Origin of the sequence: Serratia sp. FGI94 (genome assembly GCF_000330865.1) — a bacterium.
GTDB lineage: Bacteria > Pseudomonadota > Gammaproteobacteria > Enterobacterales > Enterobacteriaceae > Serratia_B > Serratia_B rubidaea.
Genome location: NC_020064.1, coordinates 3,265,016 through 3,321,179, shown reverse-complemented (window position 1 = coordinate 3,321,179; position 56,164 = coordinate 3,265,016). Strand labels below are relative to the sequence as shown.

Sequence of the window (56,164 nt, the reverse complement as noted above, 5' to 3'; positions counted from 1 at the left end):
GCATTGAGAACGTGCCGGTGCAGGGCGGTAATGGACATCGCCTGACGCGCGACGGCATGACCATGGGGCGCGTCGGCATCATGCAGGATTACGTCAGCGGCGATAAGCGCCAGCGTAAGGCCGACACGCTGCGGGCCGAAGCGGAAAAAACCGCGGCCAGCAGCGCGACGATCCGCGCGCGCCTGCAGCAGCAGACGGCGCAGGCCTGGCTGGAGCTGGCGCTCAGCCGGCAAACCCTGCATGACGCCAGAGCGCTGGTCACGGAGAGCGAGCGCCAGATTGCCGCACAGCGCGCCGGCGTAGCCAGCGGCAGTTCGTCGGCCAGCGAGGTGGTGGACGCGCGTCTGACGCTGTTGACGATGCAGGATCAAATCAGCATTGCCAAGCGCGATGTGACGGTGGCGCAGGCCAGGCTGACGCAGCTGACCGGGCAACAGATCGACCAGGTTGCCGGCAAGCTGCCGCGTTTTGAGCGTTTGCCGGCCGACGGCGACGTGCTGCGCCAGGCGATACGCCAGCACCCGGAGGTGGTGCAGGCCAGTCGTGAGGCCGATGTGGCCAAGGCGCGTTCCGCCCAGTCAGCAATCGCCGCCATTCCCGACGTCGGCGTGGAGCTGTATTACGCGCGCCGCGCCGACGGTTATGAAGATATGGCCGGCGTGATGCTGAGCGTCGATCTGCCGCTGTTTAAAGCGCAAAGGCAGGATAAAAACTATGCCGCCGACGTGTCGCGCACCCTGGAGGCCAACGATCAGCTGACGTTGCTTATTCGCGACCACCAGGCGCAGCTGGACACCCTGCTGGCGCAGTACCAGACGGCGCAGGAGCAGTGGCAACGCCAGCAGCAGCAGGTGATTCCGCTGCAGCAGCAGCGCCTCGATCTGCTGTTGGCGCAGTACCGCAGCGGCGGCAGCAACCTTTCCGCCGTGCTGTCGGCGCGCCGTGCGTTGCTGGATGCCCGGTTGAACGCCGGTCAGGCCGCCCGCCAGCTGGCTCAGCTGTGGGCCGCCATTCGTTATCTGATCCCGCAGGAGACCCTCTGATGAAAATGCGTTTTAACCTTGCGTTATTGGCGGCGCTGGCGGCAGGCGCCGGGGCCGGTTACTGGCTGGCGACGCCGTCGTCGTCCCCGGCGCAGAGCGCAGCGTCGGCGGGCGAGCGTCAGGTGCTGTATTGGTACGATCCGATGGTGCCGGGACAACGTTTTGACAAGCCGGGGCCTTCACCGTTTATGGATATGGATCTGGTGCCGCGCTATGCCGATGAGGTTGAGGAACAGGGCGGGGTGACCATCAGCGCCCGTCAGCAGCAAAACCTCGGCGTGCGCACCGCGGCGGTGGAGCTGCGGCCGCTGACGCCGCAGCTGGAGGCGTACGGCAGCGTAGCGATTGACGAGCGCGGCGTGCAGACCATCGCCGCGCGCGCCAACGGTCTGGTGGAAAAACTGTGGGTGCGCGCCAGCCAGCAGCAGGTGAAAAAAGGGCAGGCGCTGGCGCAGCTGTGGATCCCGGAGTGGCACGCGGCGCAGCAGGAGTATCTGGCGGTGCGCCGTCTGGGAGACAGCGCGCTGAGCGCCGCGGCGCGCCAGCGCCTGCAGCTGCAGTTTATGCCGGAGGCGGTGATCCGCGAGGTGGAGCGCAGCGGCCGGCCGCAGACGCGCATGACCGTGCGGGCGCCCGCCGACGGTTTTATCAACCGTCTGGATGTGCGCGAAGGTGCGCAGGTCAGCGCCGCGCAGGGGCTGTTTGAACTGGCGACGCTCGATCGGGTGTGGATGGTGATCGACTACCCGCAGGCGCAGGCCGGGGTGGTGCAGGTCGGCGATGCGGTCAGCGCCGGCAGCGCCAGCTGGCCGGGTGAGCGTTTCAGCGGCACGATCGATGAACTGCTGCCGAATGTTGACCCGCTGACGCGCACCTTCCAGGCGCGGGTGAAGCTGCAAAATCCGCAGCACCGGCTTAAACCGGGCATGTATCTGCAGGTGCGGCTCAGCCAGCCAGCGGCGGGGCAGCCGGTGCCGGCGATTCCGCTGGAGGCGTTAATCATGAGCGGCGACCGCAACCGAGTGCTGGTGAGCGAGGGCGACGGCTACTTTATGCCGGTCGAGGTCGCGACCGGTCGGCAGCAGGACGGCTGGGTAGAGATCATGCGCGGGCTGAAGGCCGGGCAGCGGGTGGTGACCGCCGGTCAGTTCCTGATCGACTCTGAGGCCAGCCTGCGCAGCGCGCTGCCGCAGCTGGCGGCCGAACCTGCGCAGCACGGGGCGCATCAGCACCCGGCGGCGGAGACAGCGCCGCAAACCGCGGCGCATGGACAGCATACGGATCACAGCGCACACGGAGGTCATCAATGATAGCTGCAATCATTCGCTGGTCGCTGCGCAACCGGCTGCTGGTGCTGCTGGCGGCGGCGATGCTGGCCGGCTGGGGGATTTGGGCGCTGCAGAAAGCGCCGCTGGACGCCCTGCCGGATCTGTCCGACGTCCAGGTGATCGTCCGCGCCAGCTACCCGGGCAAAGCGCCGCAGGTGGTGGAGGATCAGGTGACCTATCCGCTGACCACCACCATGCTGACGGTGCCCGGCGCGAAAACCGTGCGCGGGTTCTCCATGTTCGGCGACGCCTATGTCTACATCCTGTTTGAGGACGGCACCGATCTGTACTGGGCGCGCTCGCGCGTGCTGGAGTCGCTCAGCCAGGTGCAGTCTTCGCTGCCGCCGCAGGTGAAAGTGGCGCTCGGGCCGGACGCCACCGGCGTCGGCTGGGTGTATGAGTATGCGCTGGTGGACAAAAGCGGTCGCCACAGCCTGGCGGATCTGCGCGCGCTGCAGGATTGGACGCTGAAGTTTGAGCTGAAGGCCGTGCCCAACGTCGCCGAAGTGGCCAGCGTCGGCGGCATGGTGCGTCAGTATCAGGTGGTGCTCAACCCGGAAAGCCTGCGTGCGCTCAACGTCTCCCACCAGCAGGTGGTTAAGGCGCTGCAGGAGGCCAATCAGGAGGGCGGCGGCGCGCTGCTGGAAATGGGCGAGGCGGAATATATGGTGCGCAGCGCCGGCTACCTGAAAACGCCGGCGGATTTCGCCGATGTGGTGATTGCGGTGCGCGACGGCGTGCCGATCCTGCTGTCGCAGGTGGCGACGCTGCGTGAGGGGCCGGAGATCCGCCGCGGCGTGGCGGAGCTGAACGGCGAAGGGGAAGTGGCCGGCGGCATTGTGGTGATGCGCTACGGCCAGAACGCGCTGGAAACCATCAACGCGCTGAAGGCCAAGCTGCAGCAGCTGCGGCAGACGCTGCCGCCGGGCGTGGAAATCGTCACGGTTTACGACCGTTCACAGCTGATTGAACAGGCGATTGATAACCTGTCGTTCAAGCTGCTGGAGGAGTTCGCGGTGGTGGCGCTGGTATGCACGCTGTTCCTGTTCCACTTCCGTTCGGCGCTGGTGGCGATGGTGACCCTGCCGCTCGGCATTCTCGGCGCGTTTGTGGTGATGCACTACCAGGGGGTGAACGCCAATATCATGTCGCTGGGCGGTATCGCCATCGCCATCGGCGCCATGGTGGATGCAGCGATCGTCATGATCGAGAACATGCATAAGGTGCTGGAGCAGTGGCGGCAGCGCCATCCCGAACGGCAGCCGGCGGCGCAGGACTACTGGCGCATCGCCGAGCAGGCGGCGGTGGAGGTCGGCCCGGCGCTGTTCGGCAGTTTGCTGATTATCACACTGTCGTTTATCCCGGTGTTCACGCTGCAGGCGCAGGAGGGCAAGATGTTTGCGCCGCTGGCCTTCACCAAAACCTATGCGATGGCGGTGGCGGCCGGGCTGGGCATTACGCTGGTGCCGGTGCTGATGGGCTACTTTATCCGCGGCCGTATTCCCGACGAGCAGGCCAACCCGGTTAACCGCTGGCTGATCCGGCTGTACCAGCTGCTGCTGGCGGCGGTGCTGGCGCGGCCGCGTCTGACGCTGGGGCTTTCCGCACTGCTGCTGGCGCTGACGCTGTACCCGCTCAGCCGGCTGGGCAGCGAGTTTATGCCGCCGCTTGATGAAGGCGACTTGCTGTATATGCCGTCGACCCTGCCAGGCATTTCGGTGCGTGAGGCGGGGCGTCTGCTGCAGCTGACCGACCGGCTGATTAAAACGGTGCCGGAGGTGGAGACGGTATTCGGCAAGGTCGGGCGGGCGGAGACCGCCACCGACCCGGCGCCGCTCACCATGCTGGAAACCACCATCCGCTTTAAACCGCGCGACCAGTGGCGGCCGGGTATCACCATGGACAAGCTGGTGGCGGAGCTGGACGAGGCGGTCAAGGTGCCGGGCATCGCCAACGTCTGGGTACCGCCGATTCGCAACCGGCTGGATATGCTCTCCACCGGGATTAAAAGCCCGGTGGGGATCAAGGTTAACGGTAGCGACCGGGCGGATATCGAGCGCGTCGCCGGGCAGATTGAGCAGGTGGTGCGGCAGGTGCCGGGCGTTTCCTCGGCGCTGGCGGAGCGGCTCAGCGGCGGGCGCTATGTTGATATCGATATCGACCGCCAGCGCGCCGCCCGCTATGGCGTATCGGTGAACGAGCTGCAGTCGATGGTGGCCTCGCTGGTGGGCGGTGAAAACGTCGGCGAAACCATTGAGGGGCGGGCGCGCTATCCGATTAACGTGCGCTACCCGCGTGAGATCCGCGACTCGCTGCAGGGGCTGCGCGATCTGCCGGTGGTGACGGCGAACGGCAGCCAGCTGCCGCTGTCGGCGCTGGCGGATATCCGCGTCAGCGACGGGCCGCCGATGCTGAAAAGCGAGAACGCCCGGCTGTCGGAGTGGATCTATGTGGATCTGCGCGGCCGGGATCTGAAGTCGGCGGTGGAGGAGATGCAGCAGGCGGTGGCGCAGCAGGTGAAGCTGCCGGCCGGAATTTCGCTCAGCTGGTCCGGGCAGTTCGAGTATCTGGAGCGCGCCAGCGCCCAGCTGAAAATCGTGCTGCCGGTCACCCTGGGGATTATTTTTGTGCTGCTGTTCGTCACCTTCAACAGCGTGCGCGATGCGCTGCTGATTATGGCGACGCTACCGTTCGCCCTGATCGGCGGCGTCTGGCTGCTGTATCTGCTGGATTACAACCTGTCGGTGGCCGGTGCGGTGGGCTTTATCGCCCTCGCCGGGGTGGCGGCGGAGTTCGGCGTGATTATGGTGCTGTACCTGAACCAGGCGCTGCACAAACAGCAGCAAAGCAGCGGCGGGCCGCTGACCCGCCCGCAGCTGTTGGCGTCGATTGCCGAGGGCGCGGTGCTGCGCGTCCGGCCCAAGGTGATGACGGTGGCGACCATTATGGCCGGGCTGCTGCCGATCATGTGGAGCGACGGCGCCGGTTCCGAAGTGATGCAGCGCATCGCCGCGCCGATGATCGGCGGCATGATCAGCGCGCCGATTTTATCGATGCTGGTGATCCCGGCGGCCTATCTGCTGATGCATAAATCGGCGGAGCCGTCCGGGGAATAAAACGTTGATTAATTAGGCGAATCGGTATTTTTATTCCTCGGCGCGGTCGGTAATATGCCGGCAGCATTGCCGCCCGTAGGTGGTATTAGCGAGGTGAACGGCAATCGGAGGGGGCCGCAGGAGCGGTCCCTTTGCCACCAGGTAACGTCGCCGTTGCTAAAATAATAGGTAATAAATGATTTCGATTTTACTGGATGTCGGCACGATACTCTCTTTCCTGGCTATTTTTATCGGTTTTCTCACCATGATTTTTTTTGGGATAAACCGCAAAAAATATAAGCGCATTGTCTCCCTATATGCAAACGAGGGGTTGTACATGAATGATTTCAATCAACTCGCTGTATATTTTGGCTATTTGGGCAGCTATTTCCCAACGAATTTTTTCAATAAGTTATTGAAAAACAAAAATATAAGAACAGGAAAGGATACCTTTGTGCCATCGGAGGCGTATACATTTCTGCAATCTCTTCCCCGCGAGTTAACGGGGTGGATCACGACATATCATCGGATGCATATCATCTGGTCGACCTTATTTTTGATAGGTTGCACCATGTTGGGGATTGTCAAAGTATTCGTGGGATACCCAATTGATTAATGCAAAAGCGAATACTCTCTTTCACGTTGAGAGGTATGGCTCATTATTGGTCGTGCTGGAGGAGGCGTTTTTGATGGTGGCCGGGAGTTATGGTTGCCTGTGTGATTATTTACGTCTCTTCGGGCAGTCTGGCTGGCGGCACAATAGTAGGCCAGTCAGGTGAGATGACGGTGAGAGCCTTTATAAAACAATAAGTAAATAATAATGTCTACAATGTTGAATGCAGGGGCGATACTCTTTTTTCTGGGCGCTTTTATTGGTTTTCTCACCATGATTTTTTTTGGGATAAACCGCAAAAAATATAAGCGTATTGTCTCCCTATATGCAAACGAGGGGTTGTACATGAATGATTTCAATCAACTCGCTGTATATTTTGGTTATTTCGGTAGCTACTTTCCAACCGTTTTTTTCAAAAATTTATTGAAAAATAAAAAGATAAAAACAGGAAAGGATACCTTTGTGCCATTGGAGGCGTATACATTTCTGCAATCCCTTCCTCGCGAGCTGACGGGGTGGATCACGGTGTATTATCGGATGCATATTATCTGGTCGACCATCTTCGCAAGCGGTGGGGTGCTTGTAGGCATTGGCAGAGCGCTTGGCAGCTAATATATTGATTAATCAGTTTATTAGTGCCAATGACTGGCAGGCCACATTGGGCCATTGCCAGTCATTGGCTATGTGGCGCTACTGCAGCAAAAACGCTTTAAACTGCGGCGTCATCTGCGCGCTGAAGCCGTCGTCGGTTTTGCTGATCATATACACCGCCAGCCCTTGCTGTTCCGCCAGCTTCATCGCCTTTTCGCTGCCGAGCACCATCAGGCCGGAGTCCCAGCCGTCGGCTTCCAGCGCGGTGGGGGCGATCACCGTCACCGACACCAGGCGGTGGTTAATCGGCCGGCCGGTGTTGGGGTCAATAATGTGCGAATAGCGCTGACCGTTCTGCTCAAAGTAGTTGCGGTAGCTGCCGGCGGTGCTGATGCCGTAGCCCTGCAGATCCACCAGCGCCTGCACCGCGTTTTCCTGGTCGGTGGGCTTTTGGATCGCCACGCGCCACGGCTGGCCCTGGCCGTTAACGCCGCGTGAACGCACCGCACCGCCCACCGACACCAGGTAGTTGGTGATGCCTTTACGCGCCATCAGCTGCGCCAGCAGATCCGCGCCGTAGCCTTCGCCCAGCGTCGACAGATCGACATACAGCCCCGGCAGATCTTTTTGCAGCCACTCGCCCTGCGCATTGCTGGTCAGCGTCAGGTGCTGCAGGCCGACGTTACGTTTGGCGGCGTCGATCTGCTGCTGGCTGGGAACGCTCACCGGACGTTTGTCCGGGCCAAAGCCCCACAGATTCACCAGCGGACCGACGGTGATGTTCATCGCGTCATGGGTATCGCGGCCGATGCGCTGGGCGGTGAGAATAATATCCGCCATGCCGCGCGGGATCGGCTGCGGCGCACTGCTGTGCGAACGGTTAAAGCGCGACAGCACCGAATCGGCGCGGTAGGTGGAGATATCGTCATTGGCCTGCTCCAGCAGCGCGTCGATCTCCTGCTGCAGCTGCTGACGGCTTTCCGTCACCTCGCCGCTGATTTTGACGCTGTAAAACGTTCCCATGGTTTTACCGGCGATATCCATCTGCGGGCGGGTGGTGGCGTTATCGCAGGCGGTGAGCAGCATCAGCGCGGCGACGAACGGCAGGCTTCTGGCGAAAGAGTAGGCCATGACGGGATCCTTGAAGACAACATAAAGGCGCTAGACAAGAACAAAGCGCCAAAATTAATAAATTACAGCACCAGCGCCAAGACGATCGCCAGCACCAGCAGCAGCGCAAGCAGCGTCCAGCCCCGCTTGCCGAGGGCGGCCTGTAGCGGCAGCACCACGTTGGCGATCAACGGGTTGAGCTGCGGCTGCGGCGTTTGCGTTTCGCTGTGGATGGTCGGCGTGACGCCGGCTTTTTCCAGCCGGCGGGCGAACAGCTGGTTCACCGCGTCGTTGACCTGCGCCTGGGTCAGCGGGGTATTGGCCGCGCAGTGGAGGCGCGTCTGGCCGTAATCCAGCAACTGCTGCTGCTCTTGCCGGTCCGCCGGCTGTTTCAGCACCGTCAGCAGATTATTCAGCGTCGGGGCGTGCTGTGCGCTCAGCGCCGTTTTCACCTGCAGATACTGGCTCAACAGCTGGAAGTGGCGCGCCGGCAGCGGATCGTTGGTTTTTACGCCGACCAGATTAAACAGGCTCTGCCAGATTTTGGCCGGCGATTCGCCGGTGGCGGCGCTCAGGCGCGTCACCTGCTGCTGTAGGTTCTGATGCTCGGCCGGCAGGAGAGGGCGATCGCTGACGGCGCTCTGCTGCGGATGCGGAATGGTCAGGCTGCCGCTCTGCAGCTGGTTCAGTACCTGCTGCAGCTGCGGATGGCTGAGCTGGCTCAGCACGGTATGGCCGAACTGCTGGCGGATAAAATCGCTGACCGCCTGCCGGTTATTGCCCTGCGGCAGCAGTTCGGTCAACTGCTGCAACAGCTGACGGCTGGCGTGATTTTGCTGCGCCTGGCCCAGACGCTGCTGCAACAGCTGCTCCGCCGGCTGAAAGTGGCGGGCCCGCAGTTCGCTGCCGTCGGTGGCGCCCAGATCGTGGCGCAGACTGGCCCAAATCTCGGCGGACTTGGCCGGGCTGAGGGCCATAATCTTGACCACCAGCTTTTCCAGCGTAGTGCGCTGCGCCGGAGAGAGCGGCTGCGTATCGGAAGTGGTGTTTTTCTCCCCGGATGGGGGGCGATCGGAAAGGTTGTGGGCGCCGGGGCCGCTCAAAGGTTGCATATCACCAGTCCTTCGCTGTGCAGAAAGAAGTCATACCCGGCGAAAAGCGCAGGTTCTATAAGTCGTATAGCGACTATGATACCTGTAAATTCCCCTTATCAATACCATCCGCGCGACATTTCTTTACAGGTAAAACGTTGCCAATCGTCTCGCCGCCGTTAAGATAGGCGGATTACGCTTACGAGGATGTCATGGTCAAACGGCAACAGATTGCAAAATGGTTTTTATGCCTGGCTTGCCTGGTCGTACTGACCTGCATGACGCAGCGCATGGCGAGCCTGCACGCGCTGCAACTGACGCTCGGCATCCCGACGGTCAGCGCCGCCGCGGCCGGTGACGACGGTGAGCCCGTTGCCGCCACCAGCCCGTGCGAGCTGAGCGCCAAATCGCTGCTGGCCGCGCCGCCGGTGATCTTCGAAAGCGTCCTGCTGGGGCTGGGTCTGCTGTTGGCGCTGCTGGCCCCGGTGCTCACCGCGCGTCTGCGCATTCCGCCGCCGCGTGCGGTTTCCCCGCCTACCCTCAGGGTGCACCTGCGATTATGCGTTTTCCGTGAATGAGTTTATCGCCCAACCTGGACGATAACTGACTCATTTACGGAGAAAAATATGTTGAATACCTTTAGGTCGGCGTTAGCCTGCCTGCTGCTGCTATGGCTGCCGATGCTGCAGGCGGCGGACAGCGGCTGGCTGCAAAGCCCGACCAACGATCACGCCAAGGTGCGGCTGCGCGCCGATACCTCTCAGGCCGGAGAAACGCGCCTGCTGCTGTCGGTAGAGCTGCAGAAGGGCTGGAAAACCTACTGGCGCTCGCCCGGCGAAGGCGGCATCGCGCCGGCGATCAAGTGGCAGGGCGAACCGTCGCCGTCGGCCGAATGGTTCTGGCCGGCGCCGCAGCGCTTTGACGTGGCGGGCATCACCACCCAGGGCTACCACGACGGCGTCACCATCCCGATCGTCATCAAGGGGCCTGCGCCGGCGAATCTGGCCGGCACCCTGACGCTGTCGACCTGCAGCAACGTCTGTATCCTGACCGACTATCCGTTCAAGCTGGATCTGTCGGCGGCCAATGACGCGCAGTTCAGCCATGACTTTGCCCAGGCGATGGGCAAGGTGCCGATCGCCAGCGGCCTGACGGACAATCTGCGCGTCGGTTACCGCAACGGCGAGCTGCAGATCAGCGCCGATCGCAACGCGGGCGCCAGCTGGCGTCAGCCTGCGCTGTTCTTTGACACCCTGCCGGATGCCGATATCGGCAAACCGGTCATCAGCCACAGCGGCGGCGGGATGCAGGCGCGGGTGCCGGTCAGCGACGGCTGGGGCGACGCCGCGCCCGATCTGCGCGGACAGACGCTGACGCTGGTGGTCGTCGACGACGGCCTGGCGCAGCAGACCACGCTGACCGTCGGTGAGCCGCTGACGCTGTCGTCTGCGGGCGGCGTAACGCTGTGGCAGGCGGTGCTGATGGCGCTGGCCGGCGGGTTGATTCTCAACCTGATGCCGTGCGTGCTGCCGGTGCTGGGGATGAAGCTGGGATCGATCCTGCAGGTGAAGCAGCGCGACCGGCGCAGCGTACGGGCGCAGTTCCTCGCTTCCAGCGCCGGGATTGTGGCGTCGTTTCTGGTGCTGGCGCTGCTGATGACCGCCCTGCGGCTGAGCAATCAGGCGCTGGGCTGGGGCATCCAGTTCCAGAACCCGTGGTTTATCGGCTTTATGGTGCTGGTGACGCTGCTGTTTAGCGCCAACCTGCTCGGCCTGTTCCATCTGCAGCTCTCTTCCGGGCTCAGCACCCGGCTGGCGACCCACGGCTGCCAGGGTATGAGCGGTCACTTCTGGCAGGGAGCGTTCGCCACGCTGCTGGCAACGCCGTGTACGGCGCCGTTCCTCGGCACCGCGGTGGCCTTTGCGCTGGCCGCGCCGCTGCCGGTGCTGTGGGGCATGTTCCTGGCGCTGGGCATCGGTATGAGTCTGCCGTGGCTGCTGATTGCCGCCTGGCCGGCGCTGGCGCTGCGTCTGCCGCGTCCCGGCCGCTGGATGAACGTGCTGCGTCTGGTGCTGGGCCTGCTGATGCTGGCATCGTCGCTGTGGCTGCTGAGCCTGATGACCAACCATATCGGCGTACAGGCGACGCTGGTGGTCGGCGGCGCACTGCTGTTGGGCTTGCTGCTGGCGGTCTGGCGCCGCTACGGCGCGCGTTCGGCCGGCATCGCCGGCGCCAGCCTGCTGGTGGTGACCGGCCTGACGCTGCTGACGCTGTCGCTGACGGCGAACCTGTGGCGGCAGCCGCTGCAGGACCGGGTGACGTGGCAGCCGCTGAGCGAGCAGGCCATCACTCAGGCGCTGGCCCAGAACAAGCGGGTGTTCGTCGATGTGACCGCCGACTGGTGCGTCACCTGTAAAGCCAACAAATTCAACGTATTGATGCGTGACGATGTACAGCAGGCGCTGATGGCCGATGACGTGGTGGCGCTGCGCGGCGACTGGAGCCGGCCTTCGGCCGAAATAAGCGCGTTTCTGCAACGCCGCGGCAGCGTCGGCGTCCCTTTCAACCAGATTTATGGCCCCGGCAGCCCGGACGGCGTGGTGTTATCCCCCTTATTAACCCGCGATGCCGTTCTTAAAACCCTGTCCGCCGCCAAAGGAACTGAACAATGAAGAAATTACTGATTATTTTACTGCTGATGGTGTCCCCGGCGTGGGCCGCCGCGCCTTTTACCCCGGAACAGGAGGCGCGCGTTAAGGAGATGATCCGTGAAACGCTGGTGTCCAACCCGGATATTCTGGCGCAGGCGGTTGACGCCTGGCAGCAGCAAACCGCCGATCAACAGGTCAGCCAGGTGATCAAGCAGCAGGCGAAAACCCTGTATCAGGATCCGGCCAGCCCGCGCCTGGGGGCGAAGGACGCCAAGCTGACGATGGTGACCTTTACCGATTACAACTGCCCGTACTGCAAGCGTTTTGACCCGATGCTGGAAAAAATCGTCAAGAAATATCCGGACGTGGCGCTGGTGGTGAAACTGCTGCCGTTTAAAGGCGAAAGCTCGGTCAGTTCGGCGCGCATCGCATTGACCACCTGGCAGCAGAACCCGCAGCAGTTCTGGGCGCTGCACCAGCGGCTGATGGCGAAAAAGGGCTTCCACGATGACGCCAGCATCGCCGCGGCGCAGCAGAAAACCGGCGTGAAGGCGGTGACGCCGAGCGAGCAGAGCATGAGCACGCTGCGCACCAATATGCAGCTGGCGGAACAGCTGGGGGTGCAGGGCACGCCGGCGACGCTGATTGGCGATCGGATGCTGCCGGGGGCGGTGTCCTACGAGCAGCTGGAGTCGCTGGTGAAGCAGCAGCTGGCGCAGGCTGACAATGGCTAGGCTGAAGCGCTGGGGGCGTGAAGTCGCGCTGCTGTTGCTGATGCTGGCGGGGATCCTGTTCGCCATGGACCTGTGGCGCGCGCCGCAGGCGCCGCCGGCGTTCGACAGCCAGCGCCTGACCACCCTGGACGGCTCGACGCTCTCGCTGGCGCAGCGTAGTCAGGAACGGCCGCTACTGGTCTACTTTTGGGCCAGCTGGTGCGGCGTCTGCCGCTACACCACTCCCAGCGTCGCCAAGTTGGCGCAGCAGGGCGGCAACGTGCTGAGCGTGGCGCTGCGTTCCGGCGATGACCCGCAGGTGGCGGCCTGGCTGGCCGCCAAGCGGCTGAGTTTGCCGGTGGTCAACGATCCCGCCGGCGAGCTGGCGGCGCGCTGGCAGGTGGGCGTTACGCCCACCTTCGTCATCATCGATAAGGGCAAGGTGGTGCAGAGCACCACCGGCTGGACCAGCTACTGGGGCATGAAGCTGCGCCTGTGGTGGGCGGCCTGGTAGCAGAGTATGTCAGGGGAGGGAGACAGGTGATGTAAAAACACACGTAAAGAAGTTTGTGTGGTAATTCACCGGTCTTGGCTCCCTGTTTTTAATATCTTCCGCTGTTGTTATGAGCGTATCGTGGTTTTTTACATGATGGGTTCTCGTTCCCCTATACCGGTCACCGCGCATTGGGCTACTATTGCCTGCATTCGGTTAAATTGCCGGCACACGTACGGGACCGATCATTGATATAATCTACGATTACATCGGACTATGAACGATTTAATTAAAAACCTCGCAATAGCAATTCTCGCCATTCAGGCCATAACTTTTTCCGTTTATGTTGGCGTGTATATTATCTATAGCAAACATTATAAGCGTCTAATCGCATCGTTCAGGGAGAAGTACGAATTCCCATTTCCCTATTCGTTTCATTGGCAGACCGGAATTTTCGGTTCGGTAGCAATCTGCTATTTCTTTATGATGCTCAGGGCAGGAAGGAAGGCGTTTTTCTTACCGAAAACAAGTGACGTCTATGCTTTCTTTAAGGAAATTCCAAGCGCGAAAATAAGTTGGCTGTCGACTTTGTTTTATTTGTCGCTGCTGTCTTTTTTCTGTCTGACTTTGATCGCCTTGTTTGCTGCCTATATCAAACTCTTTGCATAAAAAAGGGGCCGGATTATCCGGCCCCTTGTTGATGATGTTGCAGGTAACGCTTATTCGGCCTCGGCGGTTTTCACCGTCTGGCGGCGCTTGCGGATCGTGCGCAGCACCGGCGGCACCACCAGTACCGCAACCGCCAGCACCAGCAGGCTCTGGGCAATACCGCTGCCCCACAGAATGCCGTATTCGCCGTTGCTGATCGACAGCGCGCGGCGCAGGTTCTGCTCCAGCAGTTCACCCAGCACAAAGCCCAGAATCAGCGGCGACATCGGGAAGTGCATTTTACGCAGAATATAGCCGAACACCCCCAGCCCGACCATCAGCATCAGGTCGAAGGTGGTGCTGTGCACCGCGTATACGCCGACCGCCGATACGGCGGCGATCGCCGGCACCAGGAACCACAGCGGGATGGTCAGCATGCGGGTAAACAGGCCAATCAGCGGAATGTTCATGATCAGCAGCATCACGTTGGCAATCAGCAGCGCGGCGATCAGCCCCCAGACGATATCGGGCTGTTCGGTGAACATCGCCGGCCCCGGCGTGATGTTGTACAGCGTCAGCGCGCCCATCATTACCGCGGTGGTGCCGGAACCCGGCACGCCCAGCGTCAGCATCGGAATAAACGAGCCGCAGGCCGAGGCGTTGTTGGCCGCCTCCGGCGCCGCCACGCCGCGGATATCCCCTTTGCCGAAGCTGTCGCTGTTACCGCTGATTTTCTTCTCGGTCATATAGGTCAGCGCGCTGGCGATGGTTGCCCCGGCGCCCGGCAGAATGCCGACGAAGAAGCCGACCACTGAAGAGCGCAGGGTAGGGCCGACGCACTCTTTCGCCTCTTTACGGTTAAACAGCAGCCGCCCGGTTTTGCGCACCAGCTTCTGGCCGGCGCCGGTGCTTTCCAGCATCAGCAGGATTTCACTGACCGAGAACAGACCGATCACCACCACGATAAACTGAATGCCGTCGGAGAGGTGTACGCTGTCGAAGGTAAAGCGGTAGACGCCGGTGTTGGCGTCGACGCCGACCGTCGCCAGCCCGAGACCGATCAGCGCCGCCAGCAGCGACTTCAGCGGGTTCTGGCTCATCATGCTGCCCAGACAGGCGATGGCGAAGATCATCAGCGCGAAGTACTCCGCCGGGCCAAACGCCAGCGACCAGCGGGCCAGCAGCGGGGCGAACAGAATAATGCCGCCGATGGCGATGATAGAGCCGATAAACGAGCTGACCGCGGAGATCGACAGCGCCACGCCAGCGCGCCCCTGCTGCGCCATCGGGTAGCCGTCCAGCGCGGTCATGATCGCCGCGGCGTCTCCGGGCACGTTAAGCAGAATGGAGGAGATACGGCCGCCGTACTCGCAGCCGATATACACCGTCGCCAACAGGATCAGCGCCGATTCCGCCGGCAGTTTCAGCGCGAAGGCCAGCGGCAGCAGGATCGCCACGCCGTTGATCGGCCCGAGGCCCGGCAGCAGCCCGACGATGGTGCCGACGAAACAGCCGATCAGCGCGATAACCAGGTTCTGTGGAATCAGCGCCACCTCGAACCCTTGCGATAAATATAACCAGGTATCCATTGTCGTTCCTTAATTCAGCCAGACGCCGAGCGGCAGCGTCACGTCGAGCAGACGGTCAAAGGCGTAATACAGCGCCACGCCCATCACCACGCCGGAAATCGCCGCTGCCAATACGCGTGCGCCGAACAGCAGCGCGATGCTGAAGGTCAGCAGGGCGGTGGCCAGCGGAAAGCCCAGCCACTCAAAAAGCCAGGCGTACAGCGACAGCGTGATGGTCAGCACCAGCAGACGCTGCAGCGTGGCGCGGTGCGGCCAGGTCACCACCTGCGGGTGACGCAGCAGCATCAGGACGGCGCACAGCGCCATCAGGCCGAGAATGATCAGCGGAAACGGGCGCGGCCCCAGCGGTTCATAGCTGTATTCGCTGTGAATGCCCCAGCCGATATACAGGCCGCCGATGCACAGCAGCAGCCACACTCCGGCAAAAATACGATCGCTCATGACATGCCTCCGGAGGCGTTGTTACTTGGCCAGGCCGAAGGCCTTCGCCTGCTCACGGTATTCGCCGACCTGTTTCTTCACGTAGGCATCCAGCTCTTTGCCGCGCAGGTTGAATTCAAACAGCCCGCGCAGGTCGCGCTGCTTCTTGAACTCTTCGGTCTGCTGCAGTTTGGCGAAGGCGTCGGTCCACCACTGGTACTCTTCGTCGCTGACTTTCGGCCCCAGATAGAAGCCGCGGATCACCGGCCACACCAGGTTATAGCCCTGCTCTTTGGCGGTCGGCACCTCGGCCAGCTGGCCCGGCAGGCGCTCTTCCGAATACACCGCCAGCACGCGGATCTTGTCGCCCTGCAGGTAAGGCACCATCTCGCTCAGATCGCCGGAGACCGCCTGAATATGGTTGCCGAGCAGCGCGGTCACCGGCTCGCCGCCGCCTTCAAAGGCGACGTAGCGCATCTTACGCGGGTCGACGCCGACCTCACGCGCCAGCAGCGCGGTTTTCATCCAGTCCTGGCTGCCGATCGAGGCGCCGGCGCCGAACACCACGCTGGTAGGATCTTTTTTGAAGGCTTCCATCAGGTCTTTCAGCGTCTTATACGGTGAGTCGGCGCGCACGGCGATCATGCCGTAATCGGTGCCGACCGCCGCCAGCCATTTGACGTCGTCCACGCCGTAGCGGCCGAACTTGCCCTGCGACAGGTTGAGCAGCGAGCCGCCGGAGAAGGCGACCACGGTGCCGAACTCCGCCGGACGCTGGGCGACGATGGCGTTATAGGCCACCGCGCCGACGCCGCCCGGCATATAGGTGACGCGCATCGGTTTATTGATGGCTTTGGTTTCCTGCAAAGACACCTGCAGCAGTTTACAGGTCAGGTCGAAGCCGCCGCCGGGCTTGGCCGGCGCGATACATTCGGTACGGTCGGGCGCTTCAATAGCGAAAGCCTGATTGGCTGCCAACAGCAGAGCGGTTGCGGTCAGAGTACGGGTGATTATTTTTTTCATTGCCTTCCCCTAGGTATTTTTTCTTTCAGACTGTGAGAACTCCCGCTGACACGGGGTTGCCAAATTGTTAAAACATAAACCTTTCATTTACCTTTCAACGTATGGAAAAGTTTACAGGATGTGATATGCGTCTCTTGTTAGTGGAAGATCACCCTGAATTATCCCATTGGCTGCAGAAAGCGCTGACCGGCGCCGGCTTCGCCGTGGACGTCGCCTCAGACGGACTGATGGCCGACCACCTGCTGTTAAACGAACATTACAGTCTGGTGGTGTTGGACGTGGAGCTGCCGCGCCTCAACGGGCTGGATCTGCTGGCGCGGCTGCGCAAGCGCGGTCAGAACCTGCCGGTGCTGCTGCTGACCGCCCGCGCCGACGTCAGCGACCGGGTCAGGGGGCTGAATCTCGGCGCCGATGATTACCTGAGCAAGCCGTTTGAGCTGGACGAGCTGGAGGCGCGCATCCGTGCGCTGCTGCGCCGCAGCGTGGGCGTCACCCAGCAGACGCTGCAGTTTGGCGCGCTGACCTACCATGACGAAGGCTACTTTTTACTGGATAACCGGCCGCTGGCGCTGACGCCGCGCGAACTGGCGGTGCTGACCACCCTGATCCACCGACGCGGCCGGCCGGTCGCCAAGCAGCAACTGTTCGAACAGGTGTTTACCCTGTCCGACGAGGCCAACCCGGAAAGCATCGAGCTGTATGTGCACCGGGTGCGTAAAAAGCTGCACGGCAGCAACGTGGCGATTGTCACGCTGCGCGGATTGGGTTACAGCCTGGAGCTGAGCGATGAAGTGGTTTAAACCGCCTGGCTCGCTGTTTTATCAACTGTTGCTGTTTTTTGGTTTGCCGCTGACGATACTGGGCGGCATTTCTATCTATACCCACTACTTCAGCGCCACCCATGCCGCCACGCTGGCCTATGACCGCACGCTGCTGGCGTCGGCGCGCACCGTGGCGGAGCGGTTGGTCGTGCGTAAGGGCAAGTTGGCGGTTGACGTGCCCTATGTGGTGCTCGACAGCTTCGAACGCAATATGAACGACCAGCTGTATTACGAGGTGATTTCACCGCAGGGCCGCAGTATTTCCGGCTATGACGATCTGCCGCTGCCGCCGCCGCACCTGGCGCGCTCCACGCTGTACCCGGCGCTGGTGCATTTTTACGACGCTGAATACGCCGGACGGCCGATCCGCGTCGCCGCACTCTATCAGCCGATTAATGAGGGCGGCATGAGCGGTATGGCGACCATTCTGGTGGCGGAAACGCTGGAATCGCGTAACTATCTGGCGCGCCAGATGCTGCTGGCCGCGCTGCTCAGTCAGGGCACGGTGGTGGTGCTGACGCTGACGCTGGCGTTTGTACTGCTGAAAAAGCTGCTTAAGCCGTTGCGTAAATTGTCGAGCGTGATGATGCGCCGCGATCCGGGCGAGCTGACGCCGCTGCCGATGCTGTTGCCGTGGTCGGAAATGCAGCCGCTGCTGCTGGCCTTTAACCGCTATACCGAGCGGCTGCGGGTGATGGTGGCGCGGCAGGAGCGCTTTAGCGCCGACGCTTCGCACCAGCTGCGGACGCCGCTGACGGTGCTGAAGACGCAGGTCGGCGTGGCGCTGGCCAGCGACGACCCGCAACAGTGGCGCGAAAGCCTGCTGGCGATCGGCAAGACGCTGGACAATACCGTGGCGCTGACCGACCGCCTGCTGTACCTGTCGCGGCTGAAGGCGCATGAGTCGCGCAGCGAGCGCCGGCTGCAGCCGGTCAACCTGGCGCAGGTGCTGCGCGACGCCTGTTTCTCCCGCCTGCCGCAGGCGCGCAGCAACGGCATCGATCTCGGTTATGAGGGGGAGGCGGTATGCTGGATCGGCGGCGAGGCGCTGCTGCTGACGGAGATGTGCGCCAATCTGCTGGACAACGCGCTGAAGTACACGCCGCGCCGCGGCATGGTGACGGCGCGCCTGCGCGCGGCGGACGGTGAAGGCATTCTGGAAATTGAAGACAGCGGGCCGGGCATTACCCAGCAGGAGGCGCAGCAGGCGCTGCAGCCTTTCCGCCGTCTGGATAACGTGGGTGAACAGCCGGGCGCCGGCCTGGGGCTGGCGCTGGTGAAGGATATTGCCGCCTACCACGGCACGCGGCCGGAGTTGCTGAGCTCCGCAGAGCTTGGCGGCCTGTTGGTGCAGGTGCGCTTCCGCCTGTTGTCCTGAGGCGGAGGCGGATTATTCGCCGAGCTCGCCGGAGACCGCCGGCTGCGGTTTTTTACGTCCCAGCGGCGTGCGCAGGCGCTGGGACAGGATCACCCCCAGCAGGGTGACGCCGCCGCCGATCAGGTGGTAGCCGTGCAGCTGCTCATGCAGGAACAGCACGGCGATTGCGGCGGTGAATACCGGCGCCAGGTTCATAAAGATCGAGGCGGTATTGGCGCCGAGGCGGACCACGCCCTGGATCCACAGGAACGGCGCGATAATCGACGCCGGAATAGCGGCAAACAGCACCAGCGACAGGTTCTGGCTGTTCAGACCGACGTCCGGCGCCATCAGGAAGTTCGGTAGCAGCAGCAGCACGCCGAAGGCGATCTGCACATACAGCGATTGCCAGTTGGGCAGGGCGATTGCCCAGCGTTTGGTCAGCACGCCGTACAGTGCGTAGGACGCGGTGGCGGCAAGCATCATCAACTCGCCTTTGCCGATGCCGTGCTGCAGCAGCGCGCCCGGCTGGCCGGCGCTCACCAGCCAAATCAGGCCGCACAGAGAAATGACGCTGCCCAGCGCCACGCCGACGGTTGGCGCCACCCGCAGCAGTACGATGCTGATCAGAATGGTCAGCAGCGGGATCAGCGACACGATAATGCCCATAAACAGCGCGCTGACGCTGTGCGCGGCGTAGTAGGCCAGACTTTGATACAGCACCATGCCCAGCAGCCCCAGCACCAGCAGCTTGCCGGCGTTGGCGCGCACCGTGCGCCAGTTGCGGATCACGCCCGGCAGCACAAACGGCGTCAGCGCAACCAGCGCCAGCAGCCAGCGATAGAACGAGATCGCCGCCGGATCGATCGCGCCGGCCGACAGTTTGCTGACCACGGCATTGACGGACCAGATCAGTACCGCCACCAGGGGAAAGAGTGCGTTCATGATAATTATTCTCAACAACGTATAACAGGACGCCCAGTTTACGCCTGTCTGGTTTATTGCATATACTGAAAACCAGACAAAAATCGCCGTAAACCAGACAACCTGCAGGTAGAATCGCTATGCCGGAAATCCGTCATTTTGCCGAAGCGCTGATCCCGGCGCCGCAGCCGGTGCAGTTCCGCTGCGAGGCGTTTAATGCGCGCACTGAATTTCAGCCGCATCGCCACGCCTGGGGGCAGCTGATGTGGGTGACCAGCGGGGTGATGGTTACCCACATTGGCGGACAGCGTTTTCTGGCGCCGCCGGAGTTTGTGCTATGGTCGCCGGCGGGGGTGGAGCACTCCTGCTATAACCACAAGCTGGCGCAGTGCCGCATGGTGGACATCGCCCAGCCTTTATGCCGGCAGATGCCGGCAACGCCTTGTTTGGTCAGCGTCACGCCGATTTTCCGCGCCATCGCGGATGATTTCTATGCGCGCCAGCAGTATATCCCGCAGAGCCGGGAGGACCTGCGGCTGTGCCGCGTCCTGATCGACCAGCTGCACCTGTCGCCGCGGCAGCAGACCTATTTACCCTCCTCGCAGGATAAGTTTCTGGCGCCGATCCTGGAAGCGCTGGAGCATTGCCCTTCGGACAACACGCCGTTGGCGCAGTGGGCGCGGCGGGTCTATACCACCGAACGCACGCTGTCGCGCCGCTGTCAGCAGGATCTCGGCATGTCGTTCAGCGAATGGCGCCAGCGGCTGCGCTTTCTGCACGCGGTGTCGCTGCTGGAGCAGGGGAAAACCGTACAGGACGTGGCGCTGGAAGTGGGGTACAGTTCCGCCTCGGCGTTTATCGTGATGTTTCAGCAGATTGCCGGCGCCACTCCTGAACGTTTCCGACGCGCATAAGCACGGCGGCGCGGGTGACTCGTGACGCAGCCATAACTCGGGTATATGATCGGGCGGCAAATGGCCGTCCTGGGTTGGAGAAAGAAGTGAAAATACTGGTTGATGAAAATATGCCGTATGCGGTTGAGCTGTTCAGCCGTCTGGGAGACACGTTGGCGGTGCCGGGCCGCCCGATCCCGCTGGAGGCGCTGGCGGACGCCGATGCGCTGATGGTGCGCTCGGTCACCAAGGTGAACAAGGCGCTGCTTGCCGGCACCCGCGTCGGCTTTGTCGGCACCGCAACCGCCGGCACCGACCATGTGGACGACGCCTGGCTGCAGCAGGCGGGCATCGGTTTTTCCGCCGCACCCGGCTGCAACGCCATCGCGGTGGTGGAGTACGTCTTCTCCGCGCTGATGCTGCTGGCCGAGCGCGACGGCTTCCAGCTGCAGGATAAAACTGTCGGCATCGTCGGGGTCGGCAACGTCGGCTCGCGGCTGGATGCGCGCCTGCGGGCGTTGGGGGTGCGCACGCTGCTGTGCGATCCGCCGCGTGCCGATCGCGGCGACGCCGGCGAATTCTGGCCGCTGGAAAAACTGGTGGCGGAAGCCGACGTACTGACCTTCCACACGCCGCTGAATAAATCCGGCCCTTATCACTCGCTGTATCTGGCCGACGCCGAGCTGCTGGCGGCGCTGCCGGACAACCGCATTCTGATTAACGCCTGCCGCGGCGCGGTGGTGGATAACGCCGCGCTGCTGCAGGCGCTGGAAAAGGGCAAGAAGCTCAGCACGGTGCTGGACGTCTGGGAGCCGGAACCGGAGCTGTCGCTGCCGCTGCTGGCGCGGGTGGACATCGGCACCGCGCATATCGCCGGCTATACGTTGGAAGGCAAGGCGCGCGGCACCACCCAGGTGTTTGAGGCCTTCAGCCGCCATCTGGGCCAGCCGCAGCAGATTGAGCTGGCCTCGCTGCTGCCGACGCCGGAATTCAGCGATATCCGTCTGAACGGGCCGCTCGATCAAGGCAGGCTGAAACGTTTGATGCACTTGGTGTATGATGTGCGCCGCGATGACGCGCCGCTGCGCAAAGTGGCCGGCCAGGCGGGCGAGTTTGATCGCCTGCGCAAGCAGTATCAGGAGCGACGAGAATGGTCGTCGCTGCGCGTGGCGTGCGATGACGACGCCAGCGCCGAACTGCTGGCCCGGTTGGGCTTTAGCGTACGCTAAACGGCGCGCGGCTTTAAATATCAGGGCGGTGATGGCACCGCCCGTTTGTTTTGCATGTTAATGAAATATTCGGGAGATACCCCAATGTCTGACGGCTGGAATATCGCTCTGCTTGGCGCCACGGGCGCGGTAGGTGAAGCATTGCTGGAATTGTTACAGGAACGTCAGTTCCCGGTGGGCGAACTCTATCCGTTGGCCAGCGAACGCAGCGCCGGTGAAACGGTGCGCTTTAACGGCAAAACCCTGCAGGTGGAAAACGCCGAGGAGTTCGACTGGTCGCAGGCGCAGCTGGCCTTCTTCGTGGCCGGCGCCGAAGCCTCGGCGCGCTACGCGATTGATGCCGGCAATATGGGCTGTCTGGTGATCGACAGCAGCGGCCTGTTCGCGCTGGAGCCGGACGTGCCGCTGGTGGTGCCGGGCGTCAACCCGCAGGTGCTGGCCGATTACCGCAACCGTAATATCGTCGCCGTGGCCGACGGCATGGTCAGCCAGCTGCTGACCGCCATTAAGCCGCTGACCGAGCAGGCCGGCCTGTCGCGCCTGCACGTCACCACCCTGATGTCGGTGTCCGCCCGCGGTAAGGCGGCGGTGGACGATCTGGCGGGCCAGAGCGCGCGGCTGCTGAACGGCGTGCCGGCGGAAGAGGGCCTGTTCGCCAAACAGCTGGCGTTCAACCTGCTGCCGCTGCTGGCGGATGAGCAGGGCAGCGTGCGCGAAGAGCGGCTGATCGTCGATCAGGTGCGCAAGGTGCTGCAGGACGAAGGGCTGCCGATGTCGGTGACCTGCGTACAGTCGCCGGTGTTCTACGGCCACGCGCAGGCGGTGCAGGTGGAAGGGCTGCGGCCGATCGACGCCGATGAGGCGCGCGCCGAACTGCAGGACGCGGAAGATATCCAACTGAGCGATGAAGACGATTACCCGACGCAGGTGACGGAAGCTTCCGGCAGCGACGTGCTGAGCATCGGCTGCCTGCGCAATGACTATGGCATTCCGCAGGTGCTGCAGTTTTGGTCGGTGGCCGACAACGTGCGCTTCGGCGGCGCGCTGATGGCGATTGAAACCGCCGAGCGTCTGTTGCAGGAGCAGCTGTACTGATGTCCGAGCCGGCTGTAGCGACCCAGAAAATCGCGCTGGGCATTGAATATGACGGCAGCGGCTATTACGGCTGGCAGCGTCAGCAAGAGGTGCCGAGCGTGCAGGCCTGCCTGGAGCAGGCGCTGAGTAAAGTGGCGGACGCGCCGATCACGGTGCTGTGCGCCGGGCGCACCGACGCCGGGGTGCACGCCACCGGCCAGGTGGTGCACTTTGAAACCCCGGTGCGCCGTAAGGACGCCGCCTGGACGATGGGGGTCAACACCCATCTGCCGCCGGATATCGCCGTGCGCTGGGTCAGCCCGGTGGCGGAAGATTTTCATGCGCGCTTCAGCGCCACCGCCCGCCGCTATCGCTATGTGATCTTCAACCACCGCTATCGTCCGGCGGTGCTGCAGCAGGGGGTGACGCATTTCTATCACCCGCTGGACGCCGAACGCATGCAGCGCGCGGCGCAGGCGCTGCTGGGAGAGAATGACTTCACCTCGTTCCGCGCCGTGCAGTGCCAGTCGCGCACGCCGTGGCGGAATGTAAAACACGTTAAGGTCACGCGTCACGGGCAGTATATCGTGGTAGATATAAAGGCGAACGCCTTTGTGCATCATATGGTGCGCAATATCGTCGGCAGCCTGCTGGAGATTGGCTGCGGTAACCAGGATGAAAACTGGATGGCGCAGCTGCTGGCGTTAAAAGACCGTAATCTGGCGGCGGCCACCGCCAGAGCGGAAGGCCTGTATCTGGTCTCCGTGGACTATCCCGAGCGTTTCGCATTGCCGCAGGCGCCGATGGGGCCGCTGTTTTTAGCCGATGACTGAATAAGACGCGCCGTTGCGCCAGACCCCGCCAAGGGGCCGTTGTGCGACGCGTTTTGATTAATCCGCCGGCGGGGGAGACCTCCGGCCCAAGAGAGACGCTATGGACATCATCAAGTTTGTTATTGATTTCATTTTGCATATCGACGTGCATTTGGCCGAGCTGGTGGCGCAGTACGGCATGTGGGTATACGGGATTTTGTTCCTGATTCTGTTTTGCGAAACCGGCCTGGTGGTGACGCCGTTCCTGCCGGGGGATTCTCTGCTGTTCGTGGCCGGGGCGCTGGCCTCGCTGCCGACCAACGATCTGAACGTGCATACCATGGTGGCGCTGATGGTGATTGCCGCGGTGGTGGGGGATGCGGTCAACTACACCATTGGCCGCCTGTTCGGTGAAAAACTGTTCAGCAACCCGAATTCGAAAATTTTCCGCCGCAGCTATCTGGATAAAACCCACCAGTTTTATGAAAAGCACGGCGGCAAAACGATTATTCTGGCGCGATTTGTGCCGATCGTGCGTACTTTTGCGCCGTTCGTCGCCGGTATGGGGCATATGTCCTACCGTCACTTCGCCGCCTACAACGTGATTGGCGCGCTGGTCTGGGTGCTGCTGTTCACCTATGCCGGTTACCTGTTCGGCAACGTGCCGGTGGTGCAGGAAAACCTGAAGTTGCTAATTGTTGCTATTATCGTTGTGTCAATTTTGCCGGGCATTATTGAAATCTGGCGCCACAAGCGCGCGGCTGCCCGCCAGCAAAAACAGTAAAAAACATCGCTTAACCTATCGGTTCGACCAGTTTTTTATCTACAGCGTCGGGCCGATATGGTTTAATGAGCGACATTTATGGTCTGTTCCTGCGGACAACCCTGAATTCAGTGCCTTGGCGGCGCGCCTGTCGCGCCGGGTTCCGGGCGCTTTTTCATTGGCTGTTGCTGCGAAGGGATTGTTAAAGCATGAACTGCGAACTGGCGTCTGCCAGGTTCAAACAGAAAGGTCTTCGATGAGCTGGATTGAACGAATTCTTAACAAGAGCAATATCACCCAAACCCGTAAGGCGAGCATTCCTGAGGGCGTTTGGACCAAATGTGACAGCTGCGGTCAGGTTCTCTACCGCGCCGAGCTGGAGCGTAACCTGGAAGTCTGCCCGAAGTGCGACCACCATATGCGCATGTCCGCGCGTACGCGTCTGCACACGTTGCTGGACGAAGGCAGCGAAGTGGAAGTCGGCAGCGAGCTGGAACCGAAAGACGTTCTGAAATTCCGCGACTCCAAAAAATATAAGGACCGCCTGCTGGCTGCCCAGAAAGCGACCGGTGAAAAAGATGCGCTGGTGGTGATGAAGGGCACGCTGTACGGCATGCCGGTCGTGGCCGCCGCCTTCGAATTCGCCTTTATCGGCGGTTCCATGTCTTCCGTCGTCGGCGCGCGCTTTGTCCGCGCCGTTGAGCAGGCGCTGGAAGACAACTGCCCGCTGGTGTGCTTCTCCGCCAGCGGCGGCGCCCGTATGCAGGAAGCGCTGATGTCGCTGATGCAGATGGCGAAAACCAGCGCCGCGCTGGCCAAAATGCAAGAGCGCGGCCTGCCGTACATTTCCGTACTGACCGACCCGACCATGGGCGGCGTCTCCGCCAGTCTGGCGATGCTGGGTGATATCAACATCGCTGAGCCGAAGGCGCTGATCGGCTTTGCCGGCCCGCGCGTTATCGAGCAGACGGTGCGTGAAAAACTGCCGCCGGGCTTCCAGCGCAGCGAGTTCCTGATTGAGAAAGGGGCGATCGACATGATCGTGCGTCGTCCGGAAATGCGCCAGACGCTCGCCAGCATTCTGTCCAAGCTGACCAACCAGCCGCAGCCGGCGTTTGACCAGCCGGAGCCGGTGGTCGTGACGCCGGAAAATCAGGCGGACGAATAAGGCATGCATACGCCGCGGCGGTCCGTCAGGCCGTCGCGACGCTCAACCGCCGCTGAGTGGCTATGCGGCGGTTGAAACGCAGAGCATCGCCTTGCCCGCGGTGAGGGTGGTGCCCTGATGGATTAATGAACCCAAGTTCAGTGATGGGACTCATGCAAAACCACCAAATTCCCCAAGCCACGTCGCCATTGAGCTCGTGGCTTTATTATCTGGAACGTCTGCACAGCCAGGCGATCGAACTCGGCCTGGAACGCGTGCAAAGCGTTGCAGCGCATCTTGATCTTCTCACTCCGGCCCCGACGGTGTTCACCGTTGCCGGCACCAACGGCAAAGGCACCACCTGCCGCACGCTGGAAGCGATTTTGCTGGCGGCCGGCCTGCGCGTCGGCGTTTACAGCTCGCCGCATCTGGTGCGCTATACCGAACGGGTGCGTATTCAGGGCGAAGAGCTGAGCGAAGCGGAGCACTGCCGTGCGTTCGCCGCCATTGAGGCCGGGCGCGGCGACACTTCCCTGACCTATTTTGAGTTCGGCACCCTGTCGGCCCTGCAGCTGTTCCGCCAGGCCCGCCTGGACGTGGTGATCCTGGAAGTCGGCCTCGGCGGGCGTCTGGACGCCACCAATATCGTCAACCCGGACGTGGCGGTGGTCACCAGCATCGCGCTCGACCACACCGACTGGCTGGGCGATGACCGCGACAGCATCGGCCGGGAAAAGGCCGGCATCTTCCGCGGCGGTAAGCCGGCGGTGGTCGGCGAACCCGATATGCCGGACTCGATTCGTCAGGTGGCGGAAACGCTGGGCGCGCAGCTGTATCGCCGCGGCGACGCCTGGACCTTCAGCGAGCAGGGCGAACGCTGGCAGTGGCGCAGCGAAGGCACCACGCTGACCGACCTGCCCACGCCGAACGTGCCGCTGGCCAATGCCGCGACGGCGCTGGCGGCGCTGCACTATTCCGCGCTGGAAATTGACGAGCGCGCCATTTTCACCGGCCTGCAGCAGGCGACGCTGCCGGGGCGTTTCCAGACCGTGCAGCAGGCGCCGCGGCTGATCCTCGACGTGGCGCATAATCCGCACGCCGCCGGCTATCTGGCCGGGCGGCTGGCGCAGCTGCCGCGCGACGGCGGCAAGGTGCGTGCGGTGGTCGGCATGCTGGCGGACAAAGATATCGCCGGTACGCTGGCCTGCCTGCGGCCGCAGGTTGATGAATGGTACTGCGCGCCGTTGGACGTGCCGCGCGGCGCCGGCGTGGATCAGCTGGCGCAGCATCTGCCGCAGCCGCGCGCCTTTGCCGATGTTGAAACGGCCTGGCGACAGGCGATGCAGGATGCGGATAATCAGGATATTGTCATCGTCTGTGGATCGTTCCACACCGTCGCGCAGGTGATGGCGGCGTTAGACGAGATGCGGGGAGAGTGAGTGGCAAGTAAATTTCAGAACCGACTGGTCGGGACCGTGGTATTAGTGGCGCTGGGGGTGATTATCCTGCCAGGGCTGCTGGACGGTAAGAAAAAGCATTATGAAGATGAGTTCGCCGCGATCCCGCTGGTGCCGAAGCCGGGCGATGCGCGGGAGAACGACGCGATTCCGCCGGTAAGCCAGCCGCTGCCGACGCAGCCGCCGGCGGGCGCCGGGGCGCTGGTGGAACAGCAGGCGGCCAATGAGGCGGCGACGCAGCAGGCGGTGAACCAGCCGTCGCAGAGCACCACGGTGACGCCGCCGCCGGCGGTCACCCAGCCGACGCCGCAGCCGAAGCCGGTTGAGAACAAACCTGCGCCGCAGCCGAAGCCGAAACCCGAAGTGAAGCCGCAGCCGAAGCCTGAGGTGAAACCGCAGCCGAAGCCGGCAGAGAAAGCGCCGTCCGGCCAGGCCTATGTGGTGCAGCTGGGGGCGCTGAAAAACGCCGCCAAGGTTAACGAGATCGTGGCGTCGCTGCGTCTGTCCGGCTATCGCGCCTTTACCGTGCCGTCGACGCCGGTGCAGGGGCAGATCACCCGTATTTACGTCGGCCCGGACGCGTCGAAGCAGAAGCTGCAGTCTTCGCTGTCGGCGCTGAATTCGCTCAGCGGGCTGAGCGGGCAGGTGAAGCCGTACAACGCGCGTTAACCCCGTTCTTCTGCCGCGTTTGCAAGGCGGGGCAGAAGAATCAGCTATGTAGGCGCGGCGATTAGGAATTTTTTTATCGCCGCTTTTTATTTGTAAATTGCGAGGGAAATCCCCTACGCAAACGTTTTCTTTTTCTGTTAGAATTCGCCGCGCATGGGAAATACCCCAGTGCATTCGGGCTGTGGCCGCTGTGCGACAGCCTGAAGGAGGAGGGGGCGTGCGGGGCATTTCACTATTGGAATGGTCATGGTCTGGATTGATTACGTCATTATTGCGGTGATTGGATTTTCGGCTCTGGTTAGCCTGATCCGAGGGTTTGTTCGCGAAGCATTGTCACTTGTGACATGGGGATGTGCGTTTTTTGTCGCCAGCCATTTTTATTCTTACCTCGCCGTCTACTTCACCCGTTTTGACGATGAACTGGTGCGAAACGGTATCGCGATTGCGATTTTGTTTATCGCGACCCTGATCGTGGGGGCGATTGTGAACTACGTGATTAGTTCACTGGTCGAAAAGACCGGGCTGTCAGGAACCGATCGGGTGCTGGGCATCTGCTTCGGCGCATTGCGCGGCGTGTTGATCGTCGCCGCGATACTGTTCTTCCTCGACAGTTTTACCGGCTTCTCGCAAAGTGAAGACTGGAAACAGTCGCAGCTGATTCCCCAGTTCAGCTACATCATCAGGTGGTTCTTTGACTACCTGCAGAGCACGTCGAGTTTCTTACCGTCCCACTTGCCGGGGCGGTAGCGGCTTAGGCTTAGAGGAAAGACAACATGTGCGGTATTGTCGGTATCGCCGGTTTTATGCCGGTAAACCAGTCGATTTATGATGCGTTGACGGTGCTGCAGCACCGTGGCCAGGATGCCGCCGGCATCGTCACCATTGATGCCCATAACGGTTTCCGTCTGCGTAAGGCAAACGGTCTGGTGAAGGATGTTTTTGAAGCACGGCATATGCAACGCCTGCAGGGCAATATGGGGATCGGCCATGTGCGTTACCCAACGGCCGGCAGCTCCAGCGCTTCAGAGGCCCAGCCTTTTTATGTGAACTCACCGTTCGGCATTACGCTGGCTCACAATGGTAACCTGACCAACGCGCATGAACTGCGGCAGCAGCTGTTTGAAAGCGGCCGTCGCCATATCAACACCACTTCCGATTCCGAAATTCTGCTCAACGTGCTGGCCGCCGAGCTGGACCGTTTCCCGCACTATCCGCTGGAATCTGACAATATCTTTACCGCCGTGGCGGCGGTGCATCAGCAGCTGCGCGGCGCTTACGCCTGCGTGGCGATGATCATCGGCCACGGTCTGGTGGCGTTCCGCGATCCTAACGGCATCCGTCCGCTGGTGATCGGCAAACGCACGCTGGAAGACGGCCGCAACGAGTATATGGTGGCCTCCGAAAGCGTGGCGCTGGATACGCTGGGCTTTGAATTCCTGCGCGACGTGGCGCCGGGCGAAGCGGTGTACGTGACGGAGAAGGGCCAGCTGTTTACCCGTCAGTGCGCCGAAAACCCGAAAAACAACCCGTGCCTGTTTGAGTTCGTCTACTTCGCCCGCCCAGACTCCTTTATGGACAAGATCTCGGTATACAGCGCCCGCGTGCGCATGGGCCAGAAGCTGGGCGAGAAGATCGCGCGCGAGTGGGAAGATCTGGATATCGACGTGGTGATCCCGATCCCGGAAACCTCCTGCGATATTGCGCTGGAGATCGCGCGTATTCTGGAAAAACCGTACCGCCAGGGCTTTGTGAAAAACCGCTATGTCGGCCGCACCTTTATCATGCCGGGCCAGCAGGCGCGTCGCCAGTCGGTGCGCCGCAAGCTGAACGCCAACCGGGCGGAGTTCCGCGACAAGAACGTATTGCTGGTGGATGACTCCATCGTGCGCGGCACCACCTCTGAGCAGATCGTCGAGATGGCGCGCGACGCCGGCGCCAAGAACGTCTATCTGGCTTCCGCCGCACCGGAAGTTCGCTTCCCGAACGTCTACGGCATCGATATGCCAAGCGCCAATGAGCTGATCGCTCATGGCCGCGAGGTGGATGAGATCCGGCAGATCATCGGCGCCGACGGGCTGATTTTCCAGGACCTGGGCGACCTGATCGAAGCGGTGCGCGAGGAAAACCCGGATATCACCCAGTTCGAATGCTCGGTGTTCGACGGTATCTACGTCACCAAAGACGTCGATCAGGGCTATCTGGAGTATCTGGAATCGCTGCGCAACGATGACGCTAAAGCGCTGCGCGGCCAGGCCGAAGCGGAAAATCTGGAAATCCATAACGAAGGCTAAGCCTGCCTTCGCCATACCGATGCGCCGTGCACCGTCGCGGCGCATCGTTTCCGCCTGAACCTTGCTTCTCCGCCGTGATTACGGCAAAGTTGCTCCGACCCTTAGACTTTTTTGGCAGAGAGCCCTCATGAAACGACTCATCATCGGCATTTCCGGCGCCAGCGGCGCGATCTACGGCGTGCGCCTGCTGCAGGTGCTGCGCGACGTGGCGGACGTGGAAACCCATCTGGTGATGAGCAACGCCGCCCGGCAGACGCTGGCGCTGGAGACCGCGCTCGGCCTGCGTGAAGTGCAGGCGCTGGCCGATGTGGTGCACGACTCGCGCGATATCGCCGCCAGCATCTCTTCCGGCTCCTTCAAAACGCTGGGCATGGTAATTTTGCCCTGCTCGATCAAAACGCTGTCCGGCATCGTCAACAGCTACAGCGACGGCCTGCTGACGCGCGCCGCCGACGTGGTGCTGAAAGAGCAGCGGCGTCTGGTGCTGTGCGTGCGTGAAACGCCGCTGCACCTCGGGCACCTGCGTCTGATGACCCAGGCGGCGGAGATGGGCGCGCTGCTGATGCCGCCGGTGCCGGCCTTTTACCACCGGCCGACCAGCGTGGAAGACATTATCGATCAGACGGTTAACCGCGTGATTGACCAGTTTGACATTGAGCTGCCTCAGGATCTGTTTACCCGCTGGCAGGGCGCAAATTAACAAAATACCCTCCAATTTTGCACATTTGTGCAACAACGCACTGTATTGATGCGCGGCCCGCACCATAATGGGGCCGTTTCACCACGCTCGCTGTTTCATGGTATGGGCATCCTGGGGTTGCCCGTGGCGCGGCCGAACGGCCGGTTTCATATTTGCGGTTCTCGTCCAGGAAACAGTTTTGCGCAGGGCGGAGCCGTTCCCTCCGCGGCCTGACGCACGCAATGTGGCACGATTACTGCAAATTGATAGTGATTCAGTGGGGCACGCTTCCCGCAATGGCATCAAAAAAATAAAATCAATTTGAGGGTAATGTATGAAAAAGCTGGTTAAGGTTCTTCCGCTGGTTATGGCCCTGGCAGCGGCACACAGCGCATTTGCCGCCATCCCGTCAACGCTGAAGATCGGCACCGATCCGACCTACGCGCCATTTGAATCCAAAGATGCCAACGGCCAGCTGGTCGGTTTTGATATCGACCTGGCCAAAGAGCTATGTAAACGCATCAACACCCAGTGCACCTTCGTCGAAAGCGATTTCGACGCGCTGATCCCATCGCTGAAAGCCAAAAAAATTGATGCCATCATTTCATCGCTGTCGATTACCGAGAAGCGCCAGCAGGAAATCGCCTTTACCGACAAGCTGTTCGCCGCCAACGCCCGCCTGATCGCGCCGAAAGGCTCGAAGCTGTTGCCGACGGTGGAATCCCTGCGCGGCAAGAGCGTCGGGGTGCTGCAGGGCACTACCCAGGAAGCCTACGCCAACGCCTACTGGCAGCCGAAAGGGGTGACCGTGGTGCCGTATCAGAACCAGGACCTGGTGTACGCCGATCTGGCCTCCGGCCGTATTGACGCCGCCTTCCAGGACGAAGTGGCCGGCAGCGACGGCTTCCTGAAGCAGCCGCCGGGCAAGGACTACGCCTTTGCCGGCGAGTCGGTGAAGGATGACAAATTCTTCGGCGTCGGCACCGGCATGGGGCTGCGCAAGGGGGATACCGAGCTGAAGGCGGCGCTGGATAAGGCCTTTGCCGAGATGCGTAAAGACGGCACCTACGATAAGTTCGCGAAAAAATACTTCGATTTTGACGTCTACGGCGGCTGACCGCCCGTTCTCCTGCCGGTAGCCGCGGCGGCGCAGCACGTTGCGCCCGCCTGCGGCTGCCCGGCGGGGATTGCTTACGCCTACTGACGACAGGATGAAGTACATGCTGCAAGGTTATTCTCAACTGATATTTGAGGGCGCGCTGGTGACGCTGGAGCTGGCGCTCAGTTCCGTGCTGCTGGCGGTGGTGATCGGCCTGATCGGCGCCGGCGGCAAACTCTCCAACAACCGCCTGCTGGCCTCGCTGTTCGGCGCGTATACCACGCTGATCCGCGGCGTGCCCGATCTGGTGCTGATGCTGCTGATCTTCTACGGCCTGCAGATCGCGTTAAACAGCCTGACCGAGACGCTGGGGCTGGCGCAGATCGATATCGATCCGCTGACGGCGGGCATTATTACGCTGGGCTTTATTTACGGCGCCTATTTTACCGAAACCTTCCGCGGCGCCTATCTGGCGGTGCCGCGCGGACAGATTGAGGCGGCGACCGCCTTTGGCTTCAGCGGCGGGCAGACCTTCCGCCGCATTCTGTTCCCGGCGATGATGCGCTTTGCGCTGCCGGGCATCGGCAATAACTGGCAGGTGGTGCTGAAGGCGACGGCGCTGGTGTCGATCCTCGGTCTGAACGACGTGGTGAAGGCCACCCAGCTGGCGGGCAAGGGCACCTATCAACCCTTCTTTTACGCGCTGGTGGCCGGCGCGGTGTATCTGCTGTTTACCACCCTCTCCAACGGCGTCCTGCTGTGGCTTGAGCGGCGTTATTCCCTGGGCGTCAAGAGGGCCGAGCTATGATGGAGATCCTGCAACAGTACTGGCAGTCGCTGCTGTGGAGCGACGGCTACCGCTTTACCGGCGTGGCGGTGACGCTGTGGCTGCTGATAAGTTCGGTGGTGATGGGCGGGCTGCTGTCGCTGCCGATGGCGGTGGCGCGCGTCTCTTCCCGGCGCTGGCTGAGCTTCCCGGTGTGGCTGTACACCTACGTGTTCCGCGGTACGCCGCTGTATGTGCAGCTGCTGGTGTTTTACTCCGGCATGTACAGCCTGGAGGTGGTGCGCGGCAGCGAGCTGCTCAATGCGTTTTTCCGCAGCGGGCTGAACTGCACCATTCTGGCGCTGACGCTCAATACCTGCGCCTACACCACTGAAATTTTCGCCGGCGCGATCCGCGCGGTGCCGCACGGGGAAATTGAAGCCGCCAACGCCTACGGTTTTTCACGCTTCAAACTGTATCGCTGCATTATTCTGCCTTCGGCGCTGCGCACCGCGCTGCCGGCCTACAGCAATGAAGTGATTCTGATGCTGCACTCCACCGCGCTGGCGTTTACCGCCACCGTGCCGGACCTGCTGAAAGTGGCGCGCGATATTAACGCGGCGACCTATCAGCCGTTTTACGCGTTCGGCATCGCCGCGGTGCTGTATCTGGCGATTTCCTACACGTTGATCAGCCTGTTCCGCAAGGCGGAAAAACGCTGGATGGCGCACGTGACTCATCGATAAAGGACGGAAATAACATCATGTCTGAGATTAAATTAGCCGTCAGCGACCTGCACAAACGCTATGGCGACCATGAGGTGCTGAAGGGCGTCTCGCTGGCGGCCAACGCCGGCGATGTGATCAGCATTATCGGCTCTTCCGGCTCCGGCAAGAGCACCTTTCTGCGCTGCATCAACTTTCTGGAACAGCCCTGCGCCGGCAGCATCAGCCTGAATAATGAAGATATCCGAATGGTGCGCGATAAAGCCGGCCAGCTGCAGGTGGCGGATAAAAAACAGCTGCAGCTGCTGCGCACCCGGCTGACGATGGTGTTCCAGCACTTTAACCTGTGGAGCCATATGACGGTGCTGGAAAACGTGATGGAGGCGCCGGTGCAGGTGCTGGGGCTGGGCAAACAGGAGGCCCGGCAGCGCGCGGAGCGCTATCTGGACAAGGTCGGCATCGACCAGCGGGCGCGCGCCAAATATCCGGCGCACCTGTCCGGCGGCCAGCAACAGCGCGTTTCCATCGCCCGCGCGCTGGCGATGGAGCCGGAAGTGCTGCTGTTTGACGAACCGACCTCGGCGCTGGATCCGGAGCTGGTGGGGGAAGTGCTGCGCATTATGCAGCAGCTGGCGGAAGAGGGAAAAACCATGGTGGTGGTGACGCACGAAATGGAGTTTGCCCGCCACGTTTCCAATCAGGTGATTTTCCTGCATCAGGGGTTGATTGAAGAACAGGGGCCGCCGGCGCAGCTGTTCGATAATCCGCAAAGCCCGCGTCTGCGGCAGTTTTTATCGGGGGCGCTGAAGTAATCCTGCGGCGCTAGGCCGGCGGGTGAATCACCGACGCCAGCGCCTGCTCCAAATCCACATAGCGGAAGCGGAAGCCCGCCTCTTCCAGCCGTTTGGGCACCGCGTGCTGGCCGCCGAGCACCAGCACCGCCGCTTCCCCCATCAGCAGGCGGATCGCCCAGGCCGGCATACGCAGCCAGGCCGGACGTCCCAGGGTTTTCGCCAGCAGGGCGGCGAACTGCTCATTATGCGCCGGGTAGGGGGCGACCATATTGAACGGGCCGCTCAGGGTGGAGGTGTCCAGCAGAAACAGAATGCCGCTGACCATGTCGTCCAGATGGATCCACGGCAGATACTGCCGGCCGCTGCCGATCGGGCCGCCCAGCCCGAGGCGAAAAGGCGGCAGCATCTTCGCCAGCGCGCCGCCGTGTGGGGCCAGCACCACGCCGGTGCGCAGCAGGCACACCCGCGTGCCGTTGCTTTTCGCCCGCAGCGCCAGCGCTTCCCAGCGTTGACAGAGCCGGTGGGTAAATTCGTCGTGCGGCGCTTCCTCTTCGGTCACCACCGCCTGATCCTGATCGCCGTAGTAACCGACCGCGGAGCCGGAAATCAGCACCGCCGGCGGCCGTTCGCTGACGTGGATCAGCGCCGCCAGCCGTTCGGTCAGATCCCAGCGGCTGTGGCACAGGCGCGCCTTCTGCGCTTTGCTCCAGCGTTTATCGGCGATCGGTTCGCCGGCCAGGTTGATGACCGCGTCAATGCCGTCGAGGGAGGGGCGGTCCTGCAGTGAGGACCAGTAGCTGACGCGCTCGCCAAACAGCGTGCGCGCATGCGCCACGTTGCGGGTCAGCACGGTTACCGTATGGGAAAGCGCCAGCAGCCGCTGCGTGAGACGGCGGCCGATAAGCCCGGTCGCACCGGTAATCAGGATATGCATGGCGGATATTCCCCCCTTGCCTGGTGCCTTTAGCCTTCGCGGCGATAGCTCATGGTCATTGATACCGAATCAGCGTAGCGCAGGGCCAGTAGTTTATCGATCTCTACTTCAGCATAGGTCACCCACGGGTGCTGTTTCACGATATCGAGCACATCCTGGGTTAATTTTTCCAGCAGTGCGAAGCGGTTATCCTCGACGTGGCGGATGATGGCTTTGGTGATGGTGCGGTAGTTGAGCGCGTCGGCGATGTCTTCACTGTTACGCGCCTGGTCGGCCGGGTAGTGGATGGCGACATTGATCAGCACGTCCTGCCGGTTATTGATCTCTTCTTCCTTGATCCCGATGAAAGTACGCAACCGCAGGTTTTTTATGCGGATGACGGCGTCGGGTTGGCTAAATGACATCAGCAGTTCTCCATGTAATCTGATTGTTTGCGTCCAGAATACACGGAAAGTAGGGAAATGATAACGCCGAGGGGGGAAACTCTGCCGGCCGCGGCGGCCGGCACAGGGCGGTCAGGCCGGTTCGGCCAGCTTGTAGGCGCGTTCGGTGGCCGGACGGTTGCTGATGCGTTCGAACCAGTTGCGCACCGCCGGGAAGTCGGCCAGGTCGATACGCTGGCGCGGATGAGAGACGACCCACGGGTAGGTGGCGATATCGGCGATGCTGTAGTTGTCGCCGCCGAGATACGGGTGTTTTTGCAGTTCGGCTTCCAGCACGCCGTACAGGCGTTTGGTTTCCAAGTGGTAGCGTTCGATGGCGTAAGGCACCGGCTGCGGCGCGTAGTGGTTGAAGTGATGGTTCTGGCCGAGCATCGGCCCGAAACCGGCGACCTGCCAGAACAGCCACTGCAGGGTGGCGGCGCGTTCGCGCAGGCCTTTGCTCAACAGTTTGCCGGTTTTTTCCGCCAGGTACAGCAGGATTTCGCCGGACTCGAACAGGGCAATCGGCTCGCCGCCGTCTACCGGCTGCTGATCGACAATGGCGGGAATTTTATTGTTCGGAGAAATCGCCAGAAAGTCGGGTTTGAACTGTTCGCCGGCGCTGATATTGACCGAATGCAGGCGGTAAGGCAGCCCCACCTCTTCCAGAAACAGCGTGATCTTGTGACCGTTGGGAGTAGGGGCGTAATACAGGTCAATCATACTCTAATACTCCTTGTAAAACATCATGATAAGATGAAGCATGAACCAGTCGGCAGCATGTGAGCCATGAGATCATTCTTATACTGTTGCGCCGGTTTGTCCATTAAACCCGGCGCTGCGTCAGCGTCGAACGCAGACGGCCCGCACTCCAGCTTAGACCATCGCCGCCATTTTCGGAAATTGGCCGTCGCCGGCGGCGCGTGTTTTTTTAGCCGCCTGTTCTACGCTAAAATAGCGCCTGTTTCGCGAAGAGGAGAAAGGGTATGAAGCTGATGTTTGCCTCAGACCTGCACGGCTCGCTGCCGGCGACCACCCGGGTGCTGGAGCTGTTTGCACAAAACGGCGCCGACTGGCTGATCCTGCTGGGCGATTTACTGAATCACGGCCCGCGCAACGCGCTGCCGGACGGTTATCAGCCGGCGCAGGTTGCCGAACAATTGAATCGCTATGCGCACAAGATCATCGCCGTTCGGGGAAATTGCGACAGCGAAGTCGATCAGATGCTGCTGTCCTTCCCGATGGACGCGCCCTGGCAACAGGTGCTGTGGCAAAAAAGACGATTGTTTTTAACCCACGGTCACCTTTATCATCCCTCCGCACTGCCGCCGTTATCGGCCGGGGATGTTCTGGTCTATGGTCATACGCACCTGCCGCAGGCGCAGCGCTGCGGGGAGATTTACTGCTTTAATCCGGGGTCGGTCAGTTTGCCCAAGGGAGGCTTTCCGGCCAGCTACGGCATGCTGGAGGCGCAGACTTTGCGCGTGGTCACGCTGCACGGCGGCGAGGTTGTTGCAGAGGCGGCATTAACGCACTAATTTATACACACAATAAGAATCATTGAATACAGCTAATTGATCAACCAGCGCGCGATGACCCTCGCGCCAAAATAGAAGGTTTTATAGGATGGCGGAACAGGATCAGGCTGCAGCGACCGAGTGGGTTGATATCGTCAACGAGCAAAATGAAGTGATTGCTCAATCCAGTCGTCAACAGATGCGTGCGGAACGGCTACGTCATCGTGCGACCTATATTGTGGTGCATGATGGGATGGGGAAAATACTGGTTCAGCGTCGTACCGATACCAAGGATATCTATCCGGGCCGGCTGGACGCGACCGCCGGCGGCGTGGTGCAAAGCGGCGAGAACGTGCTGGACTCCGCGCGCCGCGAAGCGGAAGAAGAGCTGGGGATTGCCGGCGTGCCGTTTGCCGAGCACGGGCAGTTCTACTTTGAAGAAGAGCAGTGCCGCGTTTGGGGCGCGCTGTTCAGCTGCGTATCGCACGGGCCGTTTGCGCTGCAGGAAGAAGAAGTGGTCGAGGTGACCTGGCTGACGACGGAGGAGATCACCGCGCGCTGCGACGACTTTACGCCGGATTCGCTGAAGGCGCTGTCGCTGTGGCTGACGCGTAACAACGAACAGGACTACGGCAAGCCGCTGGCGCGGGCGGACAAGCCGGCAGACGGCGCGGAAAACGCCTGATTCACGCGAGTGCGAGTAAAAATAACGCCGGTCTTCTGACCGGCGTTGTCGTTTTCAGCAGCTGTCGCGGCGGCACAGCGTCGAGGGCAGCGAGCCTGCAGCGCACCACTCCCGGCCGTCCAGCCGCGCCAGCAGCGCCTGACCGGCCTGAATGCCGATCTCCCGGTGCGGCACCGTCATGGTGGTTAACGGCGGCTGGCAGACCCGGCTGACTTCGCTGTTGCCGAAGCCGACCACCGCCAGCTGTTCCGGCACTTTTACGTGGCGGCGCTGACACTCGTACAGCGCGCCGCAGGCCAGCTCGTCCGAGGCGCATACCAGCGCGTCCAGCTCCGGCCAGGCCAGCAAAAACTCCGGCAGCTGCTGGGCGCCGGTGGCGAAGCTGGCGGGCTGCGCGGCGTTGATCACCCGGTGCGGCGACATATGGCTGCGCAGCAGCGCCTGGTGCCAGCCCTGCAGGTGCTGGCGGAAAATCCACTGCTCCTGGTTGGCGCACAGCAGGCCGATATTCTGATAGCCGCCGGCGATTAGCGTGTGGGTCAGCTGGTACATGGCGGCGACATAATCGATGCCGATGGTGATATCGATCGGGTCATCGCGCAGGGCGCCGATCTCCACCACCGGAATATTGGCCGCCTGCAGCGCCTGGCGGGTGGTCGGCGAGTGTTCGACGCTGAGCAGCACCGCCGCCGCCAGATTGTAGGACAGCAGGGTGGTCAGCAGTTTCTCTTCACGCTCCGGATAGTGCTGGGATTCCGCCAGCATGATTTGATAGCCGGCCGGCTGCAGCACCTGCTGCAGGCCGGCGAACATCTCGGCGCAGCCGGACTCCGAAAAGCTCGGCACCACCATGGCGATGGTATAAGACGATGCTGAAGCCAGCGAACTGGCGGCCAGGTTGGGCAGGTAGCCAAGCTCATTGACCGCCGCCTCAATTTTCTCTCTCAGTTTGTCCGACACCTGTTCCGGCGTGCGTAACGCGCGCGACACCGTCATGGTGCCGACGCCTGCCAGCTGGGCGACCTCGGCCAGCGTAACCCTGCCGGTACTGCGGCGTTTCTTCCCGATCGACATGCGTAATCCTGACGAAAAATGCGCGTCATGCGCATAAGAGCCTGATGGGATAGGCTCCAAGTGAATGTGGCTGTAAGCAGCGCTGTCATTAACCCTTACTATCCCGCTATGGGATCCATTTTAACGCGTTCCTCTCACCAGCGATAAAAAACTGTGCGACAACGACGCCGGCGCATCATTTTTTTGATAGCGCTATCACAGAACCGGCGGATAACGTTTTGGTAGCGCTATCTTTGAGATCTTTATCACGGTGAGGCGCTAAAACGTTGATTAAAGTTTCTTCGTTGCCCGGGCCGGCGGGCGTCGATGGCGACGCGCGGGACCAACGGGCGGAAGGAGGCAACGTGCTGAAACAGTGGCTGAAGGCAGACCATATTCAAGTGTGCGAGCGGGCGGATGACTGGCAGCAGGCGGTGACGCTGAGCGCGCAGCCCCTGCTGCAGAGCGGGGCGATCAGCGCCGACTACCTGACGGCGATTTTTCGGCAGTATCAGGCGCTGGGACCCTATTTTGTGCTGGCGCCCGGCATCGCCATGCCGCATGCGCGGCCGGAAGAGGGGGCCAGGGCGCTTGGGCTGTCGCTGCTGAAGCTGCACCAGGGCGTGCGTTTTCATTCACAGGACAACGACCCGGTGCGGGTGGTGGTGATGCTGTCAGCGCCGGACGGCGAAAGCCATATTGAGCTGATTGCCCAGCTGGCGGAATTATTTGCCGATGAGCAGGCGATGAATGCGTTATTCAACGCCGACAGCGTTCAACAGATTGAGGATATTATCGACCGCTATTAATTCAATCTTTTATTTATATTCTTAATAGTAACTAGCGCAGAATAAACCCTGCGGCCTTACCCTACGCATAAAATCTGACAGGTGAAAATAATGAAGATTATGGCAATTTGCGGCTCCGGCCTCGGCAGCAGTTTTATGGTGGAAATGAATATTAAAAAGGTACTGAAGAAAATGGCCGTTGAGGCGGAGGTGGAGCACTCGGATCTCTCCTCCGCCACGCCGGGCGCCGCCGATATTTTTGTGATGGCGAAAGACATCGCCGACAGCGCCAGCGTGCCGGCAGACCAGCTGGTGGTGATCAGCAATATCATTGATATTAACGAGCTGGAAAACAAACTGCGTGATTACTTTATTGCGCACTCCATTATCTAAGCAACGCAATTGGCGAGGTGGATATGTTTATCCAGGAAACGCTCAGATTTGTGGTTGATATATTAAAAGTCCCCGCGGTGCTGGTGGGGGTTATTGCGCTGATTGGTTTATTGGCGCAGAAAAAATCGTTTTCCGACGTGGTGAAAGGTACGGTAAAAACCATTCTCGGTTTTATTGTGCTGGGCGGCGGTGCGACCGTCCTGGTCAGTTCATTAAATCCGCTCGGGGGGATGTTTGAACACGCCTTTAATATTCAGGGCATCATTCCGAATAATGAAGCGATCGTGTCCATCGCGCTGGAAAAATACGGCGCCTCCACCGCGCTGATCATGGCGTTCGGCATGGTGGCGAATATTATCGTCGCCCGTTTTACCCGGCTGAAATACATTTTTCTTACCGGTCATCACACCTTCTATATGGCCTGCATGATCGGCATCATCCTGTCGGTCGCCGGTTTTGAGGGGATCCCGCTGGTGTTTACCGGCGCGCTGACGCTGGGGTTGGTGATGGCATTCTTCCCCGCCATTGCCCAACGCTATATGCGGCGGATTACCGACAATGACGATATCGCCTTCGGTCACTTCGGCACCCTGGGCTACGTGCTGTCCGGCTGGATTGGCGGCCGCGTCGGTAAAAACTCGCGCTCCACCGAAGAGATGAACCTGCCGAAGAATCTCAGCTTCCTGCGCGACAGCTCGATCTCCATCTCGCTGACCATGATCGTCATCTACCTGATTATGGCGATCAGCGCCGGGCAGGCCTACGTGGAGAGCGCGCTGAGCGGCGGGCAGAACTACCTGGTGTACTCGATTATTCAGGCCATCACCTTCGCCGCCGGGGTGTTTATCATCCTGCAGGGCGTGCGCCTGATTCTGGCGGAAATCGTGCCGGCGTTTACCGGCTTTTCCGAAAAGCTGGTGCCGAATGCGCGTCCGGCGCTGGACTGTCCGGTGGTGTATCCCTACGCGCCTAACGCGGTGCTGATCGGCTTTCTGTTCAGCTTCCTGGGCGGGCTGGTGGGGCTGTTCCTGCTGGGGCAGCTCAAATTGGTGCTGATCCTGCCGGGCGTGGTGCCGCACTTCTTCACCGGTGCGACGGCCGGCGTTTTCGGCAACGCGACCGGCGGCCGCCGCGGCGCGATGCTGGGGGCGTTCGCCAACGGCGTGCTGATTACCTTCCTGCCGATGCTGCTGCTGCCGGTGCTCGGCGCGCTGGGCTTTGCCAATACCACTTTCTCCGACGCCGACTTTGGCGTGCTGGGCATCGTGTTGGGCAATATGGCGCGCTTTATGAACAAGGAAGCGATCATGGTGGCGGTGGTGGTGATTTTTGCACTGCTGGTGGCGCACAACCTGCTGGGGAAACGCAAAGGCGCGCCATCCGGCGACGGCGTGAAAAAATAGTGAGGGCCGTGTAATGACAACAATAGATATCAGGGAGTTGCGCCAGCTGGCGCAGGCGATCCGTCTGGAGACGCTGAAGGCGCTGACCGCGCTGGGTTTTGGCCACTATGGCGGCTGCATGTCGGTGGTGGAGACGCTGGCGGTGCTGTACGGCGAGGTGATGCGCATCGATCCTGGCGATCCGGACTGGCCGCAGCGCGACAATTTTGTGCTGTCGAAGGGGCATGCCGGCCCGGCGCTGTACAGCACGCTGGCGCTGAAAGGCTATTTTCCGCAGGCGGAGCTGCAAACGCTCAACCAGAACGGCACCCGCCTGCCCAGCCATCCGGACCGGCTGCGCACCCGCGGCGTGGATGCCACCACCGGTTCTCTGGGGCAGGGCGTATCCATCGCCGCCGGCATGGCGCTGTCGCACCGGCTGGCGCAGCGTGATAACCGGGTGTTCTGCATTCTGGGGGACGGCGAGCTGAATGAAGGCCAGTGCTGGGAGGCGTTTCAGTTTATCGCGCACCACAATCTGAACAACCTGACGCTGTTTATCGATTACAACAAACAGCAGCTGGACGGCCTGCTGGATGAGGTGATCAACCCCTTCGATCTGGCGGGCAAGTTCCGCGCCTTTGGCTTTGCCGTCGCAAGCGTGCAAGGGGATGATATTGCGGCGATCCGTGCGGCGGTCGCGCCGCGGCGCAGCGGTGAGCAGCGGCCGCTGGTGGTGATCCTCGACAGCGTTAAAGGCCAGGGGGTGCCTTATCTGGAGCAGATGGACAACTCGCACCATCTGCGGCTGACGCCGGAGGTGCGTCAGCATATTGAACAGGCGATTGCCGAACTGGAGGCGACTCATGTTTAACGACAGCGTGCAGTTGGAAAAAGATCCGATAGAAATGCGTCAGGTGTACGCCGGCATGGTGCGCAGCCAGATAGAGCAGGGCGCGCCGATTATCGCGCTGGAGGCGGACCTGATGAGCTCGATGGCGATGGATGGCGTACAGCGCGACCATCCGCGTCACGTGATTAACTGCGGCATTATGGAGGCGAACGTGATCGGCGTGGCGGCCGGGCTGTCGCTGACCGGGCGGGTGCCGTTCGTCCACACTTTCACCGCCTTCGCCAGCCGTCGCTGTTTCGACCAGCTGTTTATGGCGCTGGATTATCAGCGCAATAACGTCAAGGTGATCGCCTCGGACGCCGGGGTGACCGCCTGCCATAACGGCGGCACCCATATGTCGTTTGAGGATATGGGCATCGTGCGCGGGCTGGCGCACTCGGTGGTGCTGGAGGTTACCGACGCCACCATGTTTGCCGATATTCTGCGCCAGCTGATGACGCTGGAGGGTTTTTACTGGGTACGCACCACGCGTAAACAGGCGACGCGTATCTACCAGGAAGGGGCGCAGTTCACCATCGGCAAGGGCAATGTGCTGCGTGACGGTACGGACATCACGCTGATCGCCAACGGCATTATGGTGGCCGAGGCGCTGCAGGCGGCGGAGATGCTGGCGCGGCAGGGGATCAGCGCGGCGGTGATTGATATGTTTACCCTGAAGCCGATCGACCGCGAGCTGATTACCCGCTATGCGGCGCAGACCGGGCGGATCGTCACCTGTGAAAACCACAGTATCCATAACGGGCTGGGTTCGGCGGTGGCGGAGGTGCTGGCGGAGCACTGTCCGACGCCGATGCGCCGGGTGGGCGTGCAGGAGCGCTACGGCCAGGTCGGAACGCAGGCATTTCTGCAGCAGGAGTATGGCCTGACGGCGGAGCATATTCTGGCGGCGGCGCAGCAGCTGTTGTAAAACCGTGGCCGGCTTGCCGGCCTTAGGTACGAAAGCGCTATAATCGGATGCAGAAAGGATTACGTCACACTCTTACAGACAGGAAGTCTTAAATGAAAAAAATTTATCCGCTGGTCATCGCCGTGTTACTCAGCGGTTGTATGGTTGAAAAGCAGCGTTTTTATACGGCAGAGGTCGCCTTACAGGGGAAGCATCTCTGTTTCTCTCTGCCGGCAGAGTACCTGGCGCCTGACGTCAAGGTTAACCTCGTTAGCATCGCCATCGACCAACGGCAGGGCAACCAAACGCGTGAGGTCTGGCGCAGAAGCACCATGCCGCCGCAGCCAGCGGAGTGGGTGACTGCCGGGCAATGTATTCCTTATTCCTTTAGCGCTTTTGACAGCGATGTTCCCTATAGCGTGGCAATCAGCACCGTAGAAGGGCAGGACGCCGACAGCAAACGCATCTGGCAACGCAGCTTCTCGCTGAAGATCGTCGAGGGCAGCGTTGCGCAGGTTATCACCGGCGCGGAGCCTTGAATCAACCGGAACGTGGATAGCTGAAATGACAGGGGCCGGCATTGCCGGCCCCTGTATGCTGTCAGACGTCTGAATTACGCCTGGGCATCAGCCTGAGAAGACTGGATCGCCGTCAGAGCGACGGTGTAGACGATATCGTCGACCAGTGCGCCGCGCGACAGGTCGTTCACCGGCTTGCGCATGCCTTGCAGCATCGGCCCGATGGACACCAGATCGGCGGAGCGCTGCACCGCTTTGTAGGTGGTGTTGCCGGTGTTCAGATCCGGGAAGATGAACACGGTGGCTTTACCGGCAACCGGCGAGTTCGGCGCTTTGGACTTCGCCACGTCGGCCATGATGGCGGCATCGTACTGCAGCGGGCCGTCGATGATCAGGTCCGGGCGTTTTTCCTGCGCCAGACGGGTCGCTTCACGGACTTTTTCCACGTCGCTGCCGGCGCCGGAGTTACCGGTGGAGTAGGAGATCATCGCCACGCGCGGCTCGATGCCGAACGCGGTGGCGGAATCCGCCGACTGGATGGCGATTTCGGACAGCTGTTCGGCGGTCGGATCCGGGTTGATGGCGCAGTCGCCATAGACCAGCACCTGATCCGGCAGCAGCATAAAGAACACGGAAGAAACCAGCGAACTGCCCGGCGCCGTTTTGATCAGTTGCAGCGGCGGACGGATGGTGTTGGCGGTGGTGTGCACGGCGCCGGAAACCAGGCCGTCGACCTCGCCTTTTTCCAGCATCAGCGTGCCGAGCACCACGTTGTCTTCCAGCTGCTCGCGCGCCACCACTTCGGTCATGCCTTTGTTTTTACGCAGTTCGACCAGGCGTGGCACGTAGTTTTCACGCACCTGCTCCGGATCGACGATCTCGATGCCTTTACCCAGTTCTACGCCCTGGGCTGCGGCAACGCGCTGGATTTCATCCGGGTTGCCGAGCAGTACGCATTCGGCAATGCCGCGTTCGGCGCAGATGGCCGCCGCTTTCACGGTACGCGGCTCGTCGCCTTCCGGCAGTACGATACGCTTGCCGGCTTTACGCGCCAGTTCGGTCAGCTCGTAGCGGAACGCCGGCGGCGACAGGCGACGCGAACGTTCGGAGGTGGCGGTCAGCGATTCGATCCACTCGGCGCTGATATGGCTGGCGACATAGTTCTGCACTTTTTCGATGCGCTGATGGTCGTCGGTCGGCACTTCGAGGTTGAAGCTCTGCAGGCTCAGCGAGGTCTGCCAGGTGTTGGTGTCCACCATAAACACCGGCAGGCCGGTGGCGAAGGCGCGTTCGCACAGCTTTTTGATCGGCTCGTCGATTTCATAGCCGCCGGTCAGCAGCAGCGCGCCGATTTCCACGCCGTTCATCGCCGCCAGACAGGCGGAAACCAGCACGTCCGGACGGTCGGCGGAGGTCACCAGCAGCGAGCCGGGACGGAAGTGCTCCAGCATATGCGGAATGCTGCGCGCGCAGAAGGTCACGGACTTCACGCGGCGGGTCATGATATCGCCTTCGTTGATCACGCGCGCCTTCAGGTGGCGTGCCATGTCGATGGCGCGGGTGGCGATCAGATCGAAGCTCCACGGCACGCAGCCGAGCACCGGCAGCGGGCTGTTGGCGAACAGCTGCTTCGGATCGACATTGGCGACGCTGGCCTTGGTGGAGTCGTCGAAGATTTCCGACAGGTCAGGGCGGGTGCGGCCCTGATCGTCAACCGGCGCGTTTAGCTTGTTGATGATCACGCCGGTGATGTTTTTGTTTTTGCTGCCGCCGAAGCTGGTGCGCGCCAGTTCGATGCGCTCTTTCAGCTGCGCCGGCGAATCGTTGCCCAGCGCCAGTACAAAGACGATTTCGGCGTTGAGGGTTTTGGCGATTTCATAGTTCAGCGCGTTGGCGAACTGATGCTTGCGGGTCGGCACCAGGCCTTCGATCAGCACCACTTCCGCGTCTTTGGTGTTTTCGTGGTAGCGCGCGACAACCTCTTCCATCAGCACGTCCTGCTGGTTGGAGCTGAGCAGGCTTTCTACATAGCTCATGCGCAGCGGCTCGGCGGCCGGAATGGTGGAGTTGCTGCGGATGATGGTGGTGGTCTGGTCGAGGGTATCGTCGCCGGCGCGCGGTTGGGCGATAGGCTTAAATACGCTGAGGCGAACGCCTTGCTGCTCCATGGAGCGGATGACACCCAGGCTGACGCTGGTCAAACCGACGCTGGTGCCAGTGGGGATCAACATGATTGTACGTGACACAGAATAGTCCTCTTCACGATGGATATGCGGTAGTCGCCTGATCGTACGCTGCGGCCGGGGCGGCAAAGCGGTGCGGCCAACGGGGCCGTCTGCGGCGGCGATAAGGCTTAAAAGCAACACCGCCAGCCGGAGCTGGCGGTGCCTGATAGATTACGCCGTTAGGCGGGCTGCGTCTTGCGCGATAACCAACTCTTCGTTGGTTGGGATCACCAGCGCCAGGCGGCTGCCGTCTTTGGTGATAGCGCCGGCTTTGCCGAAGCGGGCGGCCAGGTTGCGTTCATGGTCGACTTCGAAGCCGAGCAGGCCCAGCTTGTTCAGGGTCATTTCACGCACCATGCCGGCGTTTTCACCGATGCCGCCGGTGAAGATCACCGCGTCCAGACGGCCGTCCATCAGCGCACCGTAGGCGCCGATATATTTCGCCAGGCGGTGACAGAAGACGTCCATTGCGCGCTTGGCGTCCTCTTTGGTGGCGTAGTTGTCTTCCACATAGCGGCAGTCGCTGGTGACTTCGGTCAGGCCTAACAGGCCGGACTCTTTGGTCAGCAGCTTGTTGATCTGATCGACGCTCATGCCCAGCGCGTCATGCAGGTGGAAGATGATGGCCGGATCGATGTCGCCGCTGCGGGTGCCCATCACCAGACCTTCCAGCGGGGTCAGGCCCATGGAGGTATCGACGCACTTGCCGTTGCGCACCGCAGTGACGGAGCCGCCGTTGCCCAGATGGCAGGTGATGACGTTAAGCTCTTCCACCGGTTTGTTCAGCATTTTGGCCGCTTCCTGGGTGACGAAGAAGTGGCTGGTGCCGTGCGCGCCGTAGCGGCGTACGCCGTGGTCGCGGTACAGGCTGTACGGCAGGGCGTACAGATAGGATTCTTCAGGCATGGTCTGATGGAACGCGGTGTCGAACACGGCGACGTTCTTGTCAGCCAGAGCCGGGAAGGACTTCAGCGCTTCAGCGATGCCGATCAGGTGCGCCGGGTTGTGCAGAGGTGCAAACGGCACGGAATCTTTGATACCCTGCAGAACTTCATCGTTGATCAGTGCGGAAGCGGTGAACTTCTCGCCGCCGTGTACGATACGGTGACCGATGGCGGTTAGCTGGGCGGAGAGTTCAGGTTTTTGTGCCAGGATGGTGTTAACAATAAAATTCAGCGCTTCGCTGTGGGCTGCACCGGCACCGAGTGCCGCTTCTTGTTTACCGCCGTCCATTTTCCACTTGATGCGCGCCTCAGGGAGGTGGAAGCATTCAGCCAAGCCGGAAAGGTGTTCTTCACCGTTGATAGCGTCAATAATCGCGAATTTCAGGGAAGAACTGCCGCAGTTAAGAACCAGTACTAGCTTACTCGACATGGAAGTACCTACTTATAGTTCGTGTTGTTAAAAGAAAATCAAAAAACACGTTAGTGAATTAATCGTCAATCAGACAACAAGCGTAGCGCATAATGCCGTTGACATTTATGATTAACATCATGTGAAGCACAGAAAACACATGATGGTGAAAAAACCGGGTATTTCTCCGCGGCTTAAGTAATCTTGCTGGTTATAGGGCTGAAAATTGACAAAATTTGACAAACTTGTCGCTATCTTCTAGCCGGCCAAAAAGGCCGGAGTAGGATACCGATAGCCCGCGCTAAACACAAAATAAATTTAAAGCTTCAAATTTTTTAGTAGTGTGGCTGGCGCCACCCCTTTTTCTGCGACGTTGAGGTATGTGATGACGAGCAAACCGTCCGGTTCCGTAAGTTGGTTTCAGGTATTCCAGCGCGGACAGCACTATATGAAAACCTGGCCGTCGGACAAGCGTCTGGCTCCGGTCTTTCCGGAGAATCGCGTTGCGCGCGCCACCCGTTTCGCCATTCGTTTTATGCCGCCGCTGGCGGTGTTCACCCTGACCTGGCAGATTGCGCTGGGCGGCCAGCTCGGCCCGGCGATCGCCACCGCGCTGTTCGCCTGCAGCCTGCCGATGCAGGGGCTGTGGTGGCTGGGCCGCCGTTCGCTGACGCCGCTGCCGCCGGGGCTGCTCGGCTGGTTCCACGAGGTGCGCGACAAGCTGGCGCAGGCCGGCCAGGCGTTGGCACCGGTTGAGGGCACGCCGACCTATCAGTCGCTGGCGGACCTGCTCAAGCGCGCGTTCAAGCAGTTGGACAAGACCTTCCTGGACGATCTCTGAGTTCCTTCGCCGCTGGGGCGCTGCGTCCGGCGGCGCCAAACTTGGCGCAAATCAAAGAAGCGGCGGGTTGTGATTCCATGGCCCAAATCAGTATGCGATGCTCACGCCAATTTGCAGAACTGAGGACCCTAAACATGGAAATGACCCACGCCCAACGCCTGATCCTGTCGAATCAGTATAAGATGATGACGCTGCTCGATCCGGACAACGCCGAGCGCTACCGCCGCCTGCAAACCGTGGTGGAGCGCGGTTTCGGCCTGCAGCTGCGCGAACTGGATCGCGACTTCGACGAGATGAGCGAAGAAGTTTGCCGCACCATCATCAATATTATGGAAATGCACCATGCGCTGCAGGTGTCCTGGGAGAATCTCAAGGATCGCCAAGGGCTGGAGCCGCGCCGTTTGGCGTTTCTCGGCTTTGATGCGGCGACCGAGGCGCGCTATCTGAGCTATGTGCGTTTCCTGGTCAATACCGAGGGACGCTATACTCAGTTCGACGCCGGCAGCCACGGCTTTAACGCCCAGACCAAAATGTGGGATAAATATCAGCGTATGCTGGCGCTGTGGCTGTCTTGCCCGCGTCAGTATCATTTGAGCGCCGTCGAGATTGCGCAAATTATTAATGCATGATTAAAAAGAGGTTTCCTGTGGAGTGTAAAGGCTTTCTGTTCGACCTGGATGGTACATTGGTAGATTCACTGCCCGTTGTGGAGCGCGCCTGGACCCAGTGGGCCAACCGGCACGGCGTCGATCCGCAGGCGGTGCTGGATTTTATTCACGGTAAACAGGCCATTACCTCTCTGCGCCACTTTATGCCGGGCGCCAGCGAAGCCGATATTCAGCATGAACACGATCTGCTGGAACAGGTGGAGGCGCAGGATACCGACGGCGTACGCGCCCTGCCGGGGGCGGCGGCGCTGCTGGCGCGGCTGAACACGCTGGGCATTCCCTGGGCGATCGTCACCTCCGGTTCGGTGCCGGTTGCCAGCGCGCGCCGCCAGGCGGCGGGGCTGCCGCTGCCGGCGGTGTTTGTCACCGCCGAACAGGTTGAGCGCGGCAAACCGCAGCCGGACGCCTACCTGTTGGGGGCGGAGCGCCTGGGGCTGGCGCCGCAGGCGTGCGTGGTGGTTGAGGACGCGGCGGCGGGCATCGCTTCCGGCCTGGCCGCCGGCTGCCAGGTGATCGCGGTCAATGCGCCCGCCGACGCGCCGCAGCTGGAGCAGGTCGATCTGCGCCTTTCCTCCCTTGAACAACTGCAGGTTGACGGCGATGCGCACGGCGCGCGCATCACGCTGCGCGACTGATCGCCGCTATTCGCCGGCAAATTGATTAGACCCCGCATACGCGGGGTTTTTTTGTGCTAATTTTTAAGACCTTGGAACCTGGCGGATGGACGAGGCCGATGTGAACAGCGAATTACTGTGGGTGTTGTGTTTATTGCTGGTGGCGATTGTGTTGTTTACCACCAACAAACTGCGCATGGATGTGGTCGCCTTACTGGTGATTATCGCCTTTGTGTTAAGCGGAACGCTAACCTTGCAGGAGGCGACGGTCGGCTTTAGCGACCCGAACGTGATTTTGATCGCCGCGCTGTTCGTGATCGGCGAAGGATTGGTGCGCACCGGCGTGGCCTATCAGGTCGGCGACTGGCTGGTTAAGGTGGCCGGCAGCAGCGAAACCAAAATGCTGGTGCTGCTGATGGTGACGGTGGCCGGGCTGGGGGCGTTTATGAGCTCGACCGGCGTGGTGGCGATTTTTATTCCGGTGGTGCTCAGCGTGGCGGCGCGGATGAAAACCGCGCCGGGGCGGCTGATGATGCCGCTGAGCTTCGCCGGCCTGATCAGCGGCATGATGACGCTGGTGGCGACGCCGCCCAATATGGTGGTGAACAGCGAGCTGGTGCGTGAGGGCATCCGCGGCTTCGGCTTCTTCGGCGTCACGCCGATCGGCATGCTGGTGCTGTTGCTCGGCGTGGGTTATATGCTGCTGGCGCGGCGCTGGCTGGGCGGCGCATCGCCGGACAGCCGCAAAGAGAGCTGGCAGCGGCGCACCTTCCGCGATCTGATTCGTGATTACAAACTGACCGGCCGCGCGCGCCGCCTGGCGCTGCGTCGCGGCTCCCCGCTGGTGGGGCGTTCGCTGGATGAGCTGCATCTGCGGGCGCGCTACGGCGCCAATGTGGTGGGCATTGAGCGCTGGAAGCGCTTTCGGCGGGTGATGGTCAGCGCCTCCGGCAGCACCGAGCTGCGCGAGCGCGACGTGCTGCTGATCGATATGTCGGCCAGTGACGTTGATCTGCGCGAATTCTGCGGCGAGCAGCAGCTGGAACCGATGGTGCTGCGCGGCGACTATTTCTCCGAGCAGTCGCGCAACGTCGGCATGGCGGAGGTGTCGCTGATCCCGGATTCGGCGCTGCTGGGCAAAAGCCTGCGGGATAACGGCTTCCGCAGCCGTTACGATCTCAACGTGGTCGGCATTCGCCGTAACGGCGAGACGCTGGCGGGCAAGCTGGTGGATGAACCGCTGGCGCTGGGGGATATGCTGCTGGTGATCGGCGACTGGAAGGCGATTCGCCAGCTGCAGAGCAAAACCCACGACTTTATCGTGCTCAACCTGCCGGCGGAGGTGGACGAAGTGGCGCCGGCGATGACGCAGGCGCCGCACGCGCTGTTTTGTCTGGCGCTGATGGTGGCGATGATGCTGACCGACGAGGTGCCGAACCCGATTGCGGCGCTGATCGCCTGTCTGCTGATGGGCAAATTCCGCTGTATCGATATGGAAAGCGCCTATAAGTCGATTCACTGGCCGAGCATTATTCTGATCGTCGGCATGATGCCGTTTGCGCAGGCGCTGCAGAAAACGGGCGGGGTGGGCCTGATCGTGCAGGGGCTGATGGACGTGGCCGGCGATATGGGGCCGCGCGTGATGCTACTCTGCCTGTTCGTCCTGTGCGCGACGATCGGCCTGTTTATCTCCAATACTGCCACGGCAGTGCTGATGGCGCCGATCGCCATCGCGGCGGCGCGGGAAATGGCGGTGTCGCCTTATCCGTTCGCCATGATTATCGCGATAGCCGCTTCCGCGGCCTTTATGACGCCGGTCTCGTCGCCGGTAAATACGCTGGTGCTGGGGCCGGGGAATTACACCTTCGGTGATTTTGTCCGTCTTGGCGTGCCGTTCACCGTGCTGGTGATGCTGGTCAGCGTTGCGGTGGTGCCATGGTTGTTCCCGTTCTGAGACCTGTCAGACAACAGGGCGCGTACGTCGCGCCCTGAAGGGGGATTACAGTTCGGCGTCCAGGCTGATTTCGTCCAGCGACAGGCTGAAGCTGGGGATAAACACCGTCATGAAGTACTCCATTTCCGGGCTGTTGCGCAGCTGCAGGGTTTTCTCCAGCCGCGCCTTGGCCAGCGTGAACTCCTGGTTGCCCGCCGACAGCTCTTCCAGGCACTTCAGATAGGCGCACAGGGCGTCGGCCTGCTTGACCACCAGTTTTTCATCCTCGCTGTAGCAATGCTCGTCGAGAATGCTGCGAAAGTCATTGCGCAGCTCTTCCGGGATCATCGCCAGTAATTTCTGCTGCGCCACTTTTTCGATCTTTTTATATTCATGGGCAATCTGCGGGTTGTAATACTTGATCGGCGTCGGCATATCGCCGGTGATCACTTCGCTGGCGTCGTGATACATCGCCAGCAGCGCCACGCGCTCAGCGTTCAGGTTGCCGTTGAACTTGCGGTTTTTAATCACCGCCAGCGCGTGGGCGACAAACGCCACCTGCAGGCTGTGTTCGGAGACGTTTTCGGTGCGCACGTTGCGCATCAGCGGCCAGCGGTTGATCAGTTTCAGGCGGGACAGGTGGGCAAAGAAATGGCTCTGGCTCATGGGTTTTCTCTACGGCAGCAAAGAGCGTTATTTTGCTGACTACGGCGCGTTTATGCAAACGCGCCGTAGAGCAGAGGGGCGTTACTGACGATAGTTTTCCAGGAAGCGCCCCAGCTTGCCGACCGCCATTTCCAGCTCGTCGACGCGCGGCAGGGTAACGATGCGCACGTGATCGGGATACGGCCAGTTAAATGCGCTGCCCTGCACCAGCAGGACCTTCTCCTGCAGCAGCAGATCCAGCACCAGTTTCTGGTCGTCGTGGATATTAAAACGCTTGGCGTCGATACGCGGGAACATATACAGCGCGCCCTGCGGCTTGACGCAGGAGACGCCGGGAATATCGTTGAGCAGCTCCCAGGTGCGGTTGCGCTGTTCGTACAGGCGGCCGCCCGGCTGAATAAATTCGCTGATGCTCTGATAACCGCCCAGCGCGGTCTGGATGGCGTGCTGCATCGGCACGTTGGCGCACAGGCGCATCGACGCCAGCATTTCCAGCCCTTCAATATAGCCCTTGGCGTGTTTTTTCGGACCGTTCAGCACCATCCAGCCCTGACGGAAACCGGCGACGCGGTAGGTTTTGGACAGGCCGTTGAAGGTGACGGTCAGCAGGTCCGGTGCCAGCGAGGCGATGGAGATATGTTCGGCGGCGTCATACAGGATCTTGTCGTAGATTTCATCGGCGAAGATGATCAGGTTATGTTCGCGCGCAATCTCGACGATCTGTTCCAGCAGCGCTTTGCTGTACACTGCGCCGGTCGGGTTATTGGGGTTGATGATCACGATGCCGCGGGTACGCGGGGTGATTTTACTGCGAATATCGTCGAGATCCGGGAACCAGCCGGCCTCTTCGTCACACAGATAGTGGACGGCCTTGCCGCTGGACAGCGAAACCGCCGCGGTCCACAGCGGGTAATCGGGCGCCGGCACCAGCATTTCGTCGCCGCTGTTGAGCAGCGCCTGCATCGACTGGACAATCAGCTCGGACACGCCGTTGCCGATATAGATGTCCTCGACGGTGACGTCGCGCATGTCACGCGCCTGATAGTGCTGCATAATCGCCTTGCGCGCCGAGTAGAGCCCTTTGGAATCACAGTAGCCCTGAGCGGTCGGCAGGTTGCGGATCACATCGACCAGAATTTCATCCGGTGCCTCAAAACCAAAGGGCGCGGGGTTGCCGATGTTGAGTTTAAGGACTTTATTGCCTTCTTCTTCTAGGCGTTTGGCTTCTTTGAGCACCGGGCCGCGAATGTCATAACAGACGTTGTCCAGTTTGCTGGATTTCTCAATGGGGGACATAAAAAAACTGTGCCTTCTGCTGGGATAGGGCATTCCTACCGTGGAACGCCGCAACCTGACCAATGTACTCCTGGTACCTGCGCTTTTGAAGGGCTGCGCACACCTTTGGTGCAAATGATCGGCTAAAATGGCGATTTTAACGATGATAAGTCTGGTTAAATTTTTTTGTTGGCGTTAAATTCTGTATTTGGTGGTGTTGTTGGTGTTTTATTGTGCTGGTTGCCTCGGGGCGTAAACCTGACTGCACAGCATAAGCGGGGTGATTTGTCTGGCGCCGTCAGGCGACAATGCCTCCTTTTAATGACGAATTGGCGGGTATTACCGGACTAGTCTGATAGCCTGATGAGTTATTCATCACCACACTGCTATATAAATAATATTTATATTAGAAAACTTTCACTTTGTGATTTGGCTAACATTTACGTGATTGCACTGGCCTTCACATTGATATCATTGTTACCATTTGAATTTATTGGTTTATTTCTAGAATCTGTCGATTGTTTCGGCGGCGAGTATTCAGCGTTCGTGAGCTTTTACGTTTAAGTAGCGCGTGAATATGAGAAAAAAGAAGCACGTTTAGTGTGGCAATTCAGCGGGGTGAATGAGTAAAATTCTGGTTCCCCCTTCAATCCAGCACATTAGCGATGCGCTCATCCGGGCCAGTTAAGCGGCGGCGATAGGTTGCAGGCTAAAAGGCGATAGAGGTAACGAAATATAAGGAATTTTTTGCCCTCCACTTATGAGTGGGGTAGTGTCGTACCTGGCGCCGTTCTTTTAAACAGCGCCTAAAGAAATACACCAGGGTAGTTTCAAATATTATAGAATTTAAAAAGTGAAGAAAAACACTATGACCAATGCAAATCGTCCGATACTTAATCTCGACCTCGATCTGCTAAGAACTTTTGTGGCTGTTGCCGATCTGAATACGTTTGCCGCAGCGGCCGTCGCCGTCTGCCGTACTCAGTCCGCGGTCAGCCAGCAAATGCAGCGATTAGAGCAATTGGTAGGTAAAGAGTTATTCGCCCGCCACGGTCGTAATAAACTTCTTACCGAGCATGGCATACAGTTGCTCGGTTACGCCAGAAAAATATTGCGCTTTAATGATGAGGCCTGCGCCTCGCTGATGTTTAACAATATCAAAGGCGTGCTCACCATTGGCGCTTCCGATGATACGGCCGACACCATTTTACCGTTCCTGTTAAACCGCGTAACCGCCGTCTATCCGAAACTGGCGGTAGACGTACGCGTCAAGCGTAGTCCATTTATGCTGGATATGCTCAATAACGGCGAGGTGGATCTGGCTATTACCACCGTCGATATCGTCGGGCACCCGCACGTGGTGCTGCGCACCTCGCCAACGATGTGGTACTGCGCGGCGGATTACCATTTCCAGCAGGATGAGCCGATTCCGCTGGTGGTGTTGGATGAGCCTTGTCCTTTCCGCGCGATGGCGATCGAGCATCTGGACGAGGCAGGGATCCCATGGCGTATCGCCTACGTGGCTTCCACGCTGTCGGCGGTGCGCACCGCCTGTAAGGCGGGTCTGGGCGTCACCGTCCGTCCGGTGGAGATGATGAGCCCGGATCTGCGCGTGTTGGGTGCATCGGAAGGTTTGCCGACGCTGCCAGAGACGCAATACACGCTGTGCAAGGATATCCAGTGTGAAAATGAGCTGGCGATGGCGATTTTCAGCGCGGTTCAGCAGGGCAATACCAGCTACAGCTTCCAGAATGCGGCATCTACAGAAGATGCGGTTGATGACGATGAATAGCGCCGGACGGCGCGTCGCATAACCCTAAAACCTCTGCTGCGGCGGAGGTTTTTTTTGCTCTTTTTTTAGTAAGGCTGTTGTTTATTGCAGCTTCGCTATTTATTTCACTTACAACCGCTATTTGTTCCTCTCTTCACTGTCATTAGGCGGCTATTTTCGGCAGGAAAATATTTTTCAGCGTTTTTTTTCTCGTTGTGCGAAAATCGAGAAGGCAGGTTTTTCCTGTGGGTATTTTGCGATTATACTGTGCGGTTAAAATTTGTGCGCTGATTTATGGAAAATGTTAAAGAGCCACACTTTTTTTGAGGATTTCTGCTGAAAACGTGTCCTGGATCAAAAAAATACCCCTAGGTAGTGAGTGGAACAACAGGGAATACCTGAGAGAATGATATAGTAAAACTGAAATGTACATATTGGTTGGTATCTACCTGTTTCTACACAGCAAATGACTGACACGATTTAGCCCGGAAGCTGCCGCATGAAATGTTAATTAAATGATACGTATGTAAACTAATGTGTAGATACTTTTGTCAAAGTTGACAAAAGGTTATAGAAAGGAGTAAAAAGCCCACAGTAAAAACGCTGCTTAACGCATTGTAATAATAGCAGTCAGTTTTTTGTGGTTATTTATCCTTCCCTTAAATCGATGTGGTGCGCTAACTGCCGTGATAAGAGCAGAATGTTCGACGCCACTTTTGATGAGTAAGCAAAGAGTATGTCAACAACCACTGAAGTTATCGCTCATCACTGGGCATTCGCCGTATTTCTTGTCGTGGCTATCGGGCTGTGCGGCCTCATGCTGCTGGGCGCGTATTTCCTGGGCGGGAGAGCCCGTGCGCGAGCCAAAAACACCCCGTTTGAATCCGGTATCGACTCGGTCGGTTCAGCGCGTATGCGCCTGTCCGCCAAGTTCTATCTGGTCGCCATGTTCTTCGTTATTTTCGATGTAGAAGCCTTGTATCTCTATGCTTGGTCGGTCTCGATTCGCGAGAGCGGCTGGGTGGGCTTTATCGAAGCCGCCATTTTCATTTTGGTGCTACTGGCCGGTCTGGTTTATCTGGTGCGCATCGGCGCATTGGACTGGACGCCTGCTCGCTCCAAGCGTCAGGTTAAACCAAGCACGATCACTAACACCAACCGTCATCCGCAGTAGTTATTTGTGGTTAAAAACGAGGCATTAAGATGGACTATACGCTCACCCGCATAGACCCGAACGGTGAGAACGACCGTTACCCCCTGCAGAAACAGGAGATCGTCGCCGATCCTCTGGAGCAACAGGTTCACCGCACGGTTTACATGGGTAAACTCGAACATGCATTGCATGACATGGTGAACTGGGGGCGTAAAAACTCTCTTTGGCCGTATAACTTCGGCCTTTCGTGCTGTTATGTGGAGATG

At 60.5% G+C, this 56,164-nt stretch carries 56 protein-coding genes (2 of these 56 cut by a window edge); 42 read left to right on the top strand and 14 right to left on the bottom strand.

The window, feature by feature from the left end; all coding sequences use genetic code 11:
• From D781_RS15145 to D781_RS15125, 5 genes are all read left to right on the top strand, one after another.
• Positions 1-1,043 carry the 3' portion of a TolC family protein gene (locus D781_RS15145; RefSeq protein WP_015673213.1) on the top strand. The gene continues 214 nt to the left of window position 1, outside the view, so only the last 1,043 of its 1,257 coding nucleotides appear in the window; its start codon lies beyond the left edge, outside the window; it ends in the stop codon at positions 1,041-1,043.
• Positions 1,043-2,353 (top strand): efflux RND transporter periplasmic adaptor subunit, encoded by a 1,311-nt coding sequence (locus D781_RS15140; protein ID WP_015673212.1) that lies wholly within the window; start codon positions 1,043-1,045, stop codon positions 2,351-2,353. Before D781_RS15145 ends, D781_RS15140 begins: the two co-directional genes overlap by 1 nt.
• Complete coding sequence (locus D781_RS15135; protein ID WP_015673211.1) at positions 2,350-5,487, top strand: efflux RND transporter permease subunit; 3,138 nt, start codon at positions 2,350-2,352, stop codon at positions 5,485-5,487. Before D781_RS15140 ends, D781_RS15135 begins: the two co-directional genes overlap by 4 nt.
• 175 nt (positions 5,488-5,662) lie before the next feature.
• Complete coding sequence (locus D781_RS15130; protein ID WP_015673210.1) at positions 5,663-6,082, top strand: hypothetical protein; 420 nt, start codon at positions 5,663-5,665, stop codon at positions 6,080-6,082.
• Between the two features lie 204 nt (positions 6,083-6,286).
• The gene (locus D781_RS15125; protein WP_233494097.1) at positions 6,287-6,691 is read left to right on the top strand and encodes a hypothetical protein; all 405 of its coding nucleotides are present in this window, start codon (positions 6,287-6,289) and stop codon (positions 6,689-6,691) included.
• A 78-nt stretch (positions 6,692-6,769) separates the two neighbouring features.
• On the opposite strand, the gene apbE is transcribed toward D781_RS15125, so the two are convergent.
• Both apbE and flk read right to left on the bottom strand, forming a co-directional pair.
• Entirely contained in the window at positions 6,770-7,801 is a 1,032-nt protein-coding gene (gene apbE / locus D781_RS15120) for an FAD:protein FMN transferase ApbE (RefSeq protein ID WP_015673208.1), read from the bottom strand.
• Between the two features lie 62 nt (positions 7,802-7,863).
• Positions 7,864-8,892: a flagella biosynthesis regulator Flk gene (gene flk / locus D781_RS15115; protein ID WP_015673207.1), complete on the bottom strand. Its 1,029-nt coding sequence runs from the start codon at positions 8,890-8,892 to the stop codon at positions 7,864-7,866.
• Positions 8,893-9,083: 191 nt separating this feature from the next.
• Between flk and D781_RS15110 the strand changes: the two genes are divergently transcribed.
• From D781_RS15110 to D781_RS15090, 5 genes are all read left to right on the top strand, one after another.
• Positions 9,084-9,449, top strand: a complete 366-nt coding sequence (locus D781_RS15110; RefSeq protein WP_015673206.1) for a hypothetical protein — start codon at positions 9,084-9,086, stop codon at positions 9,447-9,449.
• Positions 9,450-9,497: 48 nt separating this feature from the next.
• A complete protein-coding gene (locus tag D781_RS15105; RefSeq protein ID WP_015673205.1) occupies positions 9,498-11,543 on the top strand; it encodes a protein-disulfide reductase DsbD domain-containing protein in 2,046 nt (681 codons plus the stop codon).
• On the top strand, positions 11,540-12,256 hold the full coding sequence (locus D781_RS15100) for a DsbA family protein (RefSeq protein WP_015673204.1): 717 nt from the start codon (positions 11,540-11,542) through the stop codon (positions 12,254-12,256). The genes D781_RS15105 and D781_RS15100 overlap by 4 nt, the downstream gene beginning before the upstream one ends.
• Entirely contained in the window at positions 12,249-12,749 is a 501-nt protein-coding gene (locus tag D781_RS15095) for a protein disulfide oxidoreductase (RefSeq protein WP_015673203.1), read from the top strand. Before D781_RS15100 ends, D781_RS15095 begins: the two co-directional genes overlap by 8 nt.
• Positions 12,750-13,004: 255 nt before the next feature.
• Positions 13,005-13,397, top strand: coding sequence for a hypothetical protein (locus tag D781_RS15090; RefSeq protein ID WP_015673202.1), 393 nt, complete (start codon positions 13,005-13,007; stop codon positions 13,395-13,397).
• 50 nt (positions 13,398-13,447) lie between these two features.
• On the opposite strand, the gene D781_RS15085 is transcribed toward D781_RS15090, so the two are convergent.
• From D781_RS15085 to D781_RS15075, 3 genes are read right to left on the bottom strand one after another with little or no spacing between them, the layout of a single operon-like run.
• A complete protein-coding gene (locus D781_RS15085) occupies positions 13,448-14,965 on the bottom strand; it encodes a tripartite tricarboxylate transporter permease (RefSeq protein WP_015673201.1) in 1,518 nt (505 codons plus the stop codon).
• A 9-nt stretch (positions 14,966-14,974) separates the two neighbouring features.
• Positions 14,975-15,406 (bottom strand): tripartite tricarboxylate transporter TctB family protein, encoded by a 432-nt coding sequence (locus D781_RS15080; RefSeq protein WP_015673200.1) that lies wholly within the window; start codon positions 15,404-15,406, stop codon positions 14,975-14,977.
• A gap of 21 nt (positions 15,407-15,427) precedes the next feature.
• The gene (locus D781_RS15075) at positions 15,428-16,408 is read right to left on the bottom strand and encodes a tripartite tricarboxylate transporter substrate binding protein (RefSeq protein ID WP_015673199.1); all 981 of its coding nucleotides are present in this window, start codon (positions 16,406-16,408) and stop codon (positions 15,428-15,430) included.
• A gap of 125 nt (positions 16,409-16,533) precedes the next feature.
• Here D781_RS15075 and tctD point away from each other — a divergent pair, with 125 nt between their 5' ends.
• Together tctD and D781_RS15065 are read left to right on the top strand one after the other, a co-directional pair.
• Positions 16,534-17,208, top strand: a complete 675-nt coding sequence (gene tctD, locus D781_RS15070; protein WP_015673198.1) for a transcriptional regulator TctD — start codon at positions 16,534-16,536, stop codon at positions 17,206-17,208.
• Entirely contained in the window at positions 17,195-18,607 is a 1,413-nt protein-coding gene (locus tag D781_RS15065) for a sensor histidine kinase (RefSeq protein ID WP_015673197.1), read from the top strand. The genes tctD and D781_RS15065 overlap by 14 nt, the downstream gene beginning before the upstream one ends.
• A gap of 12 nt (positions 18,608-18,619) precedes the next feature.
• Here D781_RS15065 and D781_RS15060 read toward each other — a convergent pair whose 3' ends face one another.
• A complete protein-coding gene (locus D781_RS15060; protein ID WP_015673196.1) occupies positions 18,620-19,531 on the bottom strand; it encodes a DMT family transporter in 912 nt (303 codons plus the stop codon).
• 119 nt (positions 19,532-19,650) lie between these two features.
• Here D781_RS15060 and D781_RS15055 point away from each other — a divergent pair, with 119 nt between their 5' ends.
• The 15 genes from D781_RS15055 (at position 19,651) to hisP (ending at position 33,926) form a co-directional block, all read left to right on the top strand.
• Positions 19,651-20,424, top strand: a complete 774-nt coding sequence (locus tag D781_RS15055) for a helix-turn-helix transcriptional regulator (protein WP_015673195.1) — start codon at positions 19,651-19,653, stop codon at positions 20,422-20,424.
• Positions 20,425-20,510: 86 nt separating this feature from the next.
• Positions 20,511-21,632 (top strand): 4-phosphoerythronate dehydrogenase PdxB, encoded by a 1,122-nt coding sequence (pdxB, locus tag D781_RS15050; RefSeq protein ID WP_015673194.1) that lies wholly within the window; start codon positions 20,511-20,513, stop codon positions 21,630-21,632.
• Between the two features lie 84 nt (positions 21,633-21,716).
• Positions 21,717-22,727, top strand: a complete 1,011-nt coding sequence (locus D781_RS15045; RefSeq protein WP_015673193.1) for an aspartate-semialdehyde dehydrogenase — start codon at positions 21,717-21,719, stop codon at positions 22,725-22,727.
• On the top strand, positions 22,727-23,539 hold the full coding sequence (gene truA, locus D781_RS15040; protein WP_015673192.1) for a tRNA pseudouridine(38-40) synthase TruA: 813 nt from the start codon (positions 22,727-22,729) through the stop codon (positions 23,537-23,539). Before D781_RS15045 ends, truA begins: the two co-directional genes overlap by 1 nt.
• A 100-nt stretch (positions 23,540-23,639) precedes the next feature.
• Positions 23,640-24,302 carry a DedA family protein gene (locus D781_RS15035; RefSeq protein WP_015673191.1) on the top strand — a complete coding sequence of 221 codons (663 nt, stop codon included), beginning with the start codon at positions 23,640-23,642 and terminating at the stop codon, positions 24,300-24,302.
• Positions 24,303-24,537: 235 nt separating this feature from the next.
• A complete protein-coding gene (gene accD / locus D781_RS15030) occupies positions 24,538-25,449 on the top strand; it encodes an acetyl-CoA carboxylase, carboxyltransferase subunit beta (RefSeq protein ID WP_015673190.1) in 912 nt (303 codons plus the stop codon).
• 152 nt (positions 25,450-25,601) lie between these two features.
• Positions 25,602-26,867 (top strand): bifunctional tetrahydrofolate synthase/dihydrofolate synthase, encoded by a 1,266-nt coding sequence (folC, locus tag D781_RS15025; RefSeq protein ID WP_015673189.1) that lies wholly within the window; start codon positions 25,602-25,604, stop codon positions 26,865-26,867.
• Positions 26,868-27,554 carry a cell division protein DedD gene (dedD, locus tag D781_RS15020; RefSeq protein ID WP_015673188.1) on the top strand — a complete coding sequence of 229 codons (687 nt, stop codon included), beginning with the start codon at positions 26,868-26,870 and terminating at the stop codon, positions 27,552-27,554.
• A gap of 246 nt (positions 27,555-27,800) precedes the next feature.
• Positions 27,801-28,301 carry a colicin V production protein gene (gene cvpA, locus D781_RS15015; protein WP_015673187.1) on the top strand — a complete coding sequence of 167 codons (501 nt, stop codon included), beginning with the start codon at positions 27,801-27,803 and terminating at the stop codon, positions 28,299-28,301.
• Between the two features lie 26 nt (positions 28,302-28,327).
• Positions 28,328-29,845, top strand: coding sequence for an amidophosphoribosyltransferase (gene purF, locus D781_RS15010; protein WP_015673186.1), 1,518 nt, complete (start codon positions 28,328-28,330; stop codon positions 29,843-29,845).
• A gap of 127 nt (positions 29,846-29,972) precedes the next feature.
• Positions 29,973-30,545, top strand: coding sequence for a UbiX family flavin prenyltransferase (locus tag D781_RS15005; protein WP_015673185.1), 573 nt, complete (start codon positions 29,973-29,975; stop codon positions 30,543-30,545).
• Positions 30,546-30,858: 313 nt separating this feature from the next.
• Complete coding sequence (argT, locus tag D781_RS15000) at positions 30,859-31,641, top strand: lysine/arginine/ornithine ABC transporter substrate-binding protein ArgT (RefSeq protein WP_015673184.1); 783 nt, start codon at positions 30,859-30,861, stop codon at positions 31,639-31,641.
• Positions 31,642-31,744: 103 nt separating this feature from the next.
• Complete coding sequence (locus tag D781_RS14995) at positions 31,745-32,431, top strand: histidine ABC transporter permease HisQ (protein WP_015673183.1); 687 nt, start codon at positions 31,745-31,747, stop codon at positions 32,429-32,431.
• A complete protein-coding gene (locus tag D781_RS14990; protein WP_015673182.1) occupies positions 32,428-33,135 on the top strand; it encodes an ABC transporter permease in 708 nt (235 codons plus the stop codon). Before D781_RS14995 ends, D781_RS14990 begins: the two co-directional genes overlap by 4 nt.
• A gap of 17 nt (positions 33,136-33,152) precedes the next feature.
• Positions 33,153-33,926, top strand: coding sequence for a histidine ABC transporter ATP-binding protein HisP (gene hisP, locus D781_RS14985; RefSeq protein ID WP_015673181.1), 774 nt, complete (start codon positions 33,153-33,155; stop codon positions 33,924-33,926).
• Positions 33,927-33,936: 10 nt separating this feature from the next.
• Here the strand turns inward: hisP and D781_RS14980 are convergent, their stop codons facing one another.
• From D781_RS14980 to yfcG, 3 genes are all read right to left on the bottom strand, one after another.
• On the bottom strand, positions 33,937-34,842 hold the full coding sequence (locus D781_RS14980) for a TIGR01777 family oxidoreductase (protein WP_015673180.1): 906 nt from the start codon (positions 34,840-34,842) through the stop codon (positions 33,937-33,939).
• Between the two features lie 29 nt (positions 34,843-34,871).
• The gene (gene folX, locus D781_RS14975; protein WP_015673179.1) at positions 34,872-35,246 is read right to left on the bottom strand and encodes a dihydroneopterin triphosphate 2'-epimerase; all 375 of its coding nucleotides are present in this window, start codon (positions 35,244-35,246) and stop codon (positions 34,872-34,874) included.
• 111 nt (positions 35,247-35,357) lie between these two features.
• Positions 35,358-35,987, bottom strand: a complete 630-nt coding sequence (gene yfcG / locus D781_RS14970; protein ID WP_015673178.1) for a GSH-dependent disulfide bond oxidoreductase — start codon at positions 35,985-35,987, stop codon at positions 35,358-35,360.
• Between the two features lie 263 nt (positions 35,988-36,250).
• Between yfcG and yfcE the strand changes: the two genes are divergently transcribed.
• Together yfcE and yfcD are read left to right on the top strand one after the other, a co-directional pair.
• Positions 36,251-36,802, top strand: coding sequence for a phosphodiesterase (gene yfcE, locus D781_RS14965; RefSeq protein WP_015673177.1), 552 nt, complete (start codon positions 36,251-36,253; stop codon positions 36,800-36,802).
• Positions 36,803-36,890: 88 nt separating this feature from the next.
• Positions 36,891-37,466: an NUDIX hydrolase YfcD gene (yfcD, locus tag D781_RS14960; RefSeq protein ID WP_015673176.1), complete on the top strand. Its 576-nt coding sequence runs from the start codon at positions 36,891-36,893 to the stop codon at positions 37,464-37,466.
• 54 nt (positions 37,467-37,520) lie between these two features.
• On the opposite strand, the gene D781_RS14955 is transcribed toward yfcD, so the two are convergent.
• On the bottom strand, positions 37,521-38,540 hold the full coding sequence (locus D781_RS14955; RefSeq protein WP_015673175.1) for a LacI family DNA-binding transcriptional regulator: 1,020 nt from the start codon (positions 38,538-38,540) through the stop codon (positions 37,521-37,523).
• A gap of 344 nt (positions 38,541-38,884) precedes the next feature.
• On the opposite strand from D781_RS14955, the gene D781_RS14950 reads away from it, so the two are divergent.
• The 6 genes from D781_RS14950 (at position 38,885) to D781_RS14925 (ending at position 43,420) form a co-directional block, all read left to right on the top strand.
• The gene (locus D781_RS14950) at positions 38,885-39,328 is read left to right on the top strand and encodes a PTS sugar transporter subunit IIA (protein ID WP_041412167.1); all 444 of its coding nucleotides are present in this window, start codon (positions 38,885-38,887) and stop codon (positions 39,326-39,328) included.
• A 90-nt stretch (positions 39,329-39,418) separates the two neighbouring features.
• Complete coding sequence (locus D781_RS14945) at positions 39,419-39,700, top strand: PTS sugar transporter subunit IIB (RefSeq protein WP_015673173.1); 282 nt, start codon at positions 39,419-39,421, stop codon at positions 39,698-39,700.
• A gap of 23 nt (positions 39,701-39,723) precedes the next feature.
• Entirely contained in the window at positions 39,724-41,103 is a 1,380-nt protein-coding gene (locus tag D781_RS14940; RefSeq protein WP_015673172.1) for a PTS ascorbate transporter subunit IIC, read from the top strand.
• A gap of 13 nt (positions 41,104-41,116) precedes the next feature.
• Positions 41,117-41,956, top strand: a complete 840-nt coding sequence (locus D781_RS14935) for a transketolase (RefSeq protein ID WP_015673171.1) — start codon at positions 41,117-41,119, stop codon at positions 41,954-41,956.
• Complete coding sequence (locus tag D781_RS14930) at positions 41,949-42,902, top strand: transketolase family protein (RefSeq protein WP_015673170.1); 954 nt, start codon at positions 41,949-41,951, stop codon at positions 42,900-42,902. The genes D781_RS14935 and D781_RS14930 overlap by 8 nt, the downstream gene beginning before the upstream one ends.
• Positions 42,903-42,994: 92 nt before the next feature.
• A complete protein-coding gene (locus tag D781_RS14925; protein ID WP_015673169.1) occupies positions 42,995-43,420 on the top strand; it encodes a putative T6SS immunity periplasmic lipoprotein in 426 nt (141 codons plus the stop codon).
• A gap of 74 nt (positions 43,421-43,494) precedes the next feature.
• Here the strand turns inward: D781_RS14925 and pta are convergent, their stop codons facing one another.
• Together pta and ackA are read right to left on the bottom strand one after the other, a co-directional pair.
• Positions 43,495-45,630 carry a phosphate acetyltransferase gene (gene pta / locus D781_RS14920; protein WP_197663635.1) on the bottom strand — a complete coding sequence of 712 codons (2,136 nt, stop codon included), beginning with the start codon at positions 45,628-45,630 and terminating at the stop codon, positions 43,495-43,497.
• A gap of 165 nt (positions 45,631-45,795) precedes the next feature.
• Positions 45,796-46,998: an acetate kinase gene (ackA, locus tag D781_RS14915; protein ID WP_015673167.1), complete on the bottom strand. Its 1,203-nt coding sequence runs from the start codon at positions 46,996-46,998 to the stop codon at positions 45,796-45,798.
• Between the two features lie 364 nt (positions 46,999-47,362).
• Here ackA and yfbV point away from each other — a divergent pair, with 364 nt between their 5' ends.
• The 4 genes from yfbV (at position 47,363) to D781_RS14895 (ending at position 51,054) form a co-directional block, all read left to right on the top strand.
• Complete coding sequence (gene yfbV, locus D781_RS14910; RefSeq protein WP_015673166.1) at positions 47,363-47,818, top strand: terminus macrodomain insulation protein YfbV; 456 nt, start codon at positions 47,363-47,365, stop codon at positions 47,816-47,818.
• 134 nt (positions 47,819-47,952) lie between these two features.
• Complete coding sequence (locus tag D781_RS14905) at positions 47,953-48,447, top strand: YfbU family protein (RefSeq protein ID WP_015673165.1); 495 nt, start codon at positions 47,953-47,955, stop codon at positions 48,445-48,447.
• Positions 48,448-48,464: 17 nt separating this feature from the next.
• Positions 48,465-49,121: a sugar phosphatase gene (locus tag D781_RS14900; protein WP_015673164.1), complete on the top strand. Its 657-nt coding sequence runs from the start codon at positions 48,465-48,467 to the stop codon at positions 49,119-49,121.
• A 100-nt stretch (positions 49,122-49,221) separates the two neighbouring features.
• A complete protein-coding gene (locus D781_RS14895; protein ID WP_041412166.1) occupies positions 49,222-51,054 on the top strand; it encodes an SLC13 family permease in 1,833 nt (610 codons plus the stop codon).
• Positions 51,055-51,099: 45 nt separating this feature from the next.
• Here D781_RS14895 and yfbR read toward each other — a convergent pair whose 3' ends face one another.
• Both yfbR and D781_RS14885 read right to left on the bottom strand, forming a co-directional pair.
• On the bottom strand, positions 51,100-51,699 hold the full coding sequence (gene yfbR / locus D781_RS14890; protein ID WP_015673162.1) for a 5'-deoxynucleotidase: 600 nt from the start codon (positions 51,697-51,699) through the stop codon (positions 51,100-51,102).
• Positions 51,700-51,780: 81 nt separating this feature from the next.
• The gene (locus D781_RS14885) at positions 51,781-52,995 is read right to left on the bottom strand and encodes a pyridoxal phosphate-dependent aminotransferase (protein WP_015673161.1); all 1,215 of its coding nucleotides are present in this window, start codon (positions 52,993-52,995) and stop codon (positions 51,781-51,783) included.
• A gap of 847 nt (positions 52,996-53,842) precedes the next feature.
• On the opposite strand from D781_RS14885, the gene lrhA reads away from it, so the two are divergent.
• The 3 genes from lrhA to D781_RS14870 all read left to right on the top strand — a co-directional run.
• Positions 53,843-54,766, top strand: a complete 924-nt coding sequence (gene lrhA, locus D781_RS14880) for a transcriptional regulator LrhA (RefSeq protein WP_015673160.1) — start codon at positions 53,843-53,845, stop codon at positions 54,764-54,766.
• A gap of 715 nt (positions 54,767-55,481) precedes the next feature.
• Positions 55,482-55,919: an NADH-quinone oxidoreductase subunit NuoA gene (gene nuoA / locus D781_RS14875; RefSeq protein ID WP_015673159.1), complete on the top strand. Its 438-nt coding sequence runs from the start codon at positions 55,482-55,484 to the stop codon at positions 55,917-55,919.
• A gap of 29 nt (positions 55,920-55,948) precedes the next feature.
• Positions 55,949-56,164: the start of an NADH-quinone oxidoreductase subunit B gene (locus tag D781_RS14870; RefSeq protein WP_015673158.1), read on the top strand. The gene runs 459 nt beyond the window's last position; 216 of the gene's 675 nt are visible here — the first part of the coding sequence; the start codon lies at positions 55,949-55,951; its stop codon lies beyond the right edge, outside the window.

Excerpts from the sequence above, each read along its gene's own strand:
- D781_RS15075 (WP_015673199.1), bottom strand. The coding sequence starts at position 16,408 with ATGAAAAAAATAATCACCCGTACTCTGACCGCAACCGCTCTGCTGTTG.
- D781_RS14945 (WP_015673173.1), top strand. The coding sequence starts at position 39,419 with ATGAAGATTATGGCAATTTGCGGCTCCGGCCTCGGCAGCAGTTTTATG.
- D781_RS15125 (WP_233494097.1), top strand. The coding sequence starts at position 6,287 with ATGTCTACAATGTTGAATGCAGGGGCGATACTCTTTTTTCTGGGCGCT.
- D781_RS15105 (WP_015673205.1), top strand. The coding sequence starts at position 9,498 with ATGTTGAATACCTTTAGGTCGGCGTTAGCCTGCCTGCTGCTGCTATGG.
- pta (WP_197663635.1), bottom strand. The coding sequence starts at position 45,630 with ATGTTGATCCCCACTGGCACCAGCGTCGGTTTGACCAGCGTCAGCCTG.
- lrhA (WP_015673160.1), top strand. The coding sequence starts at position 53,843 with ATGACCAATGCAAATCGTCCGATACTTAATCTCGACCTCGATCTGCTA.
- argT (WP_015673184.1), top strand. The coding sequence starts at position 30,859 with ATGAAAAAGCTGGTTAAGGTTCTTCCGCTGGTTATGGCCCTGGCAGCG.
- D781_RS15055 (WP_015673195.1), top strand. The coding sequence starts at position 19,651 with ATGCCGGAAATCCGTCATTTTGCCGAAGCGCTGATCCCGGCGCCGCAG.
- tctD (WP_015673198.1), top strand. The coding sequence starts at position 16,534 with ATGCGTCTCTTGTTAGTGGAAGATCACCCTGAATTATCCCATTGGCTG.
- D781_RS14905 (WP_015673165.1), top strand. The coding sequence starts at position 47,953 with ATGGAAATGACCCACGCCCAACGCCTGATCCTGTCGAATCAGTATAAG.
- D781_RS14930 (WP_015673170.1), top strand. The coding sequence starts at position 41,949 with ATGTTTAACGACAGCGTGCAGTTGGAAAAAGATCCGATAGAAATGCGT.
- D781_RS14935 (WP_015673171.1), top strand. The coding sequence starts at position 41,117 with ATGACAACAATAGATATCAGGGAGTTGCGCCAGCTGGCGCAGGCGATC.
- D781_RS15100 (WP_015673204.1), top strand. The coding sequence starts at position 11,540 with ATGAAGAAATTACTGATTATTTTACTGCTGATGGTGTCCCCGGCGTGG.
- D781_RS14955 (WP_015673175.1), bottom strand. The coding sequence starts at position 38,540 with ATGTCGATCGGGAAGAAACGCCGCAGTACCGGCAGGGTTACGCTGGCC.
- yfcG (WP_015673178.1), bottom strand. The coding sequence starts at position 35,987 with ATGATTGACCTGTATTACGCCCCTACTCCCAACGGTCACAAGATCACG.
- D781_RS15110 (WP_015673206.1), top strand. The coding sequence starts at position 9,084 with ATGGTCAAACGGCAACAGATTGCAAAATGGTTTTTATGCCTGGCTTGC.
- D781_RS15140 (WP_015673212.1), top strand. The coding sequence starts at position 1,043 with ATGAAAATGCGTTTTAACCTTGCGTTATTGGCGGCGCTGGCGGCAGGC.
- yfbR (WP_015673162.1), bottom strand. The coding sequence starts at position 51,699 with ATGAGCCAGAGCCATTTCTTTGCCCACCTGTCCCGCCTGAAACTGATC.
- D781_RS15005 (WP_015673185.1), top strand. The coding sequence starts at position 29,973 with ATGAAACGACTCATCATCGGCATTTCCGGCGCCAGCGGCGCGATCTAC.
- purF (WP_015673186.1), top strand. The coding sequence starts at position 28,328 with ATGTGCGGTATTGTCGGTATCGCCGGTTTTATGCCGGTAAACCAGTCG.
- folX (WP_015673179.1), bottom strand. The coding sequence starts at position 35,246 with ATGTCATTTAGCCAACCCGACGCCGTCATCCGCATAAAAAACCTGCGG.
- D781_RS15095 (WP_015673203.1), top strand. The coding sequence starts at position 12,249 with ATGGCTAGGCTGAAGCGCTGGGGGCGTGAAGTCGCGCTGCTGTTGCTG.
- D781_RS14885 (WP_015673161.1), bottom strand. The coding sequence starts at position 52,995 with ATGTCCCCCATTGAGAAATCCAGCAAACTGGACAACGTCTGTTATGAC.
- D781_RS15045 (WP_015673193.1), top strand. The coding sequence starts at position 21,717 with ATGTCTGACGGCTGGAATATCGCTCTGCTTGGCGCCACGGGCGCGGTA.
- nuoA (WP_015673159.1), top strand. The coding sequence starts at position 55,482 with ATGTCAACAACCACTGAAGTTATCGCTCATCACTGGGCATTCGCCGTA.
- cvpA (WP_015673187.1), top strand. The coding sequence starts at position 27,801 with ATGGTCTGGATTGATTACGTCATTATTGCGGTGATTGGATTTTCGGCT.
- yfcD (WP_015673176.1), top strand. The coding sequence starts at position 36,891 with ATGGCGGAACAGGATCAGGCTGCAGCGACCGAGTGGGTTGATATCGTC.
- flk (WP_015673207.1), bottom strand. The coding sequence starts at position 8,892 with ATGCAACCTTTGAGCGGCCCCGGCGCCCACAACCTTTCCGATCGCCCC.
- D781_RS15085 (WP_015673201.1), bottom strand. The coding sequence starts at position 14,965 with ATGGATACCTGGTTATATTTATCGCAAGGGTTCGAGGTGGCGCTGATT.
- yfbV (WP_015673166.1), top strand. The coding sequence starts at position 47,363 with ATGACGAGCAAACCGTCCGGTTCCGTAAGTTGGTTTCAGGTATTCCAG.
- D781_RS15080 (WP_015673200.1), bottom strand. The coding sequence starts at position 15,406 with ATGAGCGATCGTATTTTTGCCGGAGTGTGGCTGCTGCTGTGCATCGGC.
- D781_RS15135 (WP_015673211.1), top strand. The coding sequence starts at position 2,350 with ATGATAGCTGCAATCATTCGCTGGTCGCTGCGCAACCGGCTGCTGGTG.
- D781_RS15060 (WP_015673196.1), bottom strand. The coding sequence starts at position 19,531 with ATGAACGCACTCTTTCCCCTGGTGGCGGTACTGATCTGGTCCGTCAAT.
- D781_RS15035 (WP_015673191.1), top strand. The coding sequence starts at position 23,640 with ATGGACATCATCAAGTTTGTTATTGATTTCATTTTGCATATCGACGTG.
- truA (WP_015673192.1), top strand. The coding sequence starts at position 22,727 with ATGTCCGAGCCGGCTGTAGCGACCCAGAAAATCGCGCTGGGCATTGAA.
- D781_RS14990 (WP_015673182.1), top strand. The coding sequence starts at position 32,428 with ATGATGGAGATCCTGCAACAGTACTGGCAGTCGCTGCTGTGGAGCGAC.
- yfcE (WP_015673177.1), top strand. The coding sequence starts at position 36,251 with ATGAAGCTGATGTTTGCCTCAGACCTGCACGGCTCGCTGCCGGCGACC.
- hisP (WP_015673181.1), top strand. The coding sequence starts at position 33,153 with ATGTCTGAGATTAAATTAGCCGTCAGCGACCTGCACAAACGCTATGGC.
- folC (WP_015673189.1), top strand. The coding sequence starts at position 25,602 with ATGCAAAACCACCAAATTCCCCAAGCCACGTCGCCATTGAGCTCGTGG.
- D781_RS15090 (WP_015673202.1), top strand. The coding sequence starts at position 13,005 with ATGAACGATTTAATTAAAAACCTCGCAATAGCAATTCTCGCCATTCAG.
- D781_RS15065 (WP_015673197.1), top strand. The coding sequence starts at position 17,195 with ATGAAGTGGTTTAAACCGCCTGGCTCGCTGTTTTATCAACTGTTGCTG.
- D781_RS14980 (WP_015673180.1), bottom strand. The coding sequence starts at position 34,842 with ATGCATATCCTGATTACCGGTGCGACCGGGCTTATCGGCCGCCGTCTC.
- D781_RS14995 (WP_015673183.1), top strand. The coding sequence starts at position 31,745 with ATGCTGCAAGGTTATTCTCAACTGATATTTGAGGGCGCGCTGGTGACG.
- D781_RS14925 (WP_015673169.1), top strand. The coding sequence starts at position 42,995 with ATGAAAAAAATTTATCCGCTGGTCATCGCCGTGTTACTCAGCGGTTGT.
- ackA (WP_015673167.1), bottom strand. The coding sequence starts at position 46,998 with ATGTCGAGTAAGCTAGTACTGGTTCTTAACTGCGGCAGTTCTTCCCTG.
- apbE (WP_015673208.1), bottom strand. The coding sequence starts at position 7,801 with ATGGCCTACTCTTTCGCCAGAAGCCTGCCGTTCGTCGCCGCGCTGATG.
- accD (WP_015673190.1), top strand. The coding sequence starts at position 24,538 with ATGAGCTGGATTGAACGAATTCTTAACAAGAGCAATATCACCCAAACC.
- D781_RS15130 (WP_015673210.1), top strand. The coding sequence starts at position 5,663 with ATGATTTCGATTTTACTGGATGTCGGCACGATACTCTCTTTCCTGGCT.
- D781_RS14940 (WP_015673172.1), top strand. The coding sequence starts at position 39,724 with ATGTTTATCCAGGAAACGCTCAGATTTGTGGTTGATATATTAAAAGTC.